This window comes from Streptomonospora nanhaiensis, from assembly GCF_013410565.1.
Taxonomy (GTDB): domain Bacteria; phylum Actinomycetota; class Actinomycetes; order Streptosporangiales; family Streptosporangiaceae; genus Streptomonospora; species Streptomonospora nanhaiensis.
Genome location: NZ_JACCFO010000001.1, coordinates 6,146,977 through 6,202,375, shown reverse-complemented (window position 1 = coordinate 6,202,375; position 55,399 = coordinate 6,146,977). Strand labels below are relative to the sequence as shown.

The following is a 55,399-nucleotide window of genomic DNA, read 5'->3' as shown; positions in this document are numbered from 1 at the left end:
GCCCGCAGCGCCGCCACGTCCACGCTCTCCTCGACGTCGTACAGGGCGATGTCCTCCCCTTGCACGGCGATCCCGCGCTCCTCGTGGGCTCCGGCTCCCTGCATGGGCACGAACACCGTGAGGTGGTGGTCGGGGCGGCTGACGAGATGGCCGTCGTCGGCCAGGTCGAAGGCGACCGTCCTGCTTACGCCGCGCAGCCGCATCGGCGCGACCAGTCGTCCGCCGCCGGCCAGTTGCGCGGTCCAGGCAGGGGGCAGGTCCCAGGCCCGGACGGTGACGATGATGCGGTCGTAGGGGGCAAACTCCGCAACACCGAACTCGGCGTCACGGGTCACCACACGGACGTTGCCGTACCCGGTGGCGTCCAGGTAGCGGCGGGCGCGGCCGGTCACGTCCGCGTCGATGTCGACGGTGGTGACCTCGCCCGCGGGCCCGACCAGTTCGCTGGCGAGGGCGGCGTTGTAGCCGCCCGATCCGATCTCCAGTACGCGCATGCCGGGTTCGAGGCCGGCCTGGTCGAGCATCATCGCCTGGACGCGCACCGCCGACATCGAACTGGTGATCAGCCCGTCCTCGGCGCGCCGGATCGGAACGGCGTAGTCGGTCTCATACGCCTCCGCCAGTGACGCCTCGGGGACGAACGCGTGGCGGGGGACCTTGCGCAGGACCTCCTCGACCCGGGCGGAGATCGGTGTCATGTTCCACTCCGTCTGGAGGCGGAGCAGGGTGTCGACCATGTCCTGTCGAGCCTGGTCGGCGTTCGCGGTTGAGGTAGCGGGCATCGAGGTCCTTTGTGGTCGTCATGGCGGCGCGGTCGCTCGTTGATCGGGTCTGGGGCCTGCCGCGGAACGCATGAGCCGTTCAACCGGGGCTTTCCGCTTCATCCGCCCTTCCCCGTCCCACCTTGCTGGAGGGGATGCGGCGAGAAGCCCTGTCCTGCCGTGTGTCCAGAGATATCGTCGAAGGGCGCGCGCCGGTAGGGCGTGAACGCGCGGGGTGTGGCGCCCCTTTCACACGGGGTGTGAATGGAAAGGCATCGGCATGGGCGAGCCCAACATCCTCCTGGCCGGGCTGATCAGCGAGGCCGGGATCTCCAACGCCGGGCTCGCCATCCGGGTCAACCAGGTGCTGGGCACGCACTACGACCACACCGCCGTCGCCCGGTGGGTGCGCGACCACGCCCTCCCCCGCGGCCGTGCCCCTCTGGTCATCTGCGACATTCTTTCCCGCCGCCTGGGGCGCACCGTTCTCCCTGCGGACGCCGGCCTGGACCCCCGCGCAGCGACCGCGTCACCCGACCTGGAAGCGGTGCTCACCCGGACCAAGGCGATGTGGCGCCATGATTCCCGCGACGCCGGATTCCTGGCCGGAGTGGCGCCGGCGGGCGGAGCCGGCGTCATCCTGCCGCTCTTCGAATGGGAAAACCCGCCGGGCGACCGTGACGTCTCCCGGCGAGGACGAGCGGCGATCGGCCTTTCCGACATCGAACGGCTGCACAGTGCACGCCGGCGCTACGAGGAGATGTACCGCAGAGCGGGCGGGATCCCGGTCCGCCCCCGCCTGGCCCGGTTCCTCACCGAACACGCCACGCCCCTTCTCTCGGCCGCCTACTCCGACTCCACCGGCCGCCGCCTGCACCGGGCGGTCGGCTCCCTGACCGCACTCGCCGGCATCTGCGCCTACGACGTATCGCGCCAAGCTCTGGCGCAGCGCTACTTCCTCGCCGCGCTGCGCATGGCCAAGGCAAGCGGCGACCGCGCCTTCGGCGCCTACGTGGTGGCCCTGCTGTCCAACCAGGCCATGGCCGCCGCCGAGTACCGGCTGGTCATCCAGTACTGCGAGACCGCCCTCCGCGCCGCCAAGGGCGCCCTCACCCCCGCCCTGACCAGTGACCTGTGCACGATGCAGGCCCGCGCGTTCGCCCGCATGGGCGATCGGCAGTCCTGCCACACCCAGATGGCGCTGTCGGAGTCCATGGCCGGGCGCATCCGCGCCGACGCCGAGCCGGAGGAGACCTCCTACGTGCAGCCCGGTCTGCTGGAGACCCAGCACGCCGAGGCCCTGCGGCGGCTGGGCGATCTGGCTCCCGCGGAGCGCTACGCCCACGACGCGGTGCTGACCGCGCACAGCGCACACCTGCGCGGCCAGGTCCACCGCTACGCCGGGCTTGCCCTCATCCGCGCCCAGCGCGGCCGCGTCGACGAGGCGCTGGAACCGGCCCGGCAGATGCTGCGACGGGTCCGCGGAATGGAGTCCGGGCGGCTCCACGACCGCCTGCGGTCCGTGCGCACGGCGCTGGCGTCGCGCAGCGACCAGCCCGATGTGCGGGACTTCGTCGAGCACGCCGATGCCGAACTCGGCCTCGGGGTGTGATGTCCTAAAGGGCGACGCCGCTGACGCCGCCCGCCGCTCCCAGGAGTTGCCCCATGCGCTGGACCGTCCACTCCGAAAAGCCGCTCTACACCGATCCGTGGCTGGACATCCGCATCGCCGACGTGGAGATCACCGGCGGCCGGCACTTGCAGCACCGGCTCATCCGCACAAGCCCCGGGGCCGGAGCCGTCGTTCTCAACGAGCGCAACCAGGTGCTGCTGGAGTGGCGCCACCGCTTCATCACCGACACCTGGGGATACGAGATCCCCATCGGCGGCGTCAACGACAACGAGGCGCCCGCGGCGGCCGCCGCCCGCGAGGTCGAGGAGGAGACCGGCTGGCGCCCCGGCCCGCTGCGCCCCCTGCTCTACGTCCAACCGAGCCCCGGCATCAGCGACTCCGCACACCACGTGTTCCTCGCCGACACGGCTGAGCACGTAGGCGATCCGGCGGAGGACTGGGAGGCCGAACGCATCGAGTGGGTACCGCTGTCGTCCATACCCGAACTGGTCGCCCAGCAAAAAATCGTGGCCGGCACGTCGATGAACGCCCTGCTCTACGCCTACGCCACGACCCGGAACAGGAACTGACGCACAACGATATCGGCGACGGTTCCAGCCGCCGCGGCCTGGCCCTTCACCTCCACGTGCGTGGAGAGCACACCCCCGCGCAGGCGGGGAGCACCCTTCACGAACTGCACAAACGCGGGCCGTTATCAAAACCACACCTACTGGCTCCGATCACATCAACAATAAGCCGCACAAGCCCCACCGAAACCCCCACTCGCAACCCGCCAGCGACAGCCCTTCCCCTATGGCCCCAGGTCGAGGGGCCTCAACCTCACCGCGACAGCCACCGCTCACCCGCACCGCTTTTCAGGGAATCCGCCCCCTCAGACCTGAGCGTTGAGACGCTACGCCGCTGACGGCTCCAGCAGCCCCTGCCGACCCCGCTGCTTGACCAGCCTCCCCCACCGCTGCTTCCGACCGAAAGCCGCGGCTATCTCACCTCCGCTCGGCAAAGACCCATCCGACCTGCGATGCTCCAGAGCCCACCGCCAAGCTTCGACCTGGACCCGAGGAAGCGCCGGTGGTGTGCTGCGGGAGGTGCCGCCAGAACCAACGACATGGAGAGAGGCGGTTTCGTCGCCGCCGCACTGCCGCGCAACAGGCGCGGCCGTGTCCTCGTTCTCGTCTCCCACCCTGTGCTCACCGCGTGGGCTCGCCGCTTCTTCGCGACCGGCGGCGACACGGAGCTGGCGCATCAGCAACTCATAGGCACCCATCAGCGCGAAACTCGGCCAGGTATGGATCACCCGCGACCACAGTGTCGGGTCGGCCACCGCCACGTTCGCGGCCAGCGACGCCGCGCTGCCCACCACCAGCAGCGCCCACGGCAGCACTCCCCCGCGCCGCCCCTGACGGGCGTCGGCCAGCAGCGCCATCGACGCCGCGACGATCATGCCGTCCACCGACAGCGGGAACAGCCCCGCACGCCAGGCCGGCTCGCCATGGCGCAGGGCCAACTCGAACATGTGGGCGTAGGACACCACGGCCGCGATCGCGGCCAGAAGCAGGACGGTGGTCGTGGTGATCCAGCGGGACCACGCCGGACTCGACATGGGGACTCGCACTCCCTTGCAGGTCATCAGCCATACACGGGAGCCGTTCGCCGGTGAGCACTACCCAGGACGCGGGCCGCGGCCGGTCATGGAGACGGCCTTCCCCCGCCGGGGGCATGGAGACGAAATGGAGACGCCAACTCGGGGCGCCGGTCCTCCTTTGTTGATGATTTACTCTCCGCCTCGCTTGCTCCTCTCACGAGCCGGGGATGCTCAAATGCGGACTTCTGTTCGCAGGCACGCCGTTCGGGGATCGGGGATCGGAAATGTCAGCGGTTGAGCCGAATGCGGGCGGTGGCGTCGAAGACGTGCTTTCCGGACGGGTGGCATACCGGGAACGCAACGGCCCGATGCAGGATGTTCCCCGTGACCTCGAGCGGGGCGGGGTGTCGCAGATCGTCTGCAACTCCTGGGTTGCCGCCGCAATCCGCGACATGCGCGTCTACACCTGGCCCTACCGGATCGCGGACCAGGTCCCGGAGGACGTCCAAGGGACCATCACGACGATCTCGTGCAGCGAGAACGGCGGCGACAACATCCTGCTCGCGGCGATCGACACAGCGGGCAGGTTCCATCTGTGGGGCCCCAAGGGCGGGATCGCCGACGGACTCAAAAAGCGCGTACCGCAGTACATCAAGGACAACGTCGTTGACGACGTCGCCGCCGGTAGCGGTTATGTCGTCGCGGCGTCCGGGAGGTACGCGTACTACTGGGGCGGCGAGAAGTGGAGCGGGTACAAGGAGTACCCGGAGCGCATCCTCAGCGTAGAGACCGGCGCCGGCTACCTCATGGTCCGCACCGAGTCCAACACACTGCACATGGATTACCTCGAAGGCTCGGGGCGCCCCGAGGACGGCAGGTGCAAACCGCCGGAAGCGCTCAAGGGGAAGAAGGTGTCAGCCATTGCGGCAACCGGACACAACCCCTTGTTCACGGCGCTTACCGAGGCAGGAGACGCACATTCCTGGGGCTACTCCTACCAGAACTCGTCCCGGTACGGCCATCATGTGGAACCGAATGTGACACAGATATCGGTGTTCGGTTTCGCCGCCGCGCGAAAAGCAGACGGTTCGGCCGTCGCCTGGGAGAAGGCACTGCCGGACGAGACGAGTTCTCATCTCGATGAAGTCTTTCCGAGTTCTCCGAAGGCGATCAAGGGCCCCGACGGGTTCTTCGTGAAGAAGATCGATTTCGGGGGGTCTGTGTCCGAGGTCGCCGCCGGTCCGAGCTGCGCGTTGGCGCTGCTGCCTGCCACCACGTGCAACCTGGTCCTCGACAGCGGCGTGGCGACCCCGATGGCGGTCAAGCCGGGCTCGGACCTGTTCTACTCCTGGGACCTGGGCAACCTCGGTCCGGCGACCGCGAAGAACATCGTACTGACCGTGAAGCTGCCCGACCGGGTGAAGTTGCACGCGAAGTACGACGACCTGGACCCCGACAAGCGCCCGAAGAAGCTGCCGGACGGCAGGTACCAGATCAAGATCGAGGACCAGGGCGTCGGGGAAGGCGGGTGGACCCCGCCCCTGGTGGTCACGGCCGACGACGACGCCGACGGCTACCGGCTCACCGCAACCGCGACCGTCACCGCCGACAACCTCGATCCCGCAGCGCCGTCCAAGCTGACCTGCGACGCCGTGGCCTACTGCTCGGAAGGCGGCTCGGATTGGAAGTCCCTGCTGGAGCAGTGGGCGATCATCCTCTCGCTGTTCGCCGCGCTCGGCATCCTCCTGGGGGCGATCCTGCTGTGCGAGGAGGCCGAGGGCGGGGGCGGAGGCGGTAAGAGCCCGAACTCGCGGTGAAAGAACCGGAACCGCGACAAGGACAAGGCCAAGCGCGCCTCGCTCACCCTGAAGGCCTCGGGTAAACCCTCCAGCCCAGCGGCCGGTGACTCGGTGACGTTCACGTGGAAGGTGACCAACACCAGTTCCAAGAACGCGGCCGAGGCGGTCGCCTTGGGCGTGCGGCTCGACTCCGGGCTGACGATCACCTCCGTCCGCGGCGGCACCAAGACCGGTGGCCGGACCGCCGCGTTGTGGGAGAAGTCGCTGGGTAAGAACGCCGGCTGCACACTCACGATCACGGCCAAGGTCGACGCGGACCCGCCCGCCGAGCACCGGACCTATGGGGCGGTCACCTCGCTGAACGCGTTGCCCAAGACCAAATGGGTCACCCTCAGCCCTCGGCGCAGGTCGACCTGGTCGCTGTCGGACGGTACGGCCGAGCCGGAGTCCGTCGAACCGGCCAAGGACGTGGTGTTCCGGTGGGAGCTGACCAACAGCGGGCCCTCGCCGATGAAGGACGGCATGATCACCGTCACCGTTCCGGAAGGCCTGGAGTCCGCGGTGGTCAAGGTCGACGGCACCGCGGTGAAGACCGGCCTCAAGGGCAACCGGTTGTCCGGGCCGCTGCCGACCGTCAAGGCGAACACCACGCCCAGGATCACGGTGGAGGGCAGGGTCGCGCAGAGGGCGTCGGGTGCGCTCACCACCCAGCTCACCGTCGAGGCCGGGAACGCCACACCGGCCGAGCTGACCAAGACCGCCACCGCGAAGGTCAAGACCACCCTGTGGCTGAACGGCGAGATGCCGGGCGCGGTGGTCGCCACCCGCAAGGCCTACTACAAATGGACCCTCAAGAACACCGGCGCCACTGAGGCGGTGAACGCGGTGCTGCGCGCCCCGCTGCCCCACGTCGGAGGCGGCGTTCGACTACGCCACCGACCAGGTCCAACCCGACGCCGACAACGTCCTGTGGTGGAGGGTCGGCAACCTGGACTCCGGCCAGTCCTTCGAGGCGCTGGCCCATGTCCGCGTCGACCACTCCATGTCCAACAAGCAGCTCACCTCGGTCACCGCACAGGGGTCGGCGGACAACGCGACCACCGCCACCAAGGCGGTCACCGCGGCGGTCAAGGCCAAATACCACCTGGCGGTGGAACCCAAGGCCTCCGCGGCGGCCGTCAAGACCGGTGAAGACGTCACCTTCACCTGGACGCTGAGCAACGACGGCTCCGATGCCAACGACCTCACCGCCACGGTCACCTGCGAACCCGAACTGACCGGCCAGACGCTCTACGACACCACCGGCAAGGCCGTCGCCGGCTCGAAGGTGACGATCCCGAAACTGGAGCCGGACAAACCCCTCACGGTCGAGCTCAAAGGCAAGGCGCCCTCGACCAACACCGTCGTGGCGTGCCTGGAGTTGAGGGAGAAGAACACCACCAACCCCGCTGCCTCGGGCAGCGCCAGCGTGACGGTCAACCCCAACGCGGCGCTCACCCTCGCCGCCGCCTCCGGCACTGCCGCCGCCAAGGCGGGCGGCATCGTCACGGTGTCATGGCAGGCCACCAAGACCGGGACCGACCCGGTGTTCGGAGCCGGCGTCATGGTCAAACCGATCGCGCAGGGCAGGATCATCGAGGCCTGGGCGGACTCGGACACGCCCGTGCGGCCCCGCGCCCTGGACGGAGGTGTGTGGGTGCCACTGCGCGACCTCAACACAACGCCCACCGCACACGTGAAAGCGCGGGTGTACGTCTTCCCGTCCGCGCCCGCCACGCCGATCAAGGTGAACGCCTACGCCCGGTCCGACTCCACCCGCCGCACCGAGGACCAGCCGGTCAGCCTCACCGTGACGCGGGAGCGCACCCTGCGCTGCACCTACGAGAAGACCCCCGCCATCGTGCCCGGCGACACGACCGAACCCACGCTGCTCGTCTTCACGGTCACCAACGAAGGCCCATCGGACTGCCAGGATGCCGCCATCGACATCCAGCGCCCCTCCGCCTTCACCCTTCGCCAAGCCACGCTCAACGGCGAACCCACTGACGTCGACCAGTCGAAAGGCACCTGGAAGATCGCCCGCGGCCTCCTGCCCGCCGATGGCATCGCCCAGATCGTCGCCGACGTCGAGGCCGACCCCGACCTGCCGGCTCCCACCGTCAGTGTTCCCGCGACGTTGAGCAGTTCGGAGACCGGCACCGGCACCGCCACCAGCGGCAGCCCCGACCACCCGGTCACGCCCAGATCCGACATCACCCTCAGACTCGACACCGCCACCCGTGAGACCCAGGTCGGCAGCGACGCCTCCTACGGTTTCACCATAGGCAACGACGGACCGTCCACCGCCGCCGACCTCACTCTGACCGTCACGCTCCAGGCCGCCGGCCCCACCGTCACCGTCAAGAAGGAGAACGCCCCCGACTTCACCATCGACACCACCAAACCCACCACCACCAACCTCATCTGGAAAGGGAAACTGCCGCCCGGCGATGACAGGCCCCTCACCATCAAGGCCACCACCGGCACCGCCCCGGGCAAGATCACCCTTACCGCCAAACTCACCCAGAAGGACGCCACCAACAACAAGGAGACCGAACGCGCCAGGACTCAGCCGATCACCACGACCGTGACCGCCAAGAAATGATCGGGAAGGAACCAGGAAAGCGCGAGGCGCCTGCGCCACCCCCGCGATATACGCGCCGATTTCCAACCCCGCCGCAACGTAGTCCCGAATGCACCCGAAAGGCACACGCGTCCAATAGAAGGAACTTCATCTACCGGTGATCAACTCGATATCGAGCACCTGGACGATGGTTCTCATCGGGAAGGCGTAGGCGTGCCACCACTCGTCGGCCACGGTGGCCCCTCCGGCGAAGTGCAGGCCGACCGGGTTCCGTTTCCCGTCGTCGGTCCACCATACCGATCCCGAGTCCCCCGGCTTCGAGGGGCGCTCGCCCTTCCGGTGGTTCTTTATGACGATGACGTCTTTGAAGACGGCCGTCCTTCCCGTGTGCATGAAGTTCTGGAACGCCCGCGTCTCCTTGATTATGTAGATGTACCCGAACGTCACTCCCGTGGTTCTGCCGGATTTGCCGACCTTCATTCCGTCCTCTGGGCTCTTGATGTCCCCTCCGAGCGGGACCAGGAGATATTTCCCCGTCACGTCGTCAACGATTCTCCGGTCGACACTGAGTTTCCCGGTCTGCTGATCCACGTTTGCCGCGAAGGTCGCCGCATCGGCCAGGTTCTTGGTGTTGCCGTCCAGGACGATATCGCTCATCTTCTCGAGTACGCCCACCTCGAATTTGGGATCATCCGGTTTACTGCCGTCAAACCGACCCTGCTGGAGGATGCGATCTCCGATGACGGAGTCGTTCCAATTCGACGCCAGGACGTGCCGGCAGCTCAGCCCCAATGTCTGTCCGCGGCGTTCACCGGACTTTCCCCGCGCCAAGCAGCCCAACGTACCGCCGTCGACGTATCCCGGAACGCATTCGCGAAAGGTTCCGATCGACATACCGCAGGGTGCTTCACGGACGCACCATCCCCGTTTGCCGTAAGCTCCCTCGTACTGCGGGCTGACCGCTACGTCCAGTCGCGGCTCCTCGCTGACGACGACGCGGATCGGGATCCGGGATGCCGTCTCCCCGCCCAGAGGGGACGCCAGAACGCCGCGCACCTCTTCTTCGGTGGCCGGCTCCGTGAGCGCGACGGACAACGCGTAGTTCTCCCGACCGGCCGGCCGGGACTCGTCTGCCAGGGTGAGGCCCACAGCGCGCACGTTCAGCGTCCCGGGCGCGATCCCTCCGGATTCCTCCTCCCGCCGTACCCGCGGCCACAGCGATTCGGTCAGGTACTCGGCCACGGCGGCATGTGCCTGCCTGATCTCCTCCGGCACATCCGCCGGCCACACGTCCTCCGGCCCTGTGGCAGGTCCCGCGCCGTCTCCCCCTGCACCACTGTCGTTTCCACGCACAGCCGTCCCCTCGTTCCTCGTCTGGGCGCGTTCGCAACCGGCCGGGCGCCGCCCACCCGGCAACCGCGCGCCGGCGGCCGTTTGCCGGAGCGGACACCGCCTGCGGCAAGCGGTCCTGCCTCGCCGCGGTGTCCAAGCTGCCGGTGTTCACGCCTTATCCCGCAGCCGGGCGGTCCCGCGTCCCACGGTGTCCGGTTGCTCGTGCACCCGGCTGCAGACCCCCTGCTACCCATGCAGCCGCCCCTGCTCAGCGCGGTTGACGAGCATTTGGGCAGGCATGGAGGCGCCGGAGTGCGCGGAGCGCGCGCCGCCCCGGCGGGCCACCGCCCGGCGGCGGCCGGTACGGCGGCGTTCGCCGCACCGGTCGCTCCCGCCGGCGGTGCCCGGGTCACACCCGGGGCGCGGCCCGCCGGACGAAGTCCTCCAGCGAACCGGGCTTCACCTGCGGGTACTTGGCGTTGTCAAGGTTGTCGAACTTGGCCTTGCCCGTCACCATGCACCACTGGTACTGCAGCCCCACGTACTCGAACGGGTTCTGGGTGGCGGCGGCCTGCCGGGTGATCTCGGCGCGCAACTCGTCGGCGGTGCCGAGGTTCTTCAGGGTCAGGCTGCGGCCGGTGGCCCGCTCCAGGGTCTGGTGGAACCCGCGCATCGACAGCACCTCACCGGCGAACCGCTGGGTGCCCTTGGCCTGCGGGTCGAGGGCGACCGCGGCGGTGAAGGCGGCGGTGTCGGGAACCGAGGTCATGTCGAGCGGCTGGTCGGGGTCGCCCCAGTGGGAGACGGTGCCCGCCGCCCAGTCGACGAGGCCCAGGAAGCCGATCATGACCTCGTAGAACGCGCCGTTGAGCACGGAAACCACGTCGAGGCCGGTGTCGCCGTACGCGGCCGCGGCCTGCCGGCGCCAGCCGATCATGACGTTGTCCTCGTCGTCCAGTTTGGTGATGTCGACCGCGAAGTCGGACGGGATGAAGCGGCGGGCGCCGGCCTGCTCGGCGGCGCGCACCAGGTTCACCTGCCCGTCGATGACCAGGTCCGGGCCGCCCTGGATTGCCGAGATCACGGTGGTGGCGTGGCCGATCGCGGCGGCCAGCTTCTCCACCGGGTCGGTGATGTCCCCCTCGACGATCTCCAGTCCGCGGGCCTGAAGCGCGGTGAGGGCGGCCTTCTTGCCGCCGTCGGTGCCCGGCCGGACCAGCGCGCGCACGGAGGCGCCCTCGTCCAGCAGGGAGCTGACGATCCGACCGCCCAGCAGGCCGGTGACGCCGGCCACGAAGATCGTGGATGCGGTGGTCATGGTGTTGTCTTTCTCCTCGGTAAGCTCCGGGCCTCGGCCGGCCCGGACGATTGTGCGCGAGGTGCGTGCCGCGGAGGTGGTTCAACCTCTCTCGCGGGTGGCTCTGGCCGACATCCGGCCTGATCGCGCCGGCGGCCGCCGGGCCGAGCACCTCGGCGGCGTCTCCCCGGCCCCTCGCCGGCCTCGCCGCAACGGCCAAACCGTGGCGACACGCTCCTCGATGAGCGGAACGACGCCGGCGGCATCGGGCCGATGCTCCGCGGGGGCAGTACGCGCGGTGGAGTCCACCCCTCCGACGCGGCGTGACACTGCCGTAGACGAGGTGAGGGTGACGATCACTCAGGGCGGTGCGGCGCGGCCTGGGGTCCGCCGGGTGCCGGGGGCCGAAGCGGCCGCGCCGCCGTCACTCGTGCCGTCCCGGGGCGCTGAAGAGGGCACGGTTTCCTACCCCTTCCTCTCGATCGCCGCGGCGAAGGCCGCCAAATGCGTGGCCAGGCTCTTGATGTCGGCGGTGCTCCAGTCCTCCATCAGCTCCGCGACGATGGCGGCCCGGGCCTGCCACAGCTTGCGGATGGCCTGCTTGCCGGCCCGGCTGACGCTCACCAACTGGGCGCGGGAGTCCGCCGGGTCGGGCTCGCGGACGATGAAGCCGCGGGCCTCCAGCCGCTTGGCGGGCGGGGTGAGGGTGGACTTGTCGACCTCCATCAGGTCCGCGAGGACCGACAGCCGCACGGGTGCGTGGTGGGAGATCTGGGCCAGCAGCGTGTAGTCCCCAAGGGACAGCTCCAGACCGGAGGCCGCCATGATGCGGCGCCTCGCCGCCGTGGAGAACATCCAGTTCCCCACCACGGCAAGGGCCGACGCCACCTCGCCGGATGCCTCGCGCTGCTCGTCCGTTCCGCCTGCTGGATTGGCCGACGTGCGTCCCATGTCCGGCACCGCCCCCGTTCGGTTGGTTGTTACCAACCAACTATTACTGCAGGGGCGCGTCTCTGGCAAGTACGTCGCCCTCTCGTGATCGGGGACTCCACCGTCACGGTGCCGCTGATACCCGCCCAACCGCCGGTCGGGGGCGATGCCGGTCAGCCGGTGCGCGGTGGTTAGGCTGCTCGGGTCCTTGTCGTGTCGTGGTTCTTCGGGGTGTCAGTGAGGTCGATCGACCGCACCGCGTACCCGCGGTTGGTACCTGGCGTGTTTCCCGTGGCTGGACCGCGTCCGCGGGCCGGCGCCGGCTCGTCTGCGTGGCGCGCGGAGGCCGGCCGAGGACTCGCCGTGCGCGGTGGACGCGGACCGGACCGGCAGGCGGCACGGCGGTCCGGCCGATGATCGTGCCGGGCTCGCCGACTCGTACTCCGAGTGGGGAGGAGCGCCGCACGGCCGCCGGGATCAGTGCACGTCCGGCGCCCGCCTTGCGGCGGTACGTCGACTCGTATGTCGGTTTCGACCTGCGCGGGCTCGCGGCGGGGGTGCACTGCGGCCCGCCGAGCCGCGCTCTCACCGCGGTGATCAGCCTGTCGGACCCGTTGGAGGTGGCGGCGGGCGTCGGCGACGGGTCGCCGGTCACCCGATTCGCCAGTGTGGCCGGCGGCCTGATGGGCCGGTCCGTCGCGATCCACCACGACGGGCGCCAGCACGGTGTGAAGGTGGCGCTGACACCGCTCGGGGCTCGCGCCGTCTACGGCATGCCCGCCGCTGTGCTCGCCCACCGGCTGGTCCCCCTGGAGGAGCTTCTCGGAGCGCTGGGCGTCGAACTGGCCGACCGGCTCCGAGCGGCGTCGAACTGGGCGGCGCGGTTCGCCGTACTGGACGAGTCGCTCCTGCGCGCTGTTGGGCGTGGCGCCGGCAGCGGCCATGTGCGCCGGATGCGGCCCGAGGTGGCCGAGGCCTGGCGCCGCCTCGTCGCCGCCCGGGGCCGCGTCCAGGTCGGCGCGGTCGCCGCGGAACTGGGCTGGAGCCGCCGGCACCTCACCGAGCGGTTCCGCGGCGAGCTGGGCCTGACGCCGAAAGCCTTCGCCCGCGTTCTCCGCTTCGAGCACGCCCACGACCTGGCGACGGCGCGGGACCGGCTCCCGTGGTCCGATGTGGCGACCATGGCCGGCTACGCCGACCAGGCTCACCTCGTGCGGGACTGGAGCGAGTTCACGGGCCGAACGCCGACGGCCTGGCGTCGCAGCGAGGTCAGCTCCCCGAACGCCCGTCAGCCGGCTGGTTCCAGCAGTGCCTGGGAGCCGTCGTCGAACGGCTGCGAGCGGAGACCGACGCGACGATCGGCCTGCTGTCGCTCCCGGTCCTCGGCCAGCAGCTCGACGGAGCGGCGGCGCAGGCGTCGCAGCGGTACAGCCGGATGATCGCCGAAGTCGCCACCGCCCACGCGGTGACCTACCTTCCACTCCACGAACGCCAGATGGAGGAACTTCGCCAAGCGGACCCACCGCCGATTCCCTACCGGGAGGTGACCCCCGCCGCGGGCCTCGGCGTCCTCGTGCAGCGCGCGGTGCTCCGCCGCAGCCTCGACACGATCTCGCGGCGCCGGAACCTCGTGCTCACGACCGACCACATCCATCAGAACAGCCGCGGCGCCGCCCTGATCGCCGAGGTCATCGACGCCGGCCTCCTGGCCCGGAACGCGTAGCCGGTTCCACGATCGCAGCCGGACCGGATACCGACCAGCTGGTCGGCGGCTCAACCCACCCCGCCCGGGCCGGTACCGAGGCTGTCCAGCGCCATGGCCTCGCCGTGGCGGTCACCCGCCTCCCGAAACAGCGCGCGGGCGGTCGTGTGGACCTGAACCGCCTCCTCAAACCGCCGCACCCCGGCCAGGGCGAGGCCGAGGCTGTTCACCGCCGCTGCCTCGCGGCGGCGGTCACCGGACTCCTGATGCAGGGTGCGGGCGGTGGTGTACGCCTGGACCGCCTCCTCGAAGCGCCGCGCCTCCAGAAAGGCGGCGCCGAGACTGTTCACCGCGTTGGCCTCGCGGTGCCGGTCGCCGGTCTGCTGGTAGAGGGTGCGAGCGGTGGTGTGGGCTTCGATCGCCTCCTGAAACCGCCGCACTCCGGCCAGGGCGGCGCCCAGGTTGTTCCACGCGGCGGCCTCTGCCTTCGTGCGGCCGGTGGTGCGTGCGGTGTCGCGGGCGAGGGTGGACAGGCTGATCAGCTCGTCGAAGCGGCGCCGGCGGTCCAGGTGGACGCCGAGGTCCAGGGGCAGGGCCACGGCGATGTCGGTGTGTCCGGCGTGCTGCGCCGCGTAGGCGGCGGCGCTGAGGTTGGGGAATTCGGTGTCCAGCCACGCCAGCGCGTCGGCGGTGCCGGTGAAGGTGGCGGGGACCGCCTCACCGGGCAGCGCCTGCAGGTGGATGGCGGCGTCCGCGGTCAGGCGGGTGTAGTGGTCCAGCAGCCGCCTGCGCGCGGCCTCGACTTCGGTGCCGGTGTGGTGGGTGAGGTGGTGGCGGGCGTGGTCGGTGAGCAGGTCGTGCATGGACCACCGGCCCCCGGGGTGGGAGGTGAGCAGGCGGGCGCCGGCCAGGTCCTGCAGCACCTCCTCGGCCTCCTCGGCCTCCAGCCCGGTCAGCACCGCGGCGGCCTCGGTGGCGATGTCGGGGCCGGGGTTGACCCCCAGCAGCGCGAACACGCGGGCCTGGCCGGGGGTGAGGCGTTGGACGGACAGGTCGAACACCGCCCGCACGGTGCGTTCGCCGTCGTCCAGCCGCTCCAGCCGCCGGCCCTCCTGGGCCAGGCGCCGCGCCAGCCGGGCCGGGTCCAGGTGGGGGGCGCGCACCAGCAGCGCGGCGCTGATCTCCAGCGCCAGCGGCAGGTACCCGCACCACCGGGCGACCTCGGCCAACTCCTCGGTGCGGCCGCTGCGGGAATCATCGGCGCCGAGGATCGCGGCCAGCAACGCGACGGCCGCCTTGGGGGTAAGGACGTCCACGTCGATGCGGCGGGCCCCGGCCAGCGAGTGCAGCGTGCTGCGGGAGGTGACCAGCAGCCGGTGCCCGCCGGGACCGGGCAGCAGCGGCCGCACCTGCTCGACCGCTGCGGCGTTGTCGGCCACCACCAGCACCGGGCGGCGGTGCTCGTCGCGGTCGCTCAGGGCGGCCAGGGCGGAGCGGTAGAAGGCGGCCCGCTCCTCCAGGGCGGGCGGGATCTTCTCCACGTCCACGCCCAGGGCGCGCAGCAGGGTGTCCAGGGCGGCGTTGGCGTCGACCGGCTGGGCGCCGGGAGTGTGGCCGCGCAGGTCCACGAACAGCTCCGCGCAGAACCACCCCCGCTGCCGGGCGGCGGCGCCCACTGCCAGGGCCAGGGCGGTCTTGCCCACCCCGCCCATCCCCGCCACCGCCGAGACCACCACCCCCGCCCGATCGGCGCCTGTAGTGGGGTCCACGGCGGCCAGCAGCTCCTCCAGGAGAGCGTCGCGGCCGGTGAAGCCGGCCGGCGGGGTGGGCAGGGCGTGCAGCGCGGTCACCGGCCCGGCCGGGTGGTGGTGCTCGACCTTCTTGCCGATGACGTCGCCGCCGGCGCGCACGGCGGTCTGCCTGATCCGGTCCCCGCCAGCGGGCGGGTCCGGCTGCTCGCGGTTCACGGTGACGCCTCGGGCGGCCGCGGGCGCGGGGTCTCCTGCTTGCCGATCACGTCGCCGCCGGCCCGGACGCGCCGCTGGCGGATCCGGTCACCCCCCGAGCCCCGCCCGCTCTTGCCGATGACGCCGCCCTTCGCGCGGACGCGGGACTGCTCGATGTCATCACCCGAGGCCGGGCCGGGGGCCTCACCGGAGGCCGGGGCCAGGGCCCGCACCAGCGCCCCCGCGGCCACCGCGGCGCAGCTCAGCACCCCCGCCACCGCGTTGGCGGGCTGCCACCCCTGCCCCCACACCACCCAGGCCAGCGTGGCCAGCACCCCCAGCCCACCCGAGGCGTACAGCACCCGCTCGACCCTCGTCATGGTGGAGAGTCTGCCCGCCCCGCACCCCACCGGGCGGCATCACTGCCCTGCTGGCACAAACCGGCCACCACGGCAGCAGCGGGCTCGTCGAGGCTCTGGGGGTAGAGGTCGGGACCGGTCGGGCGCCCCCTGCGGCGGACGCGGCCGGTGCGGGTGACCGCGCGGCGCGCCGGGCCGCCCTCCCAGCGATGATCGCCTCCGCTTGGGAACCGGGAGCCGGGCATGCGGGCGGCCGCTTTTGGCCTCGTGCAGGCGGTGGGCGCCCCGGACACGGACGGGCTCGCCGCCCGTCCACGAGGACGCCCACATGGGCAGGACCTCCCGGGGAGCGCACGACATGATCTGCGTATTACGCGAACCACATCAAGGACGCGGGCCCGATGGGTGCCGGGGCCGCCGATGTGTCGCACCCGCCGCCTACGATGAGCGCACGCCGTGCGCGACGGCCTGCTTCCAGCCGCCCCGCCCACCCCGCCCCCTCCATTCGCGGTCGTGCCGCGCACCATCCGGGTGGGCGGCCGCGATCCGGCGTCCGGGGCACTGACCGTCGCGGCCGCCTCACCGTGGTGGCCCCCCGCCGACGACACCGAGTACGAGGAGTGAGCATGTCCGAGCCGACGCCGCCCACCGCCGCCGACCAGGAGGCCGTCATGGGCGTAATCCGCCGCCTGGCGGCGGCCGCCTCCCAGGCCCAGCGCGAGGCCGCCTCCGTGCCGAACGAGGCCGCGGCGGCGGAGCAGGTGCGCGCGGCCATGGCCGAGGTGGCCGAGCAGGCCCGGGCGGACATGCGGGCCATCGGCCCCGCGGCCGTGGCCGCGCTGCACGCCGCGATGCACCGCGACGACGAGGAGTGAGCCCCCTGCCGGTGGACGAGGCGCAGCCCCGAGGCCGCCGTGCTGGAGGGCGGACCCGATGCCTGGAACCTGGCCGCTGTCGGGCGCCTGCGCGCCCCCTGCCACGCCGGCCGTCTGGGGTACTGACCGCTCCTTGCGAGACGACGCGGCCCCCGGCCGGAACGGACGGGGCACCGAATCATGGGGTGCCCACGCAACCGGGGCGGCTACCGCCGCACGGGCGGGCCGAGACCTGACCGCCCGGTCGGGGCCGAGCGCCGCAGGCCGAGGCCGGGGGCTGCGGACTGCCGGGTGCCGTACTCAGCGGCCTCGCGGCCCGGTCGGGCCGCTTAGGGCCGCTGGTGCGCCTTCCACGCCAGGTGCAGGTCTCGCCGACGCTCGTATTCCTTCTTGGTGCGGAGCAGCGGATCGGTTTCGGGGGTCAGGGCAGCAGGGCCCATGACGTGCAGAAGCGCGTAGTTGATACGGAACCCCACCCTGTACAGCAACGAGAACGAGTCGTTTCCACTCGGCTTCTCCACGGCCGTCCCCTCACCTTCAGCCGGGCCGCGGACGCACGAGAGCGCAATCGAGCAGCGTCGCCGGCGAATCCACGCGCTTTCCCGCCAGCAGCGTACCCGCCCGGTTTTCGCCGTCCCGATCGCCCCGGTTCCGCTGACCTGGGCTGCCGGCGGACCCGGGCGCGCGGTCGTGCTCACCGAACCGCGGAAGCCGGTCTTCAGCGTTTTCGCCGGTGGCCTGATGAGGCCACTCTGCGCATACGAGACCTCTGCGGATTGTCACCGCCGTCGGTGATGATGGCGATTGCCCGTACCCTGCCCCGCACACAGGAGCCGCCATGCCCGCGCGCGACTTCAGCGGCCGGTTCTCCGACTGGCCGACCACCGTGCTCATCCTCTTCGCGGTCGTCCTCTTCATCAACGTCATCGGCTAGGCCCCCGGCGGGGCCCGGTACCACCCCCCGCACCCAGCCACGATCTCCCCCTCTCTGTCGTCTGGAGGATGGCGATGATGGCGCCCGCCCACGCCGCCACCGGCCTGCTCGCCGGTGTCCTGGCCACCCACGCCATGTCCCCGCTCATGGACGTCGGCCCCCTGGAGGTCGCCGCCGGCGCCGCGATCGGCGCCGGCGCGGCCCTGCTCCCCGACATCGACCACCCCGGATCCACCGTCGCCCGCGCCCACGGCCCCCTCACCGCGTGGCTCTCCCGCGCGGCGCGGTGGGCCTCGACCGAGACCTACTACCGGACCCTCACCCGCCACGACACCGTGGCCGACGGCGCCCACCGGTTCCTCTGGCACACCCCCGCCGCCGCCCTGGCCACCGGCCTGGCCGTCGGGATCGGTGCGACGCTGAGCACCTGGGTGCTGGCCGGGGTGCTGTGGTTCACCATCGGGCTGGGGGTGCGCGGCCTGGCCCAAGGGCTCCCGCGCGGCCGCCCCTCCGGCCTGGCCGCAGCCCTTCTCCCACGCGGCCTGCCGCGGCTGCGGCGGCACCTCCTTCGGTGGCCCGTGATCACGGCCGTGGCGGCCGCGGCCACCGGTGTGCTGCTCTACGCGGGCGCCTCGCCCGGCCCCTACGTGGGCGCGGTCCTGGCGGGCGGCATGGTGACCGGCATCCTCGGCGACGCGCTGACCCGCTCGGCGGTGCCGCTGGCCTGGCCGGTGCCGGTGCGGGGCCGCCGGTGGGCCATGGTCGGCCTACCCCGCCGCATGCGGTTCGCCACCGGCACCTGGCCCGAGCGCGTCATCGGCTGGGGGTGCGCGGCCGCCACCCCGCTCGCCGGCGGCGCCCTGCTGTAACCCCCCGATCCGCATCGCAACGCCCGTCCCACTCAGGAGGCAACCCATGGGCGGTCGAGGTGGGTGCGAGTACTGCGGCCGAAGGGTCGCCCGCGTGAAAAGCGGCCTGCGCGCGGTCCGGCGGGCGAGCTCAAGGGTGTAGACGATGCCGGCGCGCTTGGACTTCGCGTAGGCGCCCATGGCGCGGTAGCGCTTCTCGCCTGACCCGCTCCCGTTGAGCAGCTCCTCGGCCTTCGCGGCGCCCCGAGGCGAACCCCTACGAGCGGCCGACCCGGTGGCCCCCGACGCCGACCGCGGCACCGCCCCCGGACGGCGCGTGGGCAAGGGCGCCCGCCGACCGGTCCTTTGCGCGCCAGTACACCGCCACCGCGACGGCCAGGGCGAACGTGACCAGGAAACGCAGGAGCTGGCCCGTACCGCCCACCTCGGGCACCAGGGCGTCGGCCGCGTTCCACGCGGCGTGCACCAGCACGGCCGACCACACGCCCCCCTCCAGATGCTCGAAGGCGAACAGCATGATGTAGCTCAGCGGCAGAAGGGTGACGAAGAACAGCGCGCCCTCGACCGTCAGCAGACCGGTCTCGTGCTGTCCCGTGCCGTTGAGGAAGAACAGCGGCAGGTGCCACAGCGCCCACGCCGCCCCGAGCAGGAGGGCGGTCCGCAGCCGGCCGTAGACGGTGCGCAGCCGCGGCTGGACGTAGCCGCGCCACCCGAACTCCTCGGCGAGCGGGCCCGCCAGCAGCGTGTAGGCCAGGACGCCGAGCCAGCCGCCGACGCTCGCCGCCACCTCTGCCGCGTGCTGGGGGACGGCCTCCAGGTGGTCCCGGTTCAGCAGCAGGGAGACAAGGAGCATCGGGGCCGCTCCCAGGAGCACCGAGAGCACCGGCCAGGAGGCGCGCAGGCGCACGCGGGCGCGCGGCAGCTCGCGGCGGTCGCGCAGCCACATCACCACGGCCGCCAGCGTGGGGCCGCAGGCGGCGAGTGTGAACACGGGCATCGCCAGCCCTTCGTCGACATTGGCACCGGTCACCGCCAGCGCGGCCATCGGCACCCAGGTGATCAGCAGGCAGACGACGGCGAACCGGACCAGCCGCCGGCCGAAGCGCAGGCCCGGCGCCGGTGGGTCGATCGGTCGGTCGAGCGGTTGAGAGGAGGACATGGCTGCCTTTCCGCGGCTTGGGGTATCCGCAACCGAGCCGTTCCGGCTCGCGGTTCGGAGTCGCCAGCCTCGCGGACCCGCCGGTCTGTGTCAGGGGTGCCCGCACCCGGCCCTGCGTGGTGCGCGCACCCCGCGCCATGGGCGAAGCGAGGACCGCACCCGCGGCGCCGGGACCGCGCCGTCACCGCCGCCTGGCGCCGGGCTCCTGCGCGGGATCCACCGGGCGCGGCCGGCGGCGGGAGCTGCGCTCGGCCGCGGCCGGGGCCGCCCGGCCGTGCCCCAGCGGAGCACCCGAGCGGCGGCGCGGTGGTCCGGGGGCTTCACGACTGCCGGCCGGCCTCATCGGGCGCGGGGGTGAGGGCGGCGACGGTCAGGGTCAGGTGCTGGACCAGGACCTCGGCGGCGGTGTCGGCGTCGCGGGCCAGCGCCGCCTCCTCCAGGCGGCGGTGCTCCGCGGCGCCGTCGCGGTCGGGCGTGCGCCGCGCCGACCAGCGGCGGGCCAGCTCGCCGGCCGTCCACAGCCGGTCGAACGTGTCCAGCAGCACGGGGTTGCCGCACCCCTCCAGCAGCGTGCGGTGGAAGACGCGGTGCGCCTTTGACCACGCGTCGGTGTAGTACTCGCCTTCGTCCGGCGCATACGGCGGCGTGCGCGCCAGGCGGTGGTGGGCCGCGCGCACCCGCGCCTCCCAGTCGAGGTCGCCGCGCTCGATCGCCAGGCGCAGCATGACCGGCTCGATCGTACGGCGGGCCTCCGCGATCTCCTGCCACCGCCGGTCGGAGAAGTCGGGGACGGCGAAGCCGCGGTTGGGCAGGCGCACCGCGATCCCCTCGCCGACCAGCCGCACCAGGGCCTCGCGCACGACAGCCAGGCTGACCTGGTGCCGCTGGGCGAGTTGCTGCGGCTTGAGCGCCTCACCCGGGGCGTACTCGCCCCTCATGACCCCTTCCCGAAGGCGGGCGTGAACACGCTCGGAGAGCATCTGCTTGGTCGAGGAACCGGCCGTCTGCGTCATGCGCCCAGGATAGACCATCCGAAAAATAATCGATTATCTTTGCTAGAGTCGATGCAGTGCGGACGGCACTCTCGATGCCGCCGTCCGCGCATGCCGACCCACCGGTCGGCACCCTCGCCACTTTTATGGAGGAACAGACGTGAACGACCGCCTTCGCCCGCCTCCCCCGTGTCCCCTCCTTCACCGTCGCCAGCACCACGCTGGCCGATGGCGCTCCCTGGCCCGCCGCGCAGATGTCCGCAGGTGTCCCGGGAGGCAAGGACGTCTCGCCTCAGCTGTCGTGGAGCGGCGCCCCCGAGGGGACCAAGAGCTACGCCGTCACGGTGTACGACCCCGACGCGCCGACCGGCTCCGGTTTCTGGCACTGGGCCGTGGCCGACATCCCCGCCACCGTCACCGAACTTCCCGAAGGCGCGGGCGACGACACCGGGTCCGGCCTCCCCGACGGGGCCTTCCAACTGCCCAACGACGCCCGGGCGGCGCGCTACCTCGGCGCCGCGCCGCCGGCGGGGCACGGCCCGCACCGCTACTTCGTCGTGGTGCACGCCCTGGACACCGAGACCATCGGGGTCCCGGCCGATGCCACCCCCGCCTACCTCGGCTTCACCATGGCCGGCCACGTCCTGGGCCGCGCGGTCCTGACCGCCACCGCCGAGACCCCATGACCGCGACCCCGGTCACGCTCGCCGAGTGCGGCATCCACCTGTCCCGGGGCGGCACGGTTCACGCCGGCACCTGAAGCAGTTCCATGCCAGGACCGACGCCGACGTCCACGCCGACCACTGGCAGGTGCACACCGCGGCCGGCACGGTCGTGTCCTGCGCCATCGGCGTCATCCGCCTCTATGTGCGTACGGAGCGCCCGGGGCAGCACGACCGGTGCCCGGAGGCGCGCGGTGGCCGTCCCCACGCCTCGTTGGCGTTCCGGTCGTCCCTGAGCCGACAGCCCCCGGCGGAGTGGACGCGTTCGGCCGTCCGCGTCGTGCTCAGCGGCGGTGGAGCAGCCGGGTGGCGGCGGCCAGCAGCGGAGTGGTGAGGGTGGTGGCGGCCGCGCCGAGCGCGGTGTCGGTGGCCAGGATCCAGCGGACGGTCGCCATTCCCCGGGTGATGGCCGCACTGCCCCGTCGGCGCGTGCCCGCCTCGAACCGGTCGACGGCCGTGGTGAGCGCGGTGGTGCCGGTTCCGGCGCGGCCGAGGTTGTCGACCAGGTCGGCCGCGTCGCGGATGGCGACGCCGGCCCCCATGCCGGCCGTCGGCGGGGTGGCGTGGACCGCGTCTCCCAGCGCGGTGATCCGGCCGGCGGGCCACGGCGCGAGGTCCCGGGCCCGCGTCGACGCGGCGTTGAACCGGAACGCGGCCACGGAGTGGGGGTCGGCGCGGGCGAGGACTTCGAGCACGTGCTCGCTCCACCCCAGCTCGGCGAACCGGGCCAGCAGCGCCGCCCGCAGTTCCTCCCCGTGCAGGCCGCGCAGGGCGCCGGTCGCGGAGGATTCGGGGAGCATGGCCCCCCAGATGTAGGTGGGGCCCGTCGTGTGCGCCATGCGCAGTTCGGGCCGGTCCAGGGCGGCGTTGCCGACGGGGTCGAGAAAGCCCACGTAGAGTGCTGCTCCGTGGCCGCCGAGCGCCAGGCTCGATCGCGGTCCCAGCCGCTGCCGCTCGCTCGGGCTCAGTGCGGGCAGCGGTGTCCGGCCGGAGAAGCCGATGATGCCCGCCGGGGTGTTCGTCGGGCCGCCGGCCAGGTACCGGGCCACCAGCGAGTGGGTGCCGTCGGCTCCGACCACCAGATCCCCGGTGACGGGTTCGGTGTCGGCGAACCCCACCCGCGGCGTACCGTCGGCGTAGCCGACCTCGGTCGCCGTGCGGCCCAGGTGGAGGTCGTCGCCGACCGCCTCGGCGAGCAGTGTGCGCAGGGTGATGCGGTCGATGTCGACGCTGGGGTCGCCGGCGAGATCCGGGCCGTGTCCCAGCAGGCGGCCGCGCCGGTCCCAGAACGCGTCGCGGTCGCGCAGCCGCAGCGCCGAGGACGACGCCAGCAGCCGCTCGACGCCCTCCGGCGGGAGCAGCTCCCGCAGCGCGGTCTGGGCCCGTCCGTCCAGTGTGATGTGGTATCCGCCTGTGGCCGCGACCTCGGTGTCGCGGTCGAACACCGCCACGTCGATTCCGCGGCGCCGCAGTCCGGCCCCCACCGCGGGTCCACCGATTCCGCCGCCGACGACAACGACACGCACCATGGTCTCCGCTCCTTCTTCGCTCCGGGATCGTCCCGATCACGCAGGAGGATGGGGCATGTGGTGGCCACCGGATGTCCACTACCGCGCCCATAATGGCGCGGTGGCGGATACCTCACAACGGGCGCTGCGGCTGCTCTCACTGCTGATGGCGCGGCACCAGTGGTCACTGGGCGAACTCGCGTCGCGGCTCGGGGTCAGCGAACGCACGGCCAGGCGCGACATCGAGACCCTGCGCGGGCTCGACTACCCGATCACCACCGTCCGCGGGCCCGGCGGCGGGTACCGGCTGGACACCGGGCACGCCCTGCCCTCGCTGCGGTTCGACGACGACCAGGCCCTCGCGGTCGCGGTGGCCCTGCAGACCGCTCCGAGCACGGTGTTCGGTCTGGCCGACGACTCGGCCAGGGCGCTGGAGACGCTCACCCAGGCGATGCCGGCCCGCGTGCGGGCGTCGATGGAGACCCTGCGCCTGACCAGGTTGCGGAACTACTGGGAGTTTCCCGCCCCGCCCGTCGACCCGGACACGCTCACCGCGGTCGCCGGCGCGGTGCGCCACCGGCACGTGCTCGCCATCGGCACCCTGCGCCCCGACGGGTCGCGGGCCCTGCCCGGGGACACGGACTTCGCCCCCGCCCGCCGCGTCGAGCCCCACCACCTGGTGGTGTGGGCGGCGCGCTGGTACCTGGTCGCCTACGACCTCGCGGAGGAGGCCTGGCGCATCCACCGCGTCGACCGGCTGGTCCCCCGTCCGACGACGCAGCCCTTCACCGCCCGTGCGCTCCCCGGGGGCGACGTCGCCCGGTTCGTCATGACCAGCCACGACCGGGGTGACACCCCCACCGCCTGGCCGTGCACGGGAACCGCGCGCCTGGACCTGCCCGCCGGGGTCGTCGCCCGCTGGGCACCCGGCGGCTCGGTCGTCGAGCACCTGGACGCCGACCACTGCCGGCTCACGCTCGGAGCGTGGTCGTGGGCCGGTGTCGCCGGCATCCTCGCCACCTTCGACACCGGGATCACCGACGTGACCCCCGCGGAACTGGTCGACGCCTGCCACCGCCTCGCCGAGCGGTGGTCCGCCGCCGCGGGGCCGACCTCGTAGGCGAGGGTCCCTGGCTTTTGCGTTCGCGCGCCCGCACGGACCCGGTGGCCCCCTTACCGGAAGGCGACCCCGCGCACGCCCTCCCCGCTCGGCGGTGGGTTACCGGTCGGCGGGCCGGGCGCCCGCTCCCGCCCGGATCCGGTGAAGGACAGCGGCTATGGCCCGTTTCACGCCCGCAGGCCCTCGATCGCGGTGTCGATCGCGGCCAGCGCCGCCGTCCGCCGGCGCGGCTGCGCGCGGACTGGCCGAGACTCGACATCCTGATGAGCAACGCCGCCGACACCACCCACCTGCCCATCGGGGACTGGACGGAGGAGGCGTTCGACCGCGCCGGACCGTGCCGCTCCACCGCCTGGGGACCGCCGCCGAGTTGGCGAAGGCGGCCGTCTACCTCGCCTCGGACGAGTCGGCCTACACGGCCGGCACGGTACTGCGCGTCGACGGCGGTATCGGGGAACTCGCCCACTAGACGCGGTGGTCCGGTGGACACCGCCGCCCCGGCCGGTGGCGCGCGGCGCGCGGCCGGGGCGGCGGCGGCTTCCGGGCGAGGGGTGCGGGGGCGCGGCGCGCGGCTGAGGGGCCGGGGCACGCCGCTCTACACTGCCCGCATGGACGCACGAGCCCTGTACCTCGTCGTGACCGGCGCGCCCGCCCGGAACGCCTCTGCGGGCCACATGGTGGAGGCGGCGCAGGGCCGGGGGTGGGAGGTCACCGTCATCTCGACTCCCATGGGTACCCGGTTCCACGATCCCGACGAACTGGCCCGCCGCACCGGGACCGCGCCGCGCGTCGACTTCCGGCACCCCGGCACCGGGCAGCGCCTGGTGCCGCCGGACGCGCTGCTGGCCTACCCGGTCACGTTCAACTCCCTCAACAAGATCGCCGCCGGGTTCGCCGACACCATGGCGGTCGCGGTGGTGTGCGAGATGCTCGGCTACCGGGTGCCCACCGTGGTGGTGCCCCACCTCAACGAGCCGCTGGCCCGGCACGCCGCGGTCGGGCCGAGCGTCGCCGCGCTGCGGTCGATGGGCGCGCGGGTGCTCTTCGGCCCGGAGGCACCCGCCGGGGACCGGCTTCCGTCGGTGGAGGAGGTGCTCGACGCCGTCGACGACGCCTGGCGCCAGAGCTCCCGGCCGGGCGCAGGCGCCTGAGTACGCAGCGGGGACGCGCTGGCGCCGGGGGCCTTGCCTTACTTCCCCGGCCCGCCCGGCCCCGGACGGCCGCGACCGGACCGTTCGGGCGGTCCCCCGAGCCGCCCATTGGAACTACCCTGGCGCGGCCCGACGCGGTGCGGCCAGGACGGAGGCGGGAGCGGGGCCCCGGTCGGGCACCGCGGGGCTCCTACGCGGCCCCGGTGCGGGCGAGGTAGACGGTGTTGGCGGCCTCGCGCTCCTGAAGCGGGTTGGGGAAGGTGACGGTTTCGGCGCGGGCCGCCGCGAAGACCGCCTGGAGGGCCGCCAGGAAGCGCGCGTCGGGCGGGTCGTTGGACCACAGCGCGAACACGCCGCCGGGGTGGAGGTTCCGCCGGAGGCGGCGCAGCCCTTCGGTGCGGTAGAACGCGGCGTGGTCGGGGTGCAGCACGTGCCGCGGCGAGTGGTCGATGTCCACGACGACGGCGTGGAACAGCCGGTGCGGCGCCCGCGGGTCGAGCCCTTCCGCGCGCGCGGCCAGGTCGAAGAAGTCGCCGTGCTCCAGCCGGCACCGGGTGTCGGCGGTGAGGGCCGCACCGGCCGGGACGAGCCCCCGCTCGTGCCACTCGATCACCTCGGCCAGCGCCTCCACCACCACCAGCGTGCGGACCCGGGGGTCCTCCAGCACCGCCTGCGCGGTGCAGCCCAGCCCCAGCCCGCCCACCGCCACGTCCAGCGGCTGCTCGGGCGGTCCGGGCGGCAGGGCGACCTCCCGCAGCGCCAGCCGCGCCAACTCGACCTCCGCCGCCGTGAACAGGCTCGACATCAGGAAGTCGTCGTCGAGCTTGATCTCGTACACGTCCTTCTTGAACATCGGGTCCCAGCGGCGCCGCAGGCTGATGTCGCCCATGCGGGTCGGCCGCCAGTCCAGTTCCCGGAAACGCACGCCCACGCCCCCACGCCCCTCTCCCGCACACACCCGACCGCCTGCGGCGGGACGCCGGGGCGGTGGTTTCGACGCGGCGGCCTTCGCCCGGCGCTGTCCGACCGCACCGACCGCTCCGTCCCCGTTGTACAGCACACTCCCGGCGAAGGTGCCGCAGGACACACGATCTCTCACGTGAGAGTAGAGTCGCCCGCGGAGGTGCTGTGATGGGTGCGGCCCACTGCGGATCGGCGCGGTCGCCGAGCGCACCGGGCTGTCACTGCGGACCATCCGCTATTACGGCGAGGTCGGCCTGGTGGAGCCATCGGCCCGCTCGCGCGGGGGGTTCCGGCTCTACACCGAGGACGACGTGGAGCGGCTGCTGCTGATCAAGCGGATGAAACCGCTGGACTTCAGCCTGGAGGAGACCCGCGACCTCCTGGAAGTCCTGGACGGACTCGAAAACCCCGCCACCCCGGCCGCCGACCGGGCGGCCCTGGCCCAGCGGCTCGACATGTTCGAGGACGCCGCCGCGGCCCGGTGCCGGGCGCTGCGGGAGCAACTGGACGTGGCCGAGGAGTTCGCCGGGCGGCTGCGCGCCCAGCACGACAGGCACCGCGCGATCGCCGCGGACGGCTAGGGAGCTGCAGCGCCGGCGACCGCCGACGCGGGGCCACCCGACTCGCCCGTCCCTACCCTCACGAGATAGTAGAGTTCCGGCCGCGAGGGGCGTGGCGCCGCTTCCGTCAACTCCGGCACGCCCCTCGCCCGCAATGGCCAACGAGTACGAGGGACCGAGCAGGAAGGCCGAGGAGAGCCCGCAGGACCTCACCGACGCCCAGGTGGATCGGCTGGCCTTCCTCGCCCAACAGCAGAGCGTCGCCCAGCAGCGGGAGTCGACGGAGGAGGCCAGGCGCCAGACCGGCCTGGACCTCCCCCCTCGGCCACTACACCAAGCGCACGGACGCCGTGAAACGGGCGATCGCCGAGAAGGCGGCCTCCGACCGCGCAGGCGCCCGCAACAGCAGCACCGGGGCGCGGCGCCGAGGGCGCAACCCGTAGACGGCCCCGGCTCGCGCGGCTCGGGGCCGCCATCGAGCCGGAGTTGTCCCGCATACCGCGCCTCACCGGTTCCGAACGCGAGAAGCGGGCCACGCGGGAGACCGTCCTCCGCGCGGCCTTCGGGCTGTTCCCGGAGCAGGGCTGTGAGGCGCCTCGGTCAACCGGATCGCCGGGGCGGCGATGGCCTCGCCCGCGACGTTCCGCACGTAGCGGCGGCGCTGCGGGAGGCGTACGCGCACATCACCGCCGGGTACCGCATGCCCAAGCGGCACCGGATCACCCTGGCCCCCGGCGACTCGATCGACGCGAGGCTGGTCGAGGAGCTGGTGACCGGGTCCCACCGCCTCGTGCTCGCCGCGCTGCCCCGCCGACCCGGAGGCGGTCGGCGCCGGCCGCGCGGAGCCGCGGTAACGCGGCGACCGGGCGCGCTCTACGAGAAGGCGACGGTTCCCGCCGGGCTGACCTCCGAACGCTTCTCGCCGGCCTTGATCAGTTCACCGCGGCGGGTGTCGGAGCACCAGGCGTCCGTGTGGATCTGGGCGTTGTAATCGGTGTTGTTCTCGACGTCGTAGATGATGTCGAGCCCGTAGAGGGGATAGCAGTCGCCGGTGTTGGGGTCGACGATCTCCCCGCGGACCCGGGGGTAGCCGACCTGCTCCTCGTACTCGTACACGAACCTCTTCGTGCCGTTGGGCTCGCTTCCGGCGTGTGTCATGTCGCTGATCCGATCCGTGTGGAGGCGTTCTCCGGCCGTCGACGGCCGGGGCGGGGCGGTCGCGGCGTCCTTCTCGGAGCGCGCGTAGGCCGCCCCTCGGCAACCGCCTGACCGGCGGAGTGGCGGGCATGCGCGGCCGGCGCAAGCGTGACGGTGTGTTGACTTCGGCCCGGCATCCCGGCGCGGTCACTCCCCTGGCCCGCCCGGGAGCGCCTGGTTAGGATGAACCGCCGCCAAGCAGCTCGGCCGGTGAGGAGCCCCCATGACCGACGGCCCGGCGCCCGAACCCGAGGCGGGAGCCCCGGCCCCGCACGCCGCCTCCGCACATCCGGCACCGCCGCACGGGCCGCCGCCCCCGCACCTGCGTCCGCAGCAGCCCTGGACCCGCCCCGCCGGCGCCGGGTGGCCGGGCGGGCCGCCTCCGCCCCCGCCCAAGGGGGCCGGGTTGGCCGTGGCCGCCGTGGTCCTCGGCCTCCTGGGGTGCGTCGTGCCGTTCCTGCCGGTCGACCTCACCGGCGTGCGGCACTACGTCGCCTTCCCCTTCTGGTCGGCCGGACTCCTCACCGCGGTCCTCGGCTGCCTCGGGCGCCGCCGGGGCAAGCCGCTGGCCGCGGCCGGCGGCGCCCTGTCCGTCCTCGCCCTGCTCCTCCAGGTCGCCATGGTCGCCGGCCACCTCGCGCAGGCCCTCTCGCCCGCGACCGCACCCTAGCCCGGCCCCTGCGCGCACGACGGGTCCCGCCGTCCGGGCCGGGGCCCCGCGCCGTCATGCCCGGCGGCGGTACAGGCGCCGTCCGCCCGGCCGGCCGCCGACGGTCGACCCGGGCGGCCCCCTCTCCCGGCCGCCCCGGGCGCGGCCGGCGCCGCGGCACCCGTGTCCGCACCCGGGCGGGCTCGGCTTGACGCCTATTTGGTTAACCGCTATCCATTGAGGGTCGCAGAGGAGGACGGTCGTGCAGGACGTGGTGCTGGCGCTGCTGGCGAAGGAGCCCTCTCACGGCTACGACCTGCGCATGCGGTTGGCGGCCGCGCTCGGGCCGCTGGGTGAGTCGTTGAACGCGGGGCAGGTCTATGTGACCCTCACCCGGCTCGAAAAGGCGGGACTGGTCCTCCAGGAGCGCGAGGACGCGCCGGTGCGCGGGCCGCGCCGCAAGGTGTACGCGCTGACCCCGGCCGGGCGGGAGCGGATCGCCGCGTGGATGGCCGAGGACGTCGGGCCCCGGGCCGACGTGGCGGAGTTCCACCTCAAGCTGGTGGCCGCCGCCGAGTCGGGATTGGCCGATCCGCTCGCGCTCGTGCGCGCACGGCGCCAGGAGCTGATGCGCGGCCTGGCGGAGGCCCAGCGTGCCGCCCTCGCTCACGACGCGAACTCGGAGGCCGGACTGCTGCTGGAGGGCGTCGCCCTGCGGTTGCAGGCCGACCTGCGCTGGCTGGAGGCGTGCGCGCGGACCTGGTCCGCGCGCGCCCCCCGTGGAAACGGCGGAGGAGACGCATGACACAGGACGCGCCGCGAGACAGCGGCCGGCCGCGGCGGCCGGGCGCGCCGCACCCCCCGGGCGGGCCGCACCGGCCGGGCGCGGCGCCCGCGCCCGGCCGCCGGACCGGCGCGGCGGCCGAACCCGCGCTGCGGGCGGTGGGCCTGTCGCGGACCTACGGCCGGGGCGAGAGCGCGGTGTGGGCCGTCGACGGGATCGACCTCGACGTCCCCACCGGGCAGACCCTCGCCGTGACCGGGCCCAGCGGCTGCGGCAAGTCGACCCTGCTGCAGCTGTTCGGCGGGCTGGACCGGCCCACCGACGGCGAGGTGTGGCTGGGCGGGCGGCGCATCGACCGCCTCGGCGAGCGGGCGCTGGCCCGGCTGCGGCGGCGCGCCGTCGGATTCGTCTTCCAGGCGTTCCACCTGATGGACGAGCTGACGGCGGCGGAGAACGTCGAACTGCCCGCGCTGCTCGCCGGCGCGTCACCGCGTACCGCCCGCGCCCGCGCCGCCGCGCTCCTCGACCGGGTCGGCCTCACCGACCGGGCCCGCCACCTGCCCGCGAAGCTGTCCGGCGGGCAGCGGCAGCGGGTCGCCATCGCGCGCGCCCTGGTCAACGAACCGCTGGTGGTGCTGGCCGACGAGCCCACCGGAAACCTCGACAGCGCCGCGACGCACGACGTCCTGCGCCTCTTCGACGAACTGCGCGCGGCCGGCCAGACCCTGGTCATGGTCACCCATGACGAACGTGTCGCCGCCACGGCCGACCGCGTGGTCTCCATGCGCGACGGCATGCTGGCCGACGACACCCGCCTGGCGGCCGCCGGCGGCCGCGGCCGCCGTGACGGCCGCACCACCCACCTGGGCGCCCTCCTGGGCTGGGAGGGCTGAGGCGTGGGACGCCTGCTGCTGATGTGGCGCCTGGTCACCCGCGACCTGCGCCGCCGCCCCGGCGAGGCCGCGGTGTTTATGGCCGCGGTCACCGCCGCGACCGCCGCGCTGGCCCTCGGCTTGATGGTCGACAACGCCGTCACCACCGCCTACATGAACACCCGCGCGGCCACCGCGGGCCCCGACATGACCGCCATCACGACGGCCGCCGACCCCGGCGAGCTGGCCGGACGCATCGCGGCCGCGCAGGGCGTGGGCAGCCTGACCGACCCGATCCCCGCGTTCTCCACCGTGGTCGGGGCCCACGGCGACACCGCGCGCTCCTCGGTGGAGGGGCGCGAGCGCGCGCCGTCCCCGGTGGACCGGCCGCTGGTGACGTCGGGGACCTGGGTCCGCCCGGGCGGCGCGGTGGTGGAGCGCGGCTTCGCCGAGGTGCTCGGCGTGGGTGTCGGCGACCGCGTCACCATCGCCGGGCGGGACTACCCGGTCGTCGGCATCGCCATCAGCGCGGCGGCCCCGGTCTACCCGTGGAGCGACCAGGCCCAGGGCCCCGGGCCGACCGACTGGGGCGGCCGGATCTGGCTCACCATCGCCGACGCCCGCACCGCCGCGCAGGACGCCGAGGCGCTCGTCGTGCACCTGGTCCACCTCCGGCTGACCGACCCCGACGCCGCCGCCGACTGGGACACCACCCTGTTCGCCCCGTACAACACGAGCGGCGTCTGGGTCAACACCCGCACCTGGGAGGGTGTGCTGGACACCAACCTGGTCATGGTCAAGGACGCCCAGCCCGCCCTGGCCGTCGGCGGCTCGCTGCTGGCCGTGGCCGCCTGCGTCACCCTCGCCGCCCTCACGGCGATCCGGGCCGCCCGCGACCACCGGCGGGCCCAACGCCTCAAGGCGGTCGGCGCCGGCCCCCGCACCGTGGCCGCCGTGCTGCTGGCGCAGTACCTGCTGCTGACCGCCGCGGCCGCCGGGCTCGGCCTGGCGATCGGCACCCTGGCCGCGCCGGCGCTGGCCCATCCCAGCCCCGGGCTGCTCAGCACCGTCGGTCCGCCCTCCGCCGCCGTCGTCGTCACCGTGGTGGGCCTGGCCCTCGCGGTCGTGCTGGTGAGCACGCTCGACCCCGTCCTGCACGCCGCGCGCACCGGCACCGCGGCCGGGCTGGCCGAAACGGCGCGCCTGCGCACGCGCCGCTCCCGGCTGACCGCCCTGACGGCCTACCTGCCCACCCCGCTGCTCCTCGGCGTCCGGCTGATGGCCCGCCGGCCCGGCCGCGCGGTCCTGAGCGCCGTGGGCATGGCCGCCACCGGTGTCATGGTGAGCGCGCTGCTCACCTTCCGCAGCGCCTGGGGCACCGTGGAACTGCCGCCCGCCATGGCGGCGGTGAACAACCGAACCGCCGAGGTGCTGCTGGGCGTCACCGTCGCGGTGGTGGCGCTGTCCGCGCTGAACACGGTGATCCTCGGCTGGAGCGGCGCGGTGCAGGCGCGGCGCGCCCTGGGGATCAGCCGCACCCTGGGTGCGACGCCCGGACAGGTCGTGGCGGCGCTGTGCACCGCGCACCTGCTGCCGGCGGTGCCCGCGCTCGTGGTGGGCCTGCCGGCCGGGATCGTCCTGTACCGGGCCTTCAGCGAATTCTGGGTGGTTCCGCCGCGGCCGTGGCTGTTCGCGGCCGCGCTCGCGGTCCTGTCGGCCGCCGCCGTGCTGACCGCCCTGCCCGCCTGGCGGCACGCCCGCGTCCCCGCCGGTCGCGCCCTCAACGCCGAAGCGGCCTGAGCGCCCCGGCGCCGCCGCCTCCTTCCGCGGTCGTCCCCGGTCTTCCCCGCCCGCCCGCGCCCGCCGCGCTCGACGCGGCGCGGCGGGCGCGGGCGGGCGGGCGGCGGACGCCGCGGCGCGGGACGCGCCCGGGTCAGCGGGGCAGCGCCTCGACCGTGGGGACGACCACGGCGAACAGGTCGCCGATTCCCGTCAGGGCGGCGGTCTGGAGGACGGCGGCGGGCACGACCGTGCCGTCGGGGGCGGGCAGGGCGCGGGTCGCCGTGGCCTCGGCGACCACGGTGGCGCGGTATCCGCGGTTGAAGGCGCCCTGGGCCGTGTAGTTCACGCACATGTGGGTCATGAAGCCCGCGATCACCAGGTTGCCCCCGCCGCCGGGGGCCGCGCCCGCGCCGGCCAGGGCCGCCTCCAGGTCGGTGCGGTGGAAGGAGTTGGGGAACCCCTTGACCACGACCGGCTCGCCGGGTGCCGGGGCGACCTCGTCGCTGATGGCGCCGATGTCGGCGCGGATGTCGTAGGGGGTGCCCTCGCCGCCGTCGTGCATCACGTGGACGACGGGCGTCCCCTCGGCGCGGGCACGCGCCAGCAGGCGGGCGCCCGCCGCGATCGCCTCCTCGGCTTTCTCCAAGGCCATGACGCCGGTGCGGTAGGTGTTCTGGAAGTCGACCATGACCAGCACGGAGTCGCCGAGCCGGGCCGGCCCGCCGTCCAGGTGGTTGACCTCGCGGAGGGTGGCGGACGCGTGGGTGGTGCTCATGATGTCGCCTTTCTGGGGCGGAGTGGACATGGTGCGGCACCCCGGCGCCCTGGCGGGCGCGGGGAGGCGGGTGAACCGGAGGCGGAGCCGTCCGGGTGGGAAGGCGGCGCCGGCGCGGGGCGCGGAAGGGCTGGGCGGGGGTCAGGCCGCCCGGACGCGGAAGCGGCGCCGGTAGGCCGCGGGCGTGGTGGCGAGCCGCCGGCGGAACGCCCGGTGCAGGGTCTCCGCCGAGCCGAGTCCGGCGGCGGCCGCGACCCGGTCGAGCGGCTCGTCGGTGGTCTCCAGCAGCCGCCGGGCCGCCTCGACCCGGGCGGCCTCGACGTAGGCGGCGGGGCCGGTGCCGGTCTCCTGCTTGAAGACGCGGGCGAAGTGCCGTGTGCTCAGGCACATCCGGTCGGCCAGCGCCTCCACGGACAGGTCGGCGTCGAGGTGCTCGGCGATCCACAGCAGCAGGTCGTCGATGGCCCGCGAGGCCGAGGGCGGCCGGCTCAGCGGCACGGAGAACTGGCTCTGCCCGCCCTGCCGCTTGAGGTACATCACCAGTTGCCGGGCCACCGCCAGGGCCGTGTCCTCGCCCAGGTCCTCGGCCACCAGGGCGAGCGCGAGGTCCAGGCAGGCGCTGATCCCGGCTCCGGTCCACAGCCGCCCGTTGCCGGACCGGACGAAGATCGGGTCGGGGTCGACGGCGACCTCCGGATGGTCGGCGGCGAGCTGGGCGGCGGTGGACCAGTGCGTGGTCGCCGACCGGCCGTCGAGCAGTCCGGCCGCCGCCAGCACGTGCGCGCCCACGCACACCGACGCCACGCGCCGGGCGCGGGGGGCGGTGGCGCGCACCCACGCCACGATCCCGGGATCGACCCGGGCCCGCGGGCCGCGCTCGGTCATGTCGACCGCGCCGGGCACCACGAGTGTGTCGATGCCTCCGTCGACGCCGTCGAAGAGGAGGTCGGCCACCAGCCGCACGCCGGCGGAGGTCCGCACCTCCCCGGCCGCGGGCCCGGCCAGGCGCACCTCGTAGCCGGCCTTCCCGGGGGCCACCCGGTTGGCCAGGGAGAAGACCTCGGCCGGGCCGGTGACGTCGAGGAGGTCGACGTCGGGGAAGACCGCGATGACAACACGGCGTGCGACGAACATGGGTTCATCCTCACCGACGCCGCTTATGTCCGCAATGACGGATAACTGACTGTTTCGGACACGCGCCGCGGGTTCCCGGGCCGCGCGCCGGTCCCGGCGCGCGGCCGGCGGTGCGTCAGCCGGCGCCCAGTGCCCGAAGCAACCCCTCAAGGCCGCGCTCGCCGTGGCGGGTCTGGGCGCCGCGCGCCAGTCCCCGGGCTGCCCCAGCCGCCCGATTCCCGACCAGATCGCCGACAAACGGTCGATGATGGTGATGGCGGGCCTGGAGAAACCCACGCGGTTCAACGAGATCAAGCGCCGCCTTGAGGGCGTGACCCAGCGGGTCCTGACCCAGACCCTGCGCCGCCTGGAGCGCAACGGGATGGTCGTGCGCCGCGTGCTGCCGACCTCGCGGTCGGGGTCGAGTACTCCCTCACCCCGCTGGGTGAATCGCGGCGGGAGCCGTTCGGCCGACTGTACGACTGGACGGTCGAAAACGCGGATGAGATTCGGGAGCGCCAAAAGGAATACGACCGGCGCGTTCAAAAACGGTGAATCGCAGGGGTGAACCGCGTCATCGCAAACGAGTGAAGTGCTGTGAATTCCCCTCGCCTACGGGCCGGCGCGGGGCCGGCGCGAAGGGCCCGAGCGCCCGCTCCCAAGCCGGGATTGCGTCGCCCGGCGGCATGCGGGCTGCCCGGCCACCCCGCGCCGGCGGGCTGCGGACGCGCGGCGGGTGGGCGGCGGGGGCGGCGAGGGCGGCGCCGCGGCCGGAACGACCTGGCCGCCCGCTTGGGGAAATCCCCGCCGTGCGGGCGGCCCCGCCCTACGCTGGGAGGACGCGCTGCCCACCGCCGCCCCGCGCTGATCGCCCCGATCAAGGAGGCACCCCCGCCCATGGCGCCCACACAGCACACCTCCGCCGCCGCAGATCTCGGTCTCCTTGTGCCGGTGCTCTTCGGGCACGCCGCGTTCCAGCAGCTCAACGCCGGCTGCCGCCTCGGCCTGTTCGACCTGCTCAACGCCGAGGGCCCGCTCTCGGCGGAACGGATCTCCGAACGCCTCGACCTGCCGCCGCGCTCCTGCGACGTCCTCCTGCTGGGCACCACCGCGCTGGGCCTGACCGCGATCGACGCGGACGGCTACCGCAACGGCCCGCCGGTGGCCGCCGCCTTCGGCGCGGGCCTGTGGCCTGTCCTGCGCGACATCGTGGAGTTCCAGGACCGCATCGCCTACCTGCCCGCCGCCGACTACGCGGAGTCCCTGCGCACCGGCCGCAACGTCGGCATCCGCCACTTCCCCGGCACCACCGAGGACCTGTACTCGCGGCTGTCGGGGGTCCCGGGCCTGGAGGACCTGTTCTACCGGTGCATGCACTCCTGGTCGCGGCTGTCCAACCCCGTCCTGGTCGCACACCCAGCGTTCCCGCAGGCACGGCGGGTGCTGGACGTGGGCGGCGGCGACGCGGTCAACGCGGTCGCCCTGGCCCGGGCCCACCCCGGCCTGCGGGTCACCGTGATGGACCGCGAGGGCGCCCTGGCCGCCGCCCGGCGGACCATCGGCGCGGCCGGGCTGGCCGACCGGATCGCCACCCACGCCGCCGACATCTTCGCCGGCGTGTACCCGCACGGGCACGACTGCGTGCTCTTCGCCCACCAGCTCGTCATCTGGTCGGCCGAGCAGAACCTCGCCCTGCTGCGCACCGCCTACGAGGCGCTGCCGCCCGGGGGCGCGGTCCTGGTCTTCAACGCCTTCGCCGACGACGACCGGACCGGCCCCCTGTACGCGGCGCTGGACAACGTCTACTTCTCCACCCTGCCCTTCCGCGACTCCACGCTCTACCGGTGGGAGGAGTGCGAGGGCTGGCTGCGCGAGGCCGGGTTCACCGACGTGCGCCGCACCGCGGGCACCGGGTGGACACCGCACGGTGTGGTGAGCGGGCGCCGTCCGGAGCACTGACCCCGGGGCGCCGGGCCGGGAGTGCGGGCCGCGGCTCGACCGCTTCCCGCCGGTTCCTCCGACTACGCGGCTTCCGCTGCTTCCGCGGCTTCTTCCGCGCATCCCGGATTTCCGCCGTACACCCCGAATGGATGGAAATTGACGGCATCTGCACCCCATGGGTCGTGCCGACTCCGAATTCGGGCATGCGCACCGGGGCGGTTCAGGCGTTCGGTTCGGGCCGAACACGAAACCAGGTGGCCTGGTTCCAGGAATTTCGACCACCACATGTCGGCGGTTCCCCTGAAAAGGGTAAACTACCTTCAGTGATTATGCGAATCTTATGTGTGTACTGATATACCGCCGCTCCGTACGCGGTGGTGGTTCGGTACACCGCGATGGGGGAACCGCATATGGCGTTTTCCAGTGCTCACCTTCCGCAGGCAGATAACCCCCGAGAACTCGGCCATCCGATGAACACCCCCGCCGGCCAGATCACCGCCGCCCTGGACTGGATGACCACCTTCCTCATCACCCCCCACCCCGAAATCGGCCGCAAAGGCGCCGTCTGCCCCTTCGTCGAACCCGCCATGCGCGGCCAGACCCTGCGCGTGGAGCACCGCCGCGTCCCCGCCCACGCCACCGTCGACGACATCGCCGCCCTCGTCGACCACATGGCCGAGGTCTTCACCACCGCCCACTGGAAGCACCCCAACCGCGTCCTGCACGCCCTGGTCGTCGTCGTCGACGGCCTGCCCCCCGACCGCACCCGCGTCCTCGACGACGCCCACCCCCTCGTCAAACCCGCCCTGGTCCGCCGCCGCCTCATGCTCGGCCAGTTCCACCCGCACTGCCCCGACACCGCCGCCCGCAACCCCGCCTTCCCCGTCTCCCGCTCCCCCGTCCCCCTCCTGGCCATGCGCCACATGGCCTTCCACGACGTCCTCTTCCTCCACCAGGACCGCGCCTGGTTCACCTCCTACGCCCAAGCCTTCGGCCACCGCTACCGGCGCGGCACCATCCCCGACCCCCTCTTCACCGACCTCTACACCCAGGCCTGCCGCCGCTGGGGAATCCCCGAATAACCACCCACACCACCCCACCCGCCACCACGGCCACCGATCGCGCCCCGGTTCCCCGGACTCGGGGAACCGTCATCGCCTCAGCGCGCGGTCGACCGCGTTGTCGGCGCGGGGGGACGGACGAAGGAAAAACGGGTGCCCCGATACCCCGCAAAAAGGGCGCCTCCACGAAGAAGAGGCTTCGGCCGTGCCGGAGTCGGGCCCTGCGCCGAAAGCGGGCATCGGCTCACCCCCTTATCACTCCAAGGGAGATGTTAGTTCACCGTGAACCCGTGTGGTAGGGGGATTGAAAATTGTTCTCACCCCCGCCGGAACGGGAATTCACCATCGACCATCATTTCCCGCATCCGGCTCTAAATCCAGCAAAATACGACACGGGAACGGAGGACGGCCCCCGGATGCGGGTCCGGCCGTCCGGCCGGACCCGCCCCGCCGCCCCAGCGGCGGGCGACCGCTCGGCGGCCGGGAGACGCCCGCCGGGGCGCGCACGCCTCACGCGGGACGCCGGGAGGCTTCCGCCACCTCGTCGGTACCGGAAACGTTCATCGCCGGCGCCTGGGCCGAGAGCGGGCCCGCGGGCCGGTGCAGGCGGGTCTGCACCGGGGGGTTCCAGAACGCCCCCGCGCCCCACCCCGCGTTGATGCCCACCAGCGCTCCGACCGGCACCGGGCGCAGCGGCCGGGCTGGCGGCCGCCGCCGCGGTCGGCATCCCGGCGGTCCTGGGAGTGTGGGGGGTCTGGGCCGTGGCCGCCGGCCTCGTCCAGCTCGCCGCGGCCGCCGGCCGCCGCCGGCTGGGCGGCCAGTGGGCCATGATCGCCAGCGGCGCCATCTCGACCCTCGCCGGCGCGTCGTTCCTCGCGCAGGCCGGCGGCGACGACCCCTCGCTGCGCGCCCTCGCCGGCTACGCCTTCCTCGGCGGTGTCTTCTTCCTCGTCTCCGCGCTGCGCCTGAACCGGGGCCGCGCCCGGACGTGACCCTCCCGCCCTCGGCCCGGCGGGCCCGCCCGGTGCGACGGACCGGGCGGGCCCGCACGCCGGCCGCCGCCGGTGCCGCCGACCGGCGAGGGGTCGCCGGCGCGGCCGGCGTGAACGGGAGGGAGACACCATCCGGATTCGGAACATCAAAAAAATCAAGATCGACATCTTGAATCTCAATGAAACAGTCGATAGAACATAAGCCGGACAGGCCGATCGGCTGTTCGAGCGACTCGGCCGCGCCCGAGGCGGCCACGCCTGCGGGCACGGGCCCCTCGGGGCGGCGGGCGGCCCTCCGCCGGGGCCGGACCGCCGTTTACCGGGTCACAGGGCGCCCCACTATGGTGAATGTGCCGGTGGTGCGCCACCACCCCGCTCGCCGAGGAGGCCGGATGCCGCAGGACCCGTACAGCCCGCCCGAACTGCGGGCCTCCGACGCCGACCGCGACCGGACCATCGACCTGCTGCGCGCCGCCGTCGCCGACGGCCGGCTCACCCCCGCCGAGTTCGACGAGCGGGTGGACGCGGCGCCGGCCGCCCGCACGGTCGCCGCCCTGGCCCCGCTCACCGCCGACCTCGTCGCGGCGCCCGGCGGCGCCGGGCCGCTCGCGGGCACGCCGGCCGATCCGGCCGCCGACCTGCTCACCATCAAGGAGAAGCACGGCATGGTGCGCCGGGCCGGCCCGTGGACGCTGCCGCACCGGCTGGCGCTGCGGACCTCCTGGAGCGCGGTGCTGCTCGACCTCACCGACGCGGTGCGCACCGGCCCCGAACTCGTCATCGAGGCGCGGGTGACCGGCGGCGACGTTGACCTGGTCCTCGCTCCGGACATGGCCGTGGACGCCAACGAACTCGCGGTGCGCTACGGCCAGGTCGACATCGGCCGCAACCCCTACGCCGGCACACCCGCGGCACTGCGCGTGCGCGTGGTGGGCCGCCTGCGGCACGGCCGGATCGGCGCCCGGTGGCAGGCGCCGCAGCGGTGACCACGCGCGGCGCCGGCCCGCGGTCCGCCGCCGCGGGCACCTCCCGGATGTCCGCCGGGCCCGCCGCCTGCGGGTGGCGCGGTGGCAGGTGCGGGTGTTCCCCGTGCTGCTGCACACCACCGACCGCCCCCACCCCACCTCGGCCGCTTCCGGCGGCGGCTCGCCGCCCTCTGCGTCGGCTCCCGGCTGGTGCGGACGCCGTATGAGTTCCAGCGCGGCGGCGACCACATGCTCGTCCTCGACTGCGCCGCCCGCGGCCCCCTCCCCCCGCTGCCGGGCCCCCGCGAAACCGACCCGGTCCGCTGGCGCCACCTCGTCCCCACCGAGCGACCGCGCGGGCGCTAGGTTGCCTCCATGGCCCCCGAAACCCCCTCCCCTTCCCCGGTTCGGCGGCGGTGGCGCGCCATGGTCGCGCGGGTGGTGCCGCGCTCGCGCGGGTGGCCGTGGGCCGCGCTCGCGGGCGGTGCGGTGCTGGGCGGTGCGGGGGCGTGGCCGCTGGCCGCGGCGGTGTGGGACACCCTCGGCCTGACCCGTCCGCCCCTGGCGCCGCTGGCGCTGACCGTGGCCGGTGCGGTGCTGGCGGCCGCGGGGACGGCGGGGCTGGCCCGGCGGCGCGCCGCGCCGCTGCCGCTGGCGTGGCTGATCGCCCTGGCCTGGGTGGTGGCCGCCGGGGTGGTGGCGGCGCTGACCGCCGGAGCCTGGCTGCTGCTGGACACGCCCGCCTGGGAGCCGCCCGAGGTGCTGCGCCCGCGTGACCTGGACGCGGTGGCCACCCGCGCTTTCGCCATCGTGGCCGGGCTGGGCGCGGTGGCCCTGCTGGTCATCAACTACCGCCGCCAGCGCACCACCGAAGCCGAGAACGACCGGGCGGAGGTCGCGGCCGCCCGCGAGGAGACCCGGCTGTTCACCGAGCGGTTCGACACCGCCAGCCAGAAGCTGGGCAGCGAGCACGCGGCCGTGCGCCTGGCCGGGGTGCACGCCCTGGCCCATCTCGCCGACGACGCCCCGCACGACAGGGACGAACTGGTGCAGATGGTCATCGACGTGCTGTGCGCCTACCTGCGCATGCCCTACCGGCCCGAACCCGGGCACTGGCCCGGCGTCGCCGCTCCCGAGGAGGGGGCGGCCTCGGATGGGCGCGGCGCCGCCCGTTTCGAGGGCGCCGGTGCCGGGCCCGACGCGGAGGCGGCCGGGCCCGGCGATGACGGCCCCCTCGCCTCCTCGGGCCTGCGCGAGGTCCGCCACACCGTCATCCGCGTCATCGGCGACCGCCTCCGTGCCGACACCCGCTGGCGCGGCAAGGACTACGACTTCACCGGCGTCGTGTTCGACGGCGGCGACCTCCACGGCGCCGTGTTCTCCGGCGGCCGGGTCGTCTTCAACGAGGCCGTCTTCGTGGGCCGCCGGATGACCTTCAACGGCGCGGTGTTCGCGGGCGCCCAGGTCAGCTTCAACGAGGCCCGGTTCCTCGGCCGCCGGCTGTCCTTCCGCGGCGCCGTCTTCTCCGGGGGCCGGGTCACCTTCCACGAGGCCGAGTTCGCGGGCCGCAGGATGGCCTTCACCCGCGCCGCGTTCTGCGGCGGCCGGGTGTCCTTCGACCGCGCGGTGTTCTCCGCCGGCCAGTTGTCCTTCGACGGCGCCCGGTTCTCCGGCGGCCTGGTGACCTTCGAGGACACCCGGTTCTCCGGCGCGGAGGTGACCTTCGACGGCGCCGCGTTCTCCGGAGGCCAGGTGGCCTTCGACACGAGCAGCAGGACGCGTCCCGACGGGCTGCTGCCCGCCGTGGAGGCGGCGGACCCGCCCGGCTCGGTCCTGCTGCCCGCCGCGTGGCGCCCCGACGGCACGGGCACCGCCCCCGCCGCCGGCACCGCCCCGCTCGACTGACGGCTCCCCGGCCGGGCCGGCGGTCACGCGCCGCCCGGGGGCCGGCGCGGCCGAGCAGATCTCCCTCCCGCGCGAACGGGGGTGACGTCCGCACGAGCGCGGTGGCCGGTGTCCGGGAGCGCGCGGGGCGGGCGCCGGGAAGGCCGCCCGCCCCGCCGCGCCCCGCGCGGCGGACGGGAGCCGGGCCGCCCGGCGTGTCAGGCCGGGGCCCACTCGTGCCGGTGGGCGCGGGCGAAGTCCCGGAAGGCGCGCGGCGGGCGGCCGGTCAGCCGGTGGACGGTGTCGGTGACACGGTCCTCCCTGCCCTCGGCGATACCGGAGTCCACCCCGGCCAGGGCCGCGGCGAAGGCCTCCGGCATGCCCGCGTCCACGTTGCGCCGGACCATCTCGGCCACCGGTGCCGGCGTGTGGCGCACCGGCCGTCCGGCGACCTCGGCGATGACGGCCGCCGCCTCGGAGTACCCGAACGCCTCCGGCCCGGTGAGCACGTACTCGCCGGCCACCGGCTCCGGCGCCGACAGCAGTTCCGCCGCGACGGCCGCGATGTCGGCTGCGTCGATCCAGCCCAGCCGCCCCTCGCCGGTCGCCGAGCGGATCTCGCCGCGCTCCCGGATGCCCGCCGCCACCGGGTGCGCACCGGTGAAGTTCTGCATGAACCCCGACGGCCGCAGCACCGCCCACTCCGCGAACGACCGCACGGCCCGGCCCACCTCCGCGGCGCCGGGGACACCGGGCAGTTCCGCCAGCGAGCCGAGCAGCACCACGCGCCGCACCCCGGCCTCCCGCGCTTCCTCCAGGAACGGGCCCACCAGCGGCATGGGGTCCACGGTCAGCGGCGGCGGCACCAGGTAGACGGCCCGCGCCCCGGCGAGCGCCGGGGCGTGCGTGCGCGCGTCCGCCCAGTCCAAGCGCACGCCGCCCGGGCCCGGCCTGCGGGCGGCCGCGCGCACGTCGGCCCCGCGGGCGCGCAGCGCCGCGACAAGGGGGCGGCCGGTGTTGCCGGTGCAGCCGGTGACCAGGACCGTCATGCCTCCAGCCCCTTCCGCAGCGCCGCCAGGCTTCCGGAGGCGCGCGCCGCCTGCACGGGGCTCCAGTAGTCGCGGTACTCGGCGATCAGCCCGTCCCGCACCGTGACCACGGCGATGTAGTCCATCCGGTAGGGCGCGCCCGTGCGCACCGCCCGGCCCTCGGCGCTGAACTCGGCGACGACGGTCGCGGGGTCCTCGGTCCGGTGCACCCGCACCGCCGGGATACCGGTGACGTCGTACACACCGGGGTACCCGGCCAGGTAGGCGCGGACCGCCTCCCGCCCGCTCAGCCGGACGGGCGCCCCTGCCTCGGCGAACGGGAACGCGGCCGTGCCGTCCGGCGCCCACAGCGCGGCGATGCCCTCCATGTCTTTGGCCATCAGCAGCTCCAGCATCCGCCGGAACACCCCTTCGGGCGATCGGTCCATCCCTGCCTCCGTCGTCGGTCGGTTGTCGGTCCGTCGCCCGCCAGGTTCGCGGGGTCCGCCGCGCGGGGGAACCGCCGCGTTGTCCCCGGACCAGCGGTCCGTGGCTCTCCGCCCGCGCCCGTGGCAGGCTGGGGGCGTGGACAAGCGAGAACTCGCCGCGTTCCTGCGCGCCCGCCGCGAGGCCGTGCGCCCGGCCGACGCCGGCCTTCCGCCGCACGCGGGCGGGCGCGCGCGGCGCACGCCGGGGCTGCGGCGCGAGGAGGTCGCCGACCTCGCGGGGATCTCGGTGAGCTACTACGAGCGGCTGGAGCAGGCCCGGGCGCCGCGCCCCTCGCCGCAGGTGATCGACGCGATCGGCCGGGCGCTGCGGCTGTCGGAGGTGGAGCGGGCGCACCTGTCCCGGCTGGCCGGGCACGCGCCGCCCGCGCGGCCGGGTCCGGCGGAGCAGGTGCCGCCGGGGGTGCTCGCCCTGCTGGACCGGCTCGGCCCGGTCGCCGCCTACGTCTGCGACGCCCGCCACGACATCGTGGCGTGGAACGGCCTGGCGGCGGCGCTGGTCACCGACTTCGGCGCGCTGCCCCCGGCCGAGCGCAACGTGCTGCGGCTGGCCATGCGCCCGGACCGCGCGGTGTGCTCGGCGCCCCCGGAGGAGGCGGGCGGGTTCGAGGCGCAGGCGGCCGCCCTGTCGCGTGAGGCGCTGTCCCGCCGCCCGCACGACCGCGCGCTCCGGCGGCTGGTCGACGAGTTCGCCGAGTGGGCGCCGGCGTTCGCCGAGCGGTGGCGGCACCACGACGTCCGGCCGCACGCCACGCTGCGCAAGCGGATCCACCACGGCGAGCTCGGCGTTCTCGACCTCGACTGCCAGACCCTCGCCGTGCCCGGCACCGGCCTGCGCGTGGTGCTGCTCAGCGCCGGGCCCGGCACGCCGGCCCACGACCGGCTCGCCCGCCTCCAGCTCCGCCTCGCCCTGCCGGAGCCGTCCTCGCGCGCGTAGCGGGGGCGGCCCGCGCCGCCGCGCGGGCGCTAGCCGTCGGCGCGGATGCCGCTGGTGAGGGACACCCCCGTCAGCTCCTCGGAGGTCCGCCAGACGCGTTCGGCCTCCTCGACGCGGCGCAGCGGGCGGTACAGCCGCTGCTCGGCGGGGCCGCCGCCGAGGTGGCCGGGGCCGCTGGGCCCGTAGAACCCGCCGGGACGGGCCCGCGGCGAGGTCGCGGCGTAGAGGGCGGGCAGGGCCGCGCTCTCCGGTGTCCCGAGGAGGACGCCGCGTGCCGACAGGAACGCGATGACCTTCCGGCCGGTGGTCTCCTGGGCGCGGTCGAGGTCGGGCCGGGCGGCCAGCAGGTTGGTCGGGGCCACACCCGGGTGGGAGAGGTTGCTGGTGATCCCCCAGCCGCCGGCCCGGCTGCGCCGGTCGAGTTCGAGGCCGAAGAGCCCGAGCGCGATCTTGGACTGGCCGTAGGCGGCTCGGCCGCGGTAGGCGCGCTCCCAGTTCAGGTCGTCCCAGTTGATCTGGCCCCGCAGCGCCGCGATGCTGACCTGCGAGGTCACCCGCGCGCGCCCGGCGCGCAGCAGCGGCAGCAGGTGCCCGACGAGCGCGAAGTGGCCCAGGTGGTTGATGCCGAACTGCAGCTCGAACCCGTCGGCCGTGGTCTGCCGGTTCGGCGGGGTCATCACACCGGCGTTGTTGACCAGGATGTGGACCGGGCGGCCCTCCGACCGCAGGGTCTCGCCCAGCGCCGCCACGGAGGCGAGCGAGGCGAGGTCCAGCTCGCGCAGCGACACGTCAGCGTCGGGCACCTTCCGGCGGATCCGGGCGGCCGCCGCCTCCCCCTTGCACGGGTTGCGCACCGGCAGCACCACCTCGGCCCCCGCGGCGGCCAGCCCGGCGGCCAGGCGCAGGCCGACGCCGTCGCTCGCGCCGGTGACGACCGCGCGCTTCTCGGACAGGTCGGGGACGGTGATGTCGGGACGGGTACGCGGCATGGGTCTGCTCCGGATCCTTCGTCGTCGCCTCCGCCGCCGTGGACGGGCGGTGGCGCGCCAGTGCTTCCGCCTTCGAGCCTGGGGCAGAAGCAGGCCCGTATCCACGGCCCGCCGATCCGTGGATAACGGATGTCGCCCCAGGACGGGAAGCGCCGAAGGGGGGATCGCCGGTCCGTGGCCTGCGGCGCGCGGCGGCGGTAGAAAGGGGGGCGGGCACCGAGGAGGGGCGGAGATGATCGACCGGACCGGACTGGCGGAGTTCCTCCGGCGCCGCAGGGAGTCGCTGCAGCCCGAGGACGTCGGCCTGCCCCGCGGCAGGCGGCGCAGGACCAGCGGGCTGCGGCGCGAGGAGGTCGCCGCCCTGTGCCACATGTCCACCGACTACTACGCCCGGCTCGAACGCCGGCGCGGCCCCCAGCCCTCCGAGCAGATGGCCGCCTCCATCGCGCAGGGCCTGCACCTCTCCCTGGAGGAGCGCGACCACCTGTTCCGCCTGGCCGGGCACCGCCCTCCCCCGCGCGGCGCGGACGGCGAGCACGTCAGCCCGGGCCTGCTGCGGATCCTCGACCGGCTCGCCGACACCCCCGCCGAGATCGTCACCGAACTGGGCGAGACACTGCGCCAGACCCCGCTCGGGGTGGCCCTCACCGGCGACACGACCGGCTACACCGGCCCGGCCCGCAGCATCGGCTACCGCTGGTTCACCGACCCCGCCGCGCGGCGGCTGTACGCGCCCGAGGACCACGCCCACCTGTCCCGGGTGTTCGCCTCGGGCCTGCGCCGGGTCGCCACGCTGCGCGGTCCCGGTTCCCGGGCGGCGCGGTTCGCCGACCTGCTCCTGCCCCTAAGCGAGGAGTTCCGCACCCTGTGGAACGAGCACGAGGTCGGCGTCCGCCCGCGCGAGCTCAAGCGCTTCCTGCACCCCGAGGCCGGCCCGCTGGAGCTGGCCTGCCAGACGCTGGTCGACCCCGAGCAGTCCCACTCGCTGCTGGTGTACACCGCCGTCCCGGGCAGCGAGAGCCACGAGAGGCTGCGCCTGCTGTCCGTGATCGGCGCGCCCGCGACCCGCTGACCGGGCCCCGCGCGGCCGGGGGAGCCGCCGCGGGACCGATTCGGCCGGCGCCTCCCCGGTGCCCGAGCGGGCCGTCGCCCGACCTGCCGGACACGGATGACCGCCCAGGTGGCGGCCGTCAGCGCGCGGAGCCGCCGGGGGCCGGCTCCCCGGCGCGCACGGCCTCGGCGATCCAGGCGTAGGGCAGGGCGGTGGCGTCCGCCTCGGCCTCGGTCCCGTTGATCCGCGCCACCAGCGCCAGGTACCGGCCGTGGGTGTCGCCGTAGACCGGGGCCGAGGAGGCGGCCTCCTCCTCGGCGATCCACCGCATGAGCTCGGGAACCCGGAGGTAGCCGTCGGCCATCCGCTCGCGCACCTCGGGGGTGAGCGGCGTGCCCGCCAGCGCGGTGGCCGCCTCCAGGAACCGCGTTGCGGCGTGCCGCGCCCGGGGCGAGCGCGGGGACTCCCCGGCGCGGTGGGCGGCGAGCAGTTCGGCCATGAGCGGTCCCCCGCTGTCGTGGATGAAGTCCTGGTAGGGCTCGGTGGCCAGTGCCCGGGCCTCCGGCGCGGAGTAGGCGTCGCGCAGGTAGGCGCGGACGGCGTCGCGAAACGCCGGGTCCGCCACCAGGTCGGCCAGTTCGATCCAGGCTTCGAGCTGGTCGGCGGTGGGTTCGGGGGGCAGCACCGGGCGCATTCTCCGCAGCCGGTCCACGAAGCCCTCGGGGACGTCCAGGCCCGCGCCGACGTCGTTCCAGAAGGCGTCGACAGCGTCCTCGCGCTCCTCGTCGGTCATCGAGACGAGCTTGTGCAGCAGATCGGCCTGGGCCGGGGTGGCGCCCTGCCGGATCAGGGTCCGCAGCACCGCCCGCCTGGCCCGCAGCGTGCGCTCCTGGCCCTCCACGATCGCCAGGTGCGCGGTGAGCAGGTCGTGCAGGGTGGTGCCGCCGCCGAGCAGGCGGCGGATCTCGTCGAGGTCGGTGTCCAGCTCTCGCAGGGTGCGCACCAGCTCCAGCCGGGCGATGGCGTCGATGTCGTACATCCGGTGCCCGGCGTCGTTCACGCTCGTGGGCGGGACGACTCCGGCGTCGGCGTAGAACCGGACGGCGCTGACGCTCAGGCCGCTGCGGCGCGCGGCGTCTCCGATGGGGTACAGCTCGGGGTGGCTCATGGCCGACACTGTGCCGCCTCAAGCCGCTTGAGGCGCAAGCCGGTTCACCGCGAAGCCGCCGACCGCCGACGTGCGCTGGCGGTCCGGCATCGCGCCTCCGGCATCGCCGCCGACCGGCCGGGCCGCCCCGGTGAGGGGCACTGGCAGGCCCTTCCACGCCGGTGCCTGCCTGCCTAGCGTGGAACGCGGGGACGCCGGAGCACACCCGCGTCCCCGGACATCCCCAGTGCACACCAAGGAGTGAACCGCATGCGCGGTGTTGTAATGCACGCACCCGGCGACGTCCGGGTCGAGCAGCGTGCGGACCCCCGGATCGAGGCCCCGACCGACGCGGTCATCCGCGTGGTCGCCGCCTGCGTCTGCGGATCGGACCTGTGGCCCTGGCGCGGGATCCAGGAGGTCCACGAGGCGCCCATGGGCCACGAGTACGTCGGTGTCGTGGAGGAGGTCGGCGCCGAGGTGCGCGACATCCGGGTCGGCGACTTCGTGGTCGGCTCCTTCTTCGCCTCCGACAACACCTGCGAGATCTGCCGCGCCGGCTACCAGAGCCGCTGCGTGCACGCCGAGCCGATGGGCGCCATCGGCACCCAGGCCGAGTACGCGCGCGTCCCCTGGGCCGACGGCACGCTGGTGGCCGTGCCCGGGCAGCCGCCGGCCGACCTGATCCCCAGCCTGCTGACCGCCTCCGACGTGCTGGGCACCGGCTGGTTCGGCGCCGTGGCCGCCGAGGCCGGGCCCGGCAAGACCGTCGCGGTGGTCGGCGACGGCGCCGTGGGCCTGCACGCGGTGCTGGCCGCCCGGCAGCTGGGCGCCGAGCGGATCATCGCCGTGAGCCGCCACGAGGCCCGGCAGAAGCTCGCCCTGGACTACGGCGCCACCGACATCGTCACCGAGCGCGGGGACGCGGGCGTGGCGAAGGTCAGGGAGCTGACGGGCGGCCTGGGCGCGCACAGCGTCGTCGAGGCGGTCGGCACCCAGGAGTCGATGATGCAGGCCATCCGCTCCGCCCGCCCCGGCGGGCACGTCGGCTACGTCGGGGTGGCCCACGGGGTCGAGCTGCCCGGCCTGGAGCTGTTCTTCTCCGGGGTGCACCTGCACGGCGGCCCCGCCCCGGTTCGCCGCTTCCTGCCGGAGCTGATCGACCTCATCTGGCGGCGCCGGATCGACCCGGGCAAGGTCTTCGACCTCGAACTGCCGCTGGACCAAGCGGCCGAGGGCTACCGGGCCATGGACGAGCGCCGCGCGACCAAGGTGCTGCTCAGGCCCTGACGGGCGCGCGCCCCGCCGGCCGCGCGAAGCCCCGGGGCGCCCGCCCGGCGCCCCGGGGCCCCGCCCGCCCCGGCCGCCCGGGCCGCCCGGGCCGCGCCTGGGACCAGGGAAATCAAGGAGATATCGTCATGAACATGGACGTGAAAAAGGAGGTCCGCAGCTTCCTGATGACGCGCCGCGCGCGCGTGACCCCGGAGCAGGCGGGCCTCCCGGCCTACGGTGCCCACCGGCGGGTTCCGGGGCTGCGGCGCGAGGAGGTCGCGATGCTCGCCGGCGTGAGCATCGACTACTACACGCGCCTGGAGCGCGGCAACATCGGCGCGCCTCCGGCAGCGTGCTCGACGCGATCGCGCGCGCCCTGCGGCTGGACGACGCCGAGCGCGACCACCTCTTCGACCTCGCCCGCACCGCCCAGGCGAGCGGCGCGCGGTCGGTGCCGACCCGATCGCCCTCCGGCGTCCGGCCCTCGGTCCAGCGGGTGCTGGACTCCATGGAAACCCCGGCGGTCGTGCACAACGCCCGCCAGGACCTGGTCGCCGCCAACGCACTGGGCAGGGAGCTGTACTCACCGCACTTCGACACCCCGCACCGGCCCAACGTCGCGCGGTTCATCTTCCTGGACCCGCGCGCCCGCGACTACTACGCGGACTGGCCGCGCGCCCGCCGCACCACCTCGGCCATGCTGCGCCTGGAGGCCGGCCGCAACCCGCTCGACCAGGACCTGACCGCGCTGATCGGCGAACTGTCCTCGCTGAGCGCCGAGTTCCGCACGGACTGGGCCCGCCACAACGTCCACGAGCACCGCACCGGGGTGAAGTCCTTCCGCCACCCCGACGTGGGGGTCGTCGAGGTCGCCTTCGACGTGTTCGAGATGCCGGGCGAGAACGGCCTGACCATCGTCACCTACAGCGCCGAGCCGGGCACCCCCTCGGCGGACGCCTTCGCCCTGCTGGCCGCGCTCGCCGCCACCCGCGAGGAGCGCCGCCAGGGCCCGTCGGCGCAGGCGCGGGACGCCGCCGGGCGCGGAGCCCCGGGCGGCGGAACGCGCTAGCCGGCGCCCCGCGCTCTCAGGGCGCCGGGGCGGCGGGTGCCGGCCGGCGCCAGGCGCGCCGGGCGAGGTAGCCGAAGGGGACCAGCACCAGGACGTCGACCACGTAGGCAACCCACTCCAGCCGCAGCACCCGGCCCAGCGGGAAGGCCACGGCCGCCAGGCAGATGAGGACCGCGACCCACCACGGGGCCGTCCGCGTCCACCCGAGCAGGACGCCGAACACCAGGCGGGCCAGCGGGAAGGCCGGCCCCGGCAGCCACAGCACGAGGAGGCTCTGCGGCGGGTAGTCGGCGAACCCGGCCAGGGCCACCCGGTCGACCGCGTCCAGGGCCTGCTCGAAGAAGCCCTGGAGGCCGAAGGAGACGCTGCCGAACATCCCGACCAGGAGCAGCAGGAGCCACAGCCCGGCCGCCCGGGGCACCCGTTCGCGCAGCCGCTCGTACTCGCCCACCAGACCGTAGACCCACGGCACCATCGCCAGCGCGATGAGCGTCCCGCCGTTCACGCCGTAGTGCCCGTCGGTCCAGAAGAACGGCGACGCGGCGAAGGTGAGCGGGCCGAGCAGCAAGGCGGCCGCCTGGAGGCGTTGCACGAGCATATCCGCAGGTTAGGAAGCCCCCCGGCGGGCCGCAACCGCACACACCCTCCTCCCCCTCCCGTTTCTCGCCGGCCCCTGGAAGACTCCGCGCCGCTACACGGACGTGTAGTCCGCTACACAAACGTGTAGTCTCGGGGTATGGCAACCGAGCAGCCCGCCCCGGCCGAGGACCTCACCGGCCGCGCCCGCATCCGCGACGCCGCCCTGCGGGTCTTCGCCGAACAGGGTGTCAAGGGCGCCACCGTGCAGCTCATCGCCGCCGCCGCGGGCGTCTCCACGGGCCTGATCCGCCACCACTTCGGCTCCAAGGACGGCCTGCGGCGGGCGTGCGACGAGTACGCCATCGGCACCCTGCTGCACCAGGCCCGCCGGGCCCTGGACGAGGACACCGCGGCGCCCGGGTTCCTCGACTCGATGTACCGCGCGAGCGGCGCCGGCACCCGCTACCTGGCCCGCGCCCTGGTGGAGGGCTCCCCCGCCGCCGCCGAGCTCTTCGACACCGGCGCCGCGCTCGCCGAGCGCTTCCTCAGCGACCACGATCCCGACCGCTTCCCGCCCGGCGCGGCCGCCACCCGCGACGCCGCCGCCGTCATGGGCGCCATGCAGCTGTCCACCCTGGCCCTGCACACCCACATCGGCCGCCGCATGGGCGTGGACCCCCTCGACCCCGCCCACGCGCCGCGCCTGGTCGCCGCCATGGTCGGGGTCTACTCGGCGATGGCCGCGTTCCTCTCCGGCGAGCGGGGCCGGCCGATCTCCGACGCCTCCCCCACCCCCCACGAGGAGCGACCATGACCCCCACCGAGGCCGTCCGCGCCGCCGGACTCACCAAGCGCTTCGGCACCACCACCGCCCTGGACGGCCTGGACCTGACCGTGCGCACCGGCGAGGTCCACGGCCTGCTGGGCCCCAACGGCGCGGGCAAGAGCACCGCCCTGCGCGTCCTGCTCGGCCTGGTCCGGGCCGACGCGGGCGCCGTCCGCCTGCTGGGCGGCGACCCCTGGCACGGTTCCGTCGCCCTCCACCGCCGCCTGGCCTACGTCCCCGGCGACGTCGCCCTGTGGCCGGGGCTGTCCGGCGGCGAGATCCTCGACCTGCTCGGCCGGATGCGGGGCGGCACCGACGAGCGTCGGCGCGCCGAACTCGTGGACCGCTTCGCCCTGGACACCCGGGTCCGGGGGCGGGCCTACTCCAAGGGCAACCGGCAGAAGGTCGCCCTGGTGGCGGCGCTGGCCGCCGACACCGAACTGCTCATCCTGGACGAGCCCACCTCGGGCCTGGACCCGCTGATGGAGGAGGTGTTCCGCCGCACGGTCGCCGAGGAGCGCGAACGGGGCCGCACCGTCCTGCTCTCCAGCCACATCCTCTCCGAGGTGGAGGCGCTGTGCGACCGGGTCTCCATCATCCGCGCCGGGCGCACCGTCGAGACCGGGACCCTCGCCGACCTGCGCCACCTGTCGCGGATCACCGTCACCGCCGTCGTCTCCTCGCCGCCTGACGAGGGCCTGGCCGGCCTGCCCGGGGTCCACGACCTCGCGGCCGAGGGCGACCGGCTGCGGCTGCGGGCCGACCCGGCCGCCCTGCCCGGCGTGTGCGAGCGCCTGGCCGCGCTGGGCGTACGCGACCTGTCCGCCCAGCCGCCCACCCTGGAGGAGCTGTTCCTGCGCCACTACGACACCGCCGCCGGGAGCGCGCGGTGACCGCCGCGGCGGGCGCCGCCCGCCTGGCCCTGGCCGCCCTGCGCCGCGACCGCGTCCTGCTCGCGGTGTGGTGGCTGAGCACGGTCGGGATCGTCCTGGGCGGCACGGCCTCGGCCCGGTCCACCTACCCCACGGCGGCCGCCCGCGCCGACCGGTGGGAGCAACTCCAGCAGGTGCCGGTGTTCGTGCTGTTCCAGAGCCGGGCGTTCGCCGACACCGCCGAGGCGCTCGCCGCCCAGCAGGCGTTCGGCGCCGGGACGATGTGCGCCGCCCTGGGCGGGATCCTGCTGGTGGTCCGCGCCACCCGCTTGGAGGAGAACTCCGGGCGCCGGGAACTCCTCGGCGGGCTGCCCCTGGGCCGGCACGCCGACCTGGCCGCCGCCCTGGCCGTGGCGCTGGGGGCGGGGGCGGCCGTCGCCGCGGCCGTCGCCGCCGGCCTGGTCGCCGCAGGCGCCCCGCCCGCGGGATCGGTGGTCCTGGGTCTGGTCACCGGTTCGGCGGCCTGGGTGGGCGCGGGCCTGACGGCCGTGGCCGTCCAGTTCACCACGCGGACGGGGGTGGCGGTGGGGCTGGCGTTCGGCGCCTTCTACGCCATGCACCTGGTGCGCGGTCTGGGCGCGATGGCGGGCGGGAGCGCGCTGTGGGCCACCTGGGCGGTGCCCAACGGGTGGCTGGAGAACGCGCGCCCCTTCGCGGGCGACCAGTGGTGGGCGCTGCTGCTCGTGCCGGTCTGGACGGCCGCGGTCGCGGCGGCCGCCCTGGCCCTGGCCGGCCGCCGCGACCTGGGCGCCGGACTGCTGCCCCCCGGGAGCGGCCCGGCGCGGGCGCACCGGGCGCTGCGCTCGGCCTTCGCCCTGGCGCTGCGCGCGGAGCGGACCTCCCTGGCGCTGTGGGCGGGGGCCGTGGCGGTGGCCGGACTGGCGATGGGCGGCGTCGGCGCGGGCGCCATGGCCGAGTACGCCACCGCGCCGTGGACGCTGGCGATGGCGGAGGCGCTGAACATCGCCCCCCGGGACGCCTTCTTCGTCTACGTCGTCTTCGCCTTCGTGTTCCCGATCGCGGCGCAGGCCGTGCTGGCGGTGCTGCGCGTGCGCCGGGAGGAGTCCTCGGGAACCGGCGAACTGCTGCTGTCGGGCCCGGTGGGCCGCGTCCGGTGGGCCCTGGCCTACCTGGCGGTGGCGCTCCTGTGCCCCGCGGTGCTGCTCGCGGTCCTGGGCGTGGCGGTCGGCACGGGCCAGGCGCTGGGCGGGGAGGGGGAGGCGGCGGACGTCCTCCGGTTCACCGGGCTCACCCTGTCCCTGGTCCCGGCGGTGTGGGTGGTGGTGGCCGCGGCCTTCCTGGCCTTCGGGGCGCTGCCGCGCCTGTGCGCGGCGGTGGGCTGGGCGGCCCTCGCCGTGGGGGTGCTCGTCGAGATCGCGGTCAAGACCGGCACGGTACCGGAGGCGCTGTTCCTGCTGACCTCGCCCTTCGCCCACGTCAACCCCTACTACCGGACGACGGAGGCCGCTCCCCTGCTGCTGGCCGCCCTGGCCGCGGCGCTCGCCGCGCTGGGGGCGTGGGCGCTGCGGCACCGCGACCTGCCCGCCTGATGAGGCGGCGCGGCGGTCCGAGGGCCCGCGGGCACGGCGCCCGCGGGCCCTCGGCGCGCGGTCAGCGGCGCGGGCGGCGCCGGGGCTTGCGGGGGGCGGCGTCGCGGCGCGGCCGGTCGCGGGGCGCGGGGGCCGGCAGGGCCACCGGGACGCCGGAGGGCTCGCGCGCGCCGGTCACCCGGGCCAGTTCCGCGTCGCCGGGCTCCGCCCGCAGGGTGCGCGGCTCGATCCGGGCGCGGCTCATCAGCCGCGTCATGTCGCCGCGCTGGCCGGGCAGCACGAGCGTCACCACGCTTCCGGACTCCCCGGCCCGGGCGGTGCGCCCGCCCCGGTGCAGGTAGTCCTTGTGGTCGGTGGGCGGGTCGATGTTGACGACCAGGTCCAGGCCGTCGACGTGGATGCCGCGCGCGGCCACGTTGGTGGCGATCAGGGCGGTGACGTCGCCCCGCTTGAACTGCTCCAGCGTGCGGGTCCGCTGCGGCTGGCTCCGGCCGCCGTGCAGCGGTGCGGCGCGGACCCCGTTGGCGAGCAGGTGGTCGGCCATCCGGTCCACCGCGCGCTTGGTGTCCAGGAACATGATGACCCGGCCCTCGCGGGCCGCGATCCGGGTCGCGACGTCCTGCTTGACCACCGGGGACACGTGCACGAGGTGGTGCTCCATGGTCGAGACGGCGCCCTCGGACAGGTCCACCGAGTGGACCACGGGGTCGTTCAGGAAGCGGCGGACCAGCGTGTCGACGTTGCGGTCCAGCGTGGCGGAGAACAGCATGCGCCGGCCGCCGGCGGGGACCTGCTGGAGGATCGCGGTGACCTGCGGCATGAACCCCATGTCGGTCATCTGGTCGGCCTCGTCCAGGACGATCGACTCCACCCGGTCCAGGACGCAGTCGCCGCGCTCGATCAGGTCGCGCAGCCGCCCGGGGGTGGCCACGACCAGGTGGACGCCCTCGCGCAGGGCGCGGGCCTGGCGGCTGATGGGCATGCCGCCCACGACGGTCGTGGCGCGCACCCCCACCGACCGCGCGTAAGGGGTCAGGGACTCGGTGACCTGCTGGGCGAGTTCGCGGGTGGGGGCGAGCACCACGGCCAGGGGGCGGCGGGCCTCGGCGGCGCGGCCGTCGAGGCCGGCGAGCAGGGCCAGCCCGAAGGCCAGGGTCTTGCCCGACCCGGTCCGGCTGCGGCCCAGGACGTCGCGGCCGGCCAGGGAGTTGGGCAGGGTCGCCGCCTGGATCTGCGACGGGGTGGTCAGGCCGTGCCCGGCCAGCGTCCGCTTGAGGGGCGCGGGCATGTCCAGCGCCTCGAAGGAGTCCGCCGGCGGCAGCGCCGGGGTCCTGGTGACCGGGAGCGCGAACTCGCCGGAGGGCGCGCCGTTGGAACGGGGGCGGGCGGGGGTGCGGGGCCGCTGCCGGCCGTGCCCCTGAGCGGGGCCGGCCCGGCGCGTGGCGGAGCGGTATGCGTGACTCATGAAGGCCTTTCGCCGACGGCGTTCGCCGGGCGGGAGGCCGCTGGGCCTCGCAGGGGGAACCGGTACGCCGGAGGAACAACGAGGATTTCCGCTTCCGACGGATGGTTCCGCGGTGCGGTTGGCGCCGGTGCCGGTCGTGGGAACGACGGCTGGTATTTCCGGCGGAAAAAGAAAAGCGGTGGGCCCGGCACCCGGAGGGCGGGCCCTACCGCTGGAGGAGCCTGGGCTGGGTCAGGCCAGGGTGATGTTCTCGGCCTGGGGGCCCTTGGCGCCCGCGACGGCGTCGAACCGCACGGCCTGGCCCTCGGTCAGCTCACGGTAGCCCGTGGCCTGGATGTTGGAGTAGTGGGCGAAGACGTCGGGGCCGCCGCCGTCCTGCGCGATGAAGCCGAAACCCTTGTCAGCGTTGAACCACTTGACCGTACCGGTCGCCATAGGAATGCCTCTCGATTGGGAAACCATGAAGAAAACCGCGCATGACGATTTTCCCGTCACCGCGGTGATCCCCCAAGAGAGAGAATCCATCGGGGTTCACGACTGCAACTTCTTAGACGCTAGCACACGAAAACCCGTCGACCCCGAAAACGCCGTGTGCCGAAGGGCACCGTTTCACCGGGAAGAAATCCGTGCGCGGCGGTTTTCCGGACCCCGGACCGCCGCCCCGCGCGCCCCCGCGCTGAAGGCCCGGCTCGTGCGGGAGTTCAAGCGCGCGTGGGAGGCGGGCGACATCGACGCCCTCGTGCGCCTGCTGGCCGCCGACGCCACCGCGGTCAGCGACGGCGGCGGTCGGGTCCGGTCGGTGCAGCGCCCCGTGGTGGGCGCCGAGCGGATCGTGCGGTCCCTGGTCCTGCTCCAGGACGCCTTCCGCGGCCACACGATCCTGGAGGCCACGGTCAACGGCCAGCCCGGCCTGATCAGCCGGCGCGACGGCGCCACGGTGGCGGTGTACGCGTTCGAGGTCGCGGGCGAGGCCATCACCCGTATCTGGGCGGTGCGCAACCCCGACAAGCTCCGGGCGTGGACGGTGGCGCCGGTCTCAGGCGACGGTCCCGCCGCCTGAGACCGGGCGGCCCCGGCCGCCCCGTCTCAGGCCGGGCGCTGGGCCAGGCGCTCGAAGGCGTCGGCCTCCGCGGCGAGGAAGGCGCGGGTCTTGCGGGTGAACAGGGCGCGGGCGAGCCAGGCGCCGGGGCCGGTCCACCGGATGGACAGGCGGATC

At 74.2% G+C, this 55,399-nt stretch carries 55 protein-coding genes and 1 pseudogene (2 of these 56 running past the window's edge); 33 read left to right on the top strand and 23 right to left on the bottom strand.

Features of this window, described 5'->3' with window-relative positions; genetic code table 11:
* Positions 1-782, bottom strand: the 5' portion of a protein-coding gene (fxlM, locus tag HNR12_RS27350; RefSeq protein WP_179770240.1) for a methyltransferase, FxLD system. 439 nt of this gene lie to the left of the window's left edge; only the first 782 of its 1,221 coding nucleotides appear in the window; the start codon lies at positions 780-782; its stop codon lies beyond the left edge, outside the window.
* 259 nt (positions 783-1,041) lie between these two features.
* Between fxlM and HNR12_RS27345 the strand changes: the two genes are divergently transcribed.
* Both HNR12_RS27345 and HNR12_RS27340 read left to right on the top strand, forming a co-directional pair.
* Positions 1,042-2,373, top strand: coding sequence for a transcriptional regulator (locus HNR12_RS27345; RefSeq protein WP_179770239.1), 1,332 nt, complete (start codon positions 1,042-1,044; stop codon positions 2,371-2,373).
* A gap of 53 nt (positions 2,374-2,426) precedes the next feature.
* On the top strand, positions 2,427-2,963 hold the full coding sequence (locus HNR12_RS27340; protein WP_179770238.1) for an NUDIX domain-containing protein: 537 nt from the start codon (positions 2,427-2,429) through the stop codon (positions 2,961-2,963).
* Positions 2,964-3,286: 323 nt separating this feature from the next.
* Here the strand turns inward: HNR12_RS27340 and HNR12_RS27335 are convergent, their stop codons facing one another.
* Positions 3,287-3,994: a DUF2637 domain-containing protein gene (locus HNR12_RS27335; protein ID WP_179770237.1), complete on the bottom strand. Its 708-nt coding sequence runs from the start codon at positions 3,992-3,994 to the stop codon at positions 3,287-3,289.
* A gap of 266 nt (positions 3,995-4,260) precedes the next feature.
* On the opposite strand from HNR12_RS27335, the gene HNR12_RS27330 reads away from it, so the two are divergent.
* From HNR12_RS27330 to HNR12_RS28935, 3 genes and pseudogenes are all read left to right on the top strand, one after another.
* On the top strand, positions 4,261-5,793 hold the full coding sequence (locus HNR12_RS27330) for a hypothetical protein (RefSeq protein WP_179770236.1): 1,533 nt from the start codon (positions 4,261-4,263) through the stop codon (positions 5,791-5,793).
* A gap of 48 nt (positions 5,794-5,841) precedes the next feature.
* Positions 5,842-6,081: pseudogene (locus HNR12_RS28940) on the top strand (hypothetical protein); the annotation flags it as partial.
* Positions 6,082-6,817: 736 nt separating this feature from the next.
* Entirely contained in the window at positions 6,818-8,419 is a 1,602-nt protein-coding gene (locus HNR12_RS28935; RefSeq protein ID WP_246425184.1) for a hypothetical protein, read from the top strand.
* A 126-nt stretch (positions 8,420-8,545) separates the two neighbouring features.
* Here the strand turns inward: HNR12_RS28935 and HNR12_RS27320 are convergent, their stop codons facing one another.
* The 3 genes from HNR12_RS27320 to HNR12_RS27310 form a co-directional block, all read right to left on the bottom strand.
* On the bottom strand, positions 8,546-9,640 hold the full coding sequence (locus HNR12_RS27320; RefSeq protein WP_179770234.1) for a hypothetical protein: 1,095 nt from the start codon (positions 9,638-9,640) through the stop codon (positions 8,546-8,548).
* 499 nt (positions 9,641-10,139) lie between these two features.
* Positions 10,140-11,048 carry an NmrA family NAD(P)-binding protein gene (locus tag HNR12_RS27315; protein WP_179770233.1) on the bottom strand — a complete coding sequence of 303 codons (909 nt, stop codon included), beginning with the start codon at positions 11,046-11,048 and terminating at the stop codon, positions 10,140-10,142.
* A 444-nt stretch (positions 11,049-11,492) separates the two neighbouring features.
* Positions 11,493-11,978: a MarR family winged helix-turn-helix transcriptional regulator gene (locus tag HNR12_RS27310; RefSeq protein WP_179770232.1), complete on the bottom strand. Its 486-nt coding sequence runs from the start codon at positions 11,976-11,978 to the stop codon at positions 11,493-11,495.
* 392 nt (positions 11,979-12,370) lie between these two features.
* Here HNR12_RS27310 and HNR12_RS27305 point away from each other — a divergent pair, with 392 nt between their 5' ends.
* Positions 12,371-13,396, top strand: coding sequence for a helix-turn-helix domain-containing protein (locus tag HNR12_RS27305; RefSeq protein WP_246425183.1), 1,026 nt, complete (start codon positions 12,371-12,373; stop codon positions 13,394-13,396).
* Positions 13,393-13,680, top strand: coding sequence for a hypothetical protein (locus HNR12_RS28045; protein ID WP_218902066.1), 288 nt, complete (start codon positions 13,393-13,395; stop codon positions 13,678-13,680). Before HNR12_RS27305 ends, HNR12_RS28045 begins: the two co-directional genes overlap by 4 nt.
* A 50-nt stretch (positions 13,681-13,730) precedes the next feature.
* On the opposite strand, the gene HNR12_RS29685 is transcribed toward HNR12_RS28045, so the two are convergent.
* Positions 13,731-15,626, bottom strand: a complete 1,896-nt coding sequence (locus tag HNR12_RS29685; protein ID WP_179770231.1) for a tetratricopeptide repeat protein — start codon at positions 15,624-15,626, stop codon at positions 13,731-13,733.
* The gene (locus tag HNR12_RS27290) at positions 15,623-15,985 is read right to left on the bottom strand and encodes a hypothetical protein (protein ID WP_179770230.1); all 363 of its coding nucleotides are present in this window, start codon (positions 15,983-15,985) and stop codon (positions 15,623-15,625) included. Before HNR12_RS27290 ends, HNR12_RS29685 begins: the two co-directional genes overlap by 4 nt.
* A gap of 605 nt (positions 15,986-16,590) precedes the next feature.
* Here HNR12_RS27290 and HNR12_RS27285 point away from each other — a divergent pair.
* Entirely contained in the window at positions 16,591-16,839 is a 249-nt protein-coding gene (locus tag HNR12_RS27285; RefSeq protein ID WP_179770229.1) for a hypothetical protein, read from the top strand.
* A 329-nt stretch (positions 16,840-17,168) separates the two neighbouring features.
* Here HNR12_RS27285 and HNR12_RS27280 read toward each other — a convergent pair whose 3' ends face one another.
* Positions 17,169-17,360, bottom strand: a complete 192-nt coding sequence (locus tag HNR12_RS27280) for a hypothetical protein (RefSeq protein ID WP_179770228.1) — start codon at positions 17,358-17,360, stop codon at positions 17,169-17,171.
* A 481-nt stretch (positions 17,361-17,841) separates the two neighbouring features.
* Here HNR12_RS27280 and HNR12_RS27275 point away from each other — a divergent pair, with 481 nt between their 5' ends.
* The gene (locus tag HNR12_RS27275) at positions 17,842-18,642 is read left to right on the top strand and encodes a metal-dependent hydrolase (protein ID WP_246425182.1); all 801 of its coding nucleotides are present in this window, start codon (positions 17,842-17,844) and stop codon (positions 18,640-18,642) included.
* 256 nt (positions 18,643-18,898) lie between these two features.
* Here HNR12_RS27275 and HNR12_RS27270 read toward each other — a convergent pair whose 3' ends face one another.
* Together HNR12_RS27270 and HNR12_RS27265 are read right to left on the bottom strand one after the other, a co-directional pair.
* Entirely contained in the window at positions 18,899-19,801 is a 903-nt protein-coding gene (locus tag HNR12_RS27270) for a CPBP family intramembrane glutamic endopeptidase (protein WP_179770227.1), read from the bottom strand.
* Between the two features lie 320 nt (positions 19,802-20,121).
* Positions 20,122-20,814, bottom strand: coding sequence for a GntR family transcriptional regulator (locus HNR12_RS27265; RefSeq protein WP_179770226.1), 693 nt, complete (start codon positions 20,812-20,814; stop codon positions 20,122-20,124).
* Between the two features lie 233 nt (positions 20,815-21,047).
* On the opposite strand from HNR12_RS27265, the gene HNR12_RS27260 reads away from it, so the two are divergent.
* On the top strand, positions 21,048-21,479 hold the full coding sequence (locus HNR12_RS27260; protein ID WP_217782996.1) for a YbhB/YbcL family Raf kinase inhibitor-like protein: 432 nt from the start codon (positions 21,048-21,050) through the stop codon (positions 21,477-21,479).
* A 320-nt stretch (positions 21,480-21,799) separates the two neighbouring features.
* Here the strand turns inward: HNR12_RS27260 and HNR12_RS27255 are convergent, their stop codons facing one another.
* On the bottom strand, positions 21,800-23,044 hold the full coding sequence (locus HNR12_RS27255; RefSeq protein WP_218902065.1) for an FAD-dependent oxidoreductase: 1,245 nt from the start codon (positions 23,042-23,044) through the stop codon (positions 21,800-21,802).
* A gap of 100 nt (positions 23,045-23,144) precedes the next feature.
* Here HNR12_RS27255 and HNR12_RS27250 point away from each other — a divergent pair, with 100 nt between their 5' ends.
* The 3 genes from HNR12_RS27250 to HNR12_RS27240 all read left to right on the top strand — a co-directional run bounded on the left by HNR12_RS27250 (position 23,145) and on the right by HNR12_RS27240 (position 25,294).
* Positions 23,145-24,143 (top strand): HTH domain-containing protein, encoded by a 999-nt coding sequence (locus HNR12_RS27250; protein WP_179770225.1) that lies wholly within the window; start codon positions 23,145-23,147, stop codon positions 24,141-24,143.
* Between the two features lie 337 nt (positions 24,144-24,480).
* Entirely contained in the window at positions 24,481-24,612 is a 132-nt protein-coding gene (locus HNR12_RS29680; protein WP_308251385.1) for an SDR family oxidoreductase, read from the top strand.
* 139 nt (positions 24,613-24,751) lie between these two features.
* Positions 24,752-25,294: a flavoprotein gene (locus tag HNR12_RS27240; protein WP_179770224.1), complete on the top strand. Its 543-nt coding sequence runs from the start codon at positions 24,752-24,754 to the stop codon at positions 25,292-25,294.
* 190 nt (positions 25,295-25,484) lie between these two features.
* Here HNR12_RS27240 and HNR12_RS27235 read toward each other — a convergent pair whose 3' ends face one another.
* The gene (locus tag HNR12_RS27235; RefSeq protein ID WP_179770223.1) at positions 25,485-26,225 is read right to left on the bottom strand and encodes a spermidine synthase; all 741 of its coding nucleotides are present in this window, start codon (positions 26,223-26,225) and stop codon (positions 25,485-25,487) included.
* Between the two features lie 214 nt (positions 26,226-26,439).
* On the opposite strand from HNR12_RS27235, the gene HNR12_RS27230 reads away from it, so the two are divergent.
* Positions 26,440-26,838 (top strand): MerR family transcriptional regulator, encoded by a 399-nt coding sequence (locus HNR12_RS27230; RefSeq protein WP_179770936.1) that lies wholly within the window; start codon positions 26,440-26,442, stop codon positions 26,836-26,838.
* Between the two features lie 852 nt (positions 26,839-27,690).
* On the opposite strand, the gene HNR12_RS27225 is transcribed toward HNR12_RS27230, so the two are convergent.
* On the bottom strand, positions 27,691-27,975 hold the full coding sequence (locus HNR12_RS27225) for a hypothetical protein (protein WP_179770222.1): 285 nt from the start codon (positions 27,973-27,975) through the stop codon (positions 27,691-27,693).
* A 262-nt stretch (positions 27,976-28,237) separates the two neighbouring features.
* Here HNR12_RS27225 and HNR12_RS28040 point away from each other — a divergent pair, with 262 nt between their 5' ends.
* The 4 genes from HNR12_RS28040 to HNR12_RS27205 all read left to right on the top strand — a co-directional run bounded on the left by HNR12_RS28040 (position 28,238) and on the right by HNR12_RS27205 (position 32,119).
* Positions 28,238-28,684, top strand: a complete 447-nt coding sequence (locus HNR12_RS28040; protein WP_217782993.1) for a hypothetical protein — start codon at positions 28,238-28,240, stop codon at positions 28,682-28,684.
* A 241-nt stretch (positions 28,685-28,925) separates the two neighbouring features.
* Positions 28,926-29,468: a PadR family transcriptional regulator gene (locus HNR12_RS27215; protein ID WP_179770221.1), complete on the top strand. Its 543-nt coding sequence runs from the start codon at positions 28,926-28,928 to the stop codon at positions 29,466-29,468.
* Positions 29,465-30,340, top strand: a complete 876-nt coding sequence (locus HNR12_RS27210) for an ABC transporter ATP-binding protein (protein WP_179770220.1) — start codon at positions 29,465-29,467, stop codon at positions 30,338-30,340. The genes HNR12_RS27215 and HNR12_RS27210 overlap by 4 nt, the downstream gene beginning before the upstream one ends.
* A gap of 3 nt (positions 30,341-30,343) precedes the next feature.
* On the top strand, positions 30,344-32,119 hold the full coding sequence (locus HNR12_RS27205) for an ABC transporter permease (protein ID WP_179770219.1): 1,776 nt from the start codon (positions 30,344-30,346) through the stop codon (positions 32,117-32,119).
* 133 nt (positions 32,120-32,252) lie between these two features.
* On the opposite strand, the gene HNR12_RS27200 is transcribed toward HNR12_RS27205, so the two are convergent.
* Positions 32,253-32,876 carry an isochorismatase family protein gene (locus HNR12_RS27200; protein ID WP_179770218.1) on the bottom strand — a complete coding sequence of 208 codons (624 nt, stop codon included), beginning with the start codon at positions 32,874-32,876 and terminating at the stop codon, positions 32,253-32,255.
* A 141-nt stretch (positions 32,877-33,017) separates the two neighbouring features.
* Complete coding sequence (locus tag HNR12_RS27195; protein WP_179770217.1) at positions 33,018-34,010, bottom strand: GlxA family transcriptional regulator; 993 nt, start codon at positions 34,008-34,010, stop codon at positions 33,018-33,020.
* A gap of 163 nt (positions 34,011-34,173) precedes the next feature.
* Between HNR12_RS27195 and HNR12_RS27190 the strand changes: the two genes are divergently transcribed.
* The 7 genes from HNR12_RS27190 (at position 34,174) to HNR12_RS27160 (ending at position 40,853) form a co-directional block, all read left to right on the top strand.
* Positions 34,174-34,557 carry a winged helix-turn-helix transcriptional regulator gene (locus HNR12_RS27190; RefSeq protein WP_217782994.1) on the top strand — a complete coding sequence of 128 codons (384 nt, stop codon included), beginning with the start codon at positions 34,174-34,176 and terminating at the stop codon, positions 34,555-34,557.
* Between the two features lie 329 nt (positions 34,558-34,886).
* Complete coding sequence (locus HNR12_RS27185; protein WP_179770216.1) at positions 34,887-35,948, top strand: methyltransferase; 1,062 nt, start codon at positions 34,887-34,889, stop codon at positions 35,946-35,948.
* Between the two features lie 452 nt (positions 35,949-36,400).
* Complete coding sequence (locus HNR12_RS27180) at positions 36,401-37,012, top strand: DUF6875 domain-containing protein (protein ID WP_179769538.1); 612 nt, start codon at positions 36,401-36,403, stop codon at positions 37,010-37,012.
* Between the two features lie 740 nt (positions 37,013-37,752).
* Entirely contained in the window at positions 37,753-37,983 is a 231-nt protein-coding gene (locus tag HNR12_RS27175) for a hypothetical protein (RefSeq protein ID WP_217782126.1), read from the top strand.
* Positions 37,984-38,375: 392 nt separating this feature from the next.
* Positions 38,376-38,969, top strand: a complete 594-nt coding sequence (locus tag HNR12_RS27170) for a DUF1707 SHOCT-like domain-containing protein (RefSeq protein ID WP_179770215.1) — start codon at positions 38,376-38,378, stop codon at positions 38,967-38,969.
* A 189-nt stretch (positions 38,970-39,158) separates the two neighbouring features.
* Entirely contained in the window at positions 39,159-39,314 is a 156-nt protein-coding gene (locus tag HNR12_RS27165) for a hypothetical protein (protein ID WP_179770214.1), read from the top strand.
* A gap of 9 nt (positions 39,315-39,323) precedes the next feature.
* Positions 39,324-40,853, top strand: coding sequence for a pentapeptide repeat-containing protein (locus HNR12_RS27160; RefSeq protein ID WP_246425181.1), 1,530 nt, complete (start codon positions 39,324-39,326; stop codon positions 40,851-40,853).
* A gap of 197 nt (positions 40,854-41,050) precedes the next feature.
* Here the strand turns inward: HNR12_RS27160 and HNR12_RS27155 are convergent, their stop codons facing one another.
* Positions 41,051-41,881 carry an NmrA family NAD(P)-binding protein gene (locus tag HNR12_RS27155; RefSeq protein WP_179770213.1) on the bottom strand — a complete coding sequence of 277 codons (831 nt, stop codon included), beginning with the start codon at positions 41,879-41,881 and terminating at the stop codon, positions 41,051-41,053.
* A complete protein-coding gene (locus HNR12_RS27150) occupies positions 41,878-42,309 on the bottom strand; it encodes a nuclear transport factor 2 family protein (protein ID WP_179770212.1) in 432 nt (143 codons plus the stop codon). The genes HNR12_RS27155 and HNR12_RS27150 overlap by 4 nt, the downstream gene beginning before the upstream one ends.
* A 136-nt stretch (positions 42,310-42,445) precedes the next feature.
* On the opposite strand from HNR12_RS27150, the gene HNR12_RS27145 reads away from it, so the two are divergent.
* Positions 42,446-43,303 carry a helix-turn-helix transcriptional regulator gene (locus tag HNR12_RS27145; RefSeq protein ID WP_179770211.1) on the top strand — a complete coding sequence of 286 codons (858 nt, stop codon included), beginning with the start codon at positions 42,446-42,448 and terminating at the stop codon, positions 43,301-43,303.
* A 29-nt stretch (positions 43,304-43,332) separates the two neighbouring features.
* Here HNR12_RS27145 and HNR12_RS27140 read toward each other — a convergent pair whose 3' ends face one another.
* Entirely contained in the window at positions 43,333-44,292 is a 960-nt protein-coding gene (locus HNR12_RS27140; protein ID WP_179770210.1) for an SDR family oxidoreductase, read from the bottom strand.
* Positions 44,293-44,524: 232 nt separating this feature from the next.
* Here HNR12_RS27140 and HNR12_RS27135 point away from each other — a divergent pair, with 232 nt between their 5' ends.
* Positions 44,525-45,364, top strand: coding sequence for a helix-turn-helix transcriptional regulator (locus HNR12_RS27135; protein ID WP_179770209.1), 840 nt, complete (start codon positions 44,525-44,527; stop codon positions 45,362-45,364).
* Between the two features lie 118 nt (positions 45,365-45,482).
* On the opposite strand, the gene HNR12_RS27130 is transcribed toward HNR12_RS27135, so the two are convergent.
* Complete coding sequence (locus HNR12_RS27130) at positions 45,483-46,511, bottom strand: MerR family transcriptional regulator (RefSeq protein ID WP_179770208.1); 1,029 nt, start codon at positions 46,509-46,511, stop codon at positions 45,483-45,485.
* A gap of 249 nt (positions 46,512-46,760) precedes the next feature.
* Here HNR12_RS27130 and HNR12_RS27125 point away from each other — a divergent pair, with 249 nt between their 5' ends.
* Together HNR12_RS27125 and HNR12_RS27120 are read left to right on the top strand one after the other, a co-directional pair.
* Positions 46,761-47,780: a zinc-dependent alcohol dehydrogenase family protein gene (locus HNR12_RS27125; RefSeq protein WP_179770207.1), complete on the top strand. Its 1,020-nt coding sequence runs from the start codon at positions 46,761-46,763 to the stop codon at positions 47,778-47,780.
* Positions 47,781-48,114: 334 nt separating this feature from the next.
* On the top strand, positions 48,115-48,831 hold the full coding sequence (locus HNR12_RS27120; RefSeq protein WP_338119832.1) for an MmyB family transcriptional regulator: 717 nt from the start codon (positions 48,115-48,117) through the stop codon (positions 48,829-48,831).
* A 16-nt stretch (positions 48,832-48,847) separates the two neighbouring features.
* On the opposite strand, the gene HNR12_RS27115 is transcribed toward HNR12_RS27120, so the two are convergent.
* Positions 48,848-49,429 (bottom strand): hypothetical protein, encoded by a 582-nt coding sequence (locus HNR12_RS27115; protein ID WP_179770206.1) that lies wholly within the window; start codon positions 49,427-49,429, stop codon positions 48,848-48,850.
* A 138-nt stretch (positions 49,430-49,567) separates the two neighbouring features.
* On the opposite strand from HNR12_RS27115, the gene HNR12_RS27110 reads away from it, so the two are divergent.
* From HNR12_RS27110 to HNR12_RS27100, 3 genes are read left to right on the top strand one after another with little or no spacing between them, the layout of a single operon-like run.
* Entirely contained in the window at positions 49,568-50,224 is a 657-nt protein-coding gene (locus tag HNR12_RS27110) for a TetR/AcrR family transcriptional regulator (RefSeq protein WP_179770205.1), read from the top strand.
* Positions 50,221-51,129: an ABC transporter ATP-binding protein gene (locus HNR12_RS27105; RefSeq protein ID WP_179770204.1), complete on the top strand. Its 909-nt coding sequence runs from the start codon at positions 50,221-50,223 to the stop codon at positions 51,127-51,129. The genes HNR12_RS27110 and HNR12_RS27105 overlap by 4 nt, the downstream gene beginning before the upstream one ends.
* The gene (locus HNR12_RS27100) at positions 51,126-52,718 is read left to right on the top strand and encodes an antibiotic ABC transporter (RefSeq protein WP_179770203.1); all 1,593 of its coding nucleotides are present in this window, start codon (positions 51,126-51,128) and stop codon (positions 52,716-52,718) included. The genes HNR12_RS27105 and HNR12_RS27100 overlap by 4 nt, the downstream gene beginning before the upstream one ends.
* Before the next feature lie 61 nt (positions 52,719-52,779).
* Here HNR12_RS27100 and HNR12_RS27095 read toward each other — a convergent pair whose 3' ends face one another.
* Positions 52,780-54,183 (bottom strand): DEAD/DEAH box helicase, encoded by a 1,404-nt coding sequence (locus HNR12_RS27095; protein WP_179770202.1) that lies wholly within the window; start codon positions 54,181-54,183, stop codon positions 52,780-52,782.
* Between the two features lie 231 nt (positions 54,184-54,414).
* The gene (locus HNR12_RS27090) at positions 54,415-54,618 is read right to left on the bottom strand and encodes a cold-shock protein (protein WP_179770201.1); all 204 of its coding nucleotides are present in this window, start codon (positions 54,616-54,618) and stop codon (positions 54,415-54,417) included.
* 256 nt (positions 54,619-54,874) lie between these two features.
* Here HNR12_RS27090 and HNR12_RS27085 point away from each other — a divergent pair, with 256 nt between their 5' ends.
* The gene (locus HNR12_RS27085; RefSeq protein WP_179770200.1) at positions 54,875-55,243 is read left to right on the top strand and encodes a hypothetical protein; all 369 of its coding nucleotides are present in this window, start codon (positions 54,875-54,877) and stop codon (positions 55,241-55,243) included.
* Between the two features lie 26 nt (positions 55,244-55,269).
* Here HNR12_RS27085 and HNR12_RS27080 read toward each other — a convergent pair whose 3' ends face one another.
* Positions 55,270-55,399: the final stretch of an SRPBCC family protein gene (locus tag HNR12_RS27080; protein WP_179770199.1), read on the bottom strand. It continues 293 nt past the right edge of the window; 130 of the gene's 423 nt are visible here — the last part of the coding sequence; its start codon lies off the right edge, out of view — the gene reads right to left on this strand; the stop codon is at positions 55,270-55,272.

Coding starts and splice junctions, on each gene's coding strand:
- HNR12_RS27345 (WP_179770239.1), top strand. CDS start 1,042: ATGGGCGAGCCCAACATCCTCCTGGCCGGGCTGATCAGCGAGGCCGGG.
- HNR12_RS27340 (WP_179770238.1), top strand. CDS start 2,427: ATGCGCTGGACCGTCCACTCCGAAAAGCCGCTCTACACCGATCCGTGG.
- HNR12_RS27335 (WP_179770237.1), bottom strand. CDS start 3,994: ATGTCGAGTCCGGCGTGGTCCCGCTGGATCACCACGACCACCGTCCTG.
- HNR12_RS27330 (WP_179770236.1), top strand. CDS start 4,261: ATGTCAGCGGTTGAGCCGAATGCGGGCGGTGGCGTCGAAGACGTGCTT.
- HNR12_RS28935 (WP_246425184.1), top strand. CDS start 6,818: ATGTCCAACAAGCAGCTCACCTCGGTCACCGCACAGGGGTCGGCGGAC.
- HNR12_RS27315 (WP_179770233.1), bottom strand. CDS start 11,048: ATGACCACCGCATCCACGATCTTCGTGGCCGGCGTCACCGGCCTGCTG.
- HNR12_RS27310 (WP_179770232.1), bottom strand. CDS start 11,978: ATGGGACGCACGTCGGCCAATCCAGCAGGCGGAACGGACGAGCAGCGC.
- HNR12_RS27305 (WP_246425183.1), top strand. CDS start 12,371: ATGATCGTGCCGGGCTCGCCGACTCGTACTCCGAGTGGGGAGGAGCGC.
- HNR12_RS28045 (WP_218902066.1), top strand. CDS start 13,393: ATGATCGCCGAAGTCGCCACCGCCCACGCGGTGACCTACCTTCCACTC.
- HNR12_RS27290 (WP_179770230.1), bottom strand. CDS start 15,985: ATGACGAGGGTCGAGCGGGTGCTGTACGCCTCGGGTGGGCTGGGGGTG.
- HNR12_RS27285 (WP_179770229.1), top strand. CDS start 16,591: ATGTCCGAGCCGACGCCGCCCACCGCCGCCGACCAGGAGGCCGTCATG.
- HNR12_RS27275 (WP_246425182.1), top strand. CDS start 17,842: ATGGCGATGATGGCGCCCGCCCACGCCGCCACCGGCCTGCTCGCCGGT.
- HNR12_RS27270 (WP_179770227.1), bottom strand. CDS start 19,801: ATGTCCTCCTCTCAACCGCTCGACCGACCGATCGACCCACCGGCGCCG.
- HNR12_RS27265 (WP_179770226.1), bottom strand. CDS start 20,814: ATGACGCAGACGGCCGGTTCCTCGACCAAGCAGATGCTCTCCGAGCGT.
- HNR12_RS27260 (WP_217782996.1), top strand. CDS start 21,048: ATGTCCGCAGGTGTCCCGGGAGGCAAGGACGTCTCGCCTCAGCTGTCG.
- HNR12_RS27255 (WP_218902065.1), bottom strand. CDS start 23,044: ATGGTGCGTGTCGTTGTCGTCGGCGGCGGAATCGGTGGACCCGCGGTG.
- HNR12_RS27240 (WP_179770224.1), top strand. CDS start 24,752: ATGGACGCACGAGCCCTGTACCTCGTCGTGACCGGCGCGCCCGCCCGG.
- HNR12_RS27225 (WP_179770222.1), bottom strand. CDS start 27,975: ATGACACACGCCGGAAGCGAGCCCAACGGCACGAAGAGGTTCGTGTAC.
- HNR12_RS28040 (WP_217782993.1), top strand. CDS start 28,238: ATGACCGACGGCCCGGCGCCCGAACCCGAGGCGGGAGCCCCGGCCCCG.
- HNR12_RS27210 (WP_179770220.1), top strand. CDS start 29,465: ATGACACAGGACGCGCCGCGAGACAGCGGCCGGCCGCGGCGGCCGGGC.
- HNR12_RS27200 (WP_179770218.1), bottom strand. CDS start 32,876: ATGAGCACCACCCACGCGTCCGCCACCCTCCGCGAGGTCAACCACCTG.
- HNR12_RS27195 (WP_179770217.1), bottom strand. CDS start 34,010: ATGTTCGTCGCACGCCGTGTTGTCATCGCGGTCTTCCCCGACGTCGAC.
- HNR12_RS27185 (WP_179770216.1), top strand. CDS start 34,887: ATGGCGCCCACACAGCACACCTCCGCCGCCGCAGATCTCGGTCTCCTT.
- HNR12_RS27180 (WP_179769538.1), top strand. CDS start 36,401: ATGAACACCCCCGCCGGCCAGATCACCGCCGCCCTGGACTGGATGACC.
- HNR12_RS27170 (WP_179770215.1), top strand. CDS start 38,376: ATGCCGCAGGACCCGTACAGCCCGCCCGAACTGCGGGCCTCCGACGCC.
- HNR12_RS27160 (WP_246425181.1), top strand. CDS start 39,324: ATGGCCCCCGAAACCCCCTCCCCTTCCCCGGTTCGGCGGCGGTGGCGC.
- HNR12_RS27155 (WP_179770213.1), bottom strand. CDS start 41,881: ATGACGGTCCTGGTCACCGGCTGCACCGGCAACACCGGCCGCCCCCTT.
- HNR12_RS27150 (WP_179770212.1), bottom strand. CDS start 42,309: ATGGACCGATCGCCCGAAGGGGTGTTCCGGCGGATGCTGGAGCTGCTG.
- HNR12_RS27140 (WP_179770210.1), bottom strand. CDS start 44,292: ATGCCGCGTACCCGTCCCGACATCACCGTCCCCGACCTGTCCGAGAAG.
- HNR12_RS27135 (WP_179770209.1), top strand. CDS start 44,525: ATGATCGACCGGACCGGACTGGCGGAGTTCCTCCGGCGCCGCAGGGAG.
- HNR12_RS27130 (WP_179770208.1), bottom strand. CDS start 46,511: ATGAGCCACCCCGAGCTGTACCCCATCGGAGACGCCGCGCGCCGCAGC.
- HNR12_RS27125 (WP_179770207.1), top strand. CDS start 46,761: ATGCGCGGTGTTGTAATGCACGCACCCGGCGACGTCCGGGTCGAGCAG.
- HNR12_RS27115 (WP_179770206.1), bottom strand. CDS start 49,429: ATGCTCGTGCAACGCCTCCAGGCGGCCGCCTTGCTGCTCGGCCCGCTC.
- HNR12_RS27110 (WP_179770205.1), top strand. CDS start 49,568: ATGGCAACCGAGCAGCCCGCCCCGGCCGAGGACCTCACCGGCCGCGCC.
- HNR12_RS27105 (WP_179770204.1), top strand. CDS start 50,221: ATGACCCCCACCGAGGCCGTCCGCGCCGCCGGACTCACCAAGCGCTTC.
- HNR12_RS27095 (WP_179770202.1), bottom strand. CDS start 54,183: ATGAGTCACGCATACCGCTCCGCCACGCGCCGGGCCGGCCCCGCTCAG.
- HNR12_RS27090 (WP_179770201.1), bottom strand. CDS start 54,618: ATGGCGACCGGTACGGTCAAGTGGTTCAACGCTGACAAGGGTTTCGGC.